The organism is Phascolarctobacterium succinatutens, assembly GCF_958453765.1.
Classification (GTDB): domain Bacteria; phylum Bacillota; class Negativicutes; order Acidaminococcales; family Acidaminococcaceae; genus Phascolarctobacterium_A; species Phascolarctobacterium_A succinatutens_B.
The window spans coordinates 1-57,295 of sequence record NZ_CAUDZA010000012.1 but is presented as its reverse complement, the minus strand read 5'-3'; the positions used below and the strand labels follow the sequence as shown (position 1 = coordinate 57,295).

The window sequence follows — 57,295 nt, the reverse complement described above, 5'->3', positions numbered from 1 at the left end:
TTTGGGAGATGTTAAAAGTGAATGGTATTAAGCTTGAAGGTGAAACTTGTAATAAACCAGAAACTGTTAATGATAAAATTATCGAACAAAAAATGTTTTGTGCCGATTTGATTCTAACAGATGCTATTATGGATATGGCTGATGAAGAAGGGATCACATTGCAAGAAGCTAGAAACAAAATTATAAATTCTAATGCTTATACAGCCCTATATGATTTTGAAACTGGATTATGGGAAACCGGGCCAGATTACTTTAGGGATTTCTATAAAACGTGTAGTATAAATGAATAAAAGCTTTAATATTGAGCCCTAGCAACTATAAAGCTAGGGCTATTTTTATACAACGATATTTCAAAAATCCCTTGATATGAGCAAACTATTGTGTTAAAATGAATCAGATGAGTAACGAATTTTGCGTGCTCTTCCTAGCGCGTAGCGTTAGGCGCACTTACGCGTTTCCAATACCAAGGCTACGCCTTGGTGGAAACGCAGTGCGAGGATGCTAAAAATAATAAAATATAACACAATCCTTAAGCAAGGAGGATGAGGACCATTGGTCCCTCATCAATTGCAGATTATATCTGCAGGAATTGCTTAAGGATTTTTTGTTTTTGAAAGAAGAAAGCAGACATGGCAACCTATCATTTAAGCCTTAAAAATGGAAAAGTGGGTACTGCAGAGCAGCACGCAGATTACATATTGCGTGAAGGACGCTACAGCGGGGGAAAACGTGCGGAAGAATTGGTCTATAAAGATGCCAATCTCCCGCGTTGGGCTATGTCTGCATCTGCCTTCTTTGCGTGTGCTGATAGATATGAACGTGCTAATGGCAGAGCTTATACAGAGTTCGAAATAGCTTTACCAAATGAACTAACGCATAAAGAAAACGAAAAGTTAGTAAATGATTTTATTACTACCCATATCGGGAATAATAAAGTGTGGGCATATGCTATCCATAGCAAGCCTGCTACATTCGACGAGTCACAAGAGCAAATACATGCACATATAATGATTTGCGAACGTATTGTAGACGATGAAATGGTAAAAGCCAAATCGCCCTCTAAATTTTTTAAAAGATACAATGCTAAAAATCCTAAAAATGGTGGCTATCAAAAAGATAGAAGATTTTCTGGATATACAGAAAGCAAAGATAATTTAAAATTGATTCGTCAATCCTGGAAAGACATGATTAATGCCGAATATAAAACTCATGGAATAGATAAAGTTGTATCCTGCAAAACTTTAAAAGCGCAACGTGATATAGCAGCTGAAGCAGAAGATGAAGATATGGTTGAATTTTTAAACCGTACTCCCCAGGAACATCTTGGCCCGGCTCTCGCATATAAAACCAAAAAAATCATTGAAGAAAATGGTTATGATCAAGATAATATCGACAATACCTTGGACAAAATTTATCAAATTAGTGCCAAGGCTTTTGGCGTTATTATAGATAAAATTCAAAAAGCACGTAAAGCTGCTGAATTAAAATACAAAAAACAAATTGAGTTAGAACGTAAAGAAAAGGAATATAGTGAAAAACGATTAGCCGAACTTACTATGTCCGGCGAAATCATCAGAAAAGATTTTGTAAAATTACTTGGTTCAGTTAACAACCAAATAAAATATAATGAATCTGCAATTATAAGAATTGAAAAAACAATAACTCCGATTGATCAAATGCCAAGCAAGGTACTTAATATTATGACCAGCGGCAGATTTGAAAAATTGCAAAAAGAAGGTGAAGCAATAATCAGCCTTAAAACTAGACTTAAAGAAATCTTAAGACTATACGGTCCCAAAGAATCTATGCCCAATAATATACGAGCAGAATATAACGAAAAAGGACGAGCTTACAAAATCCTAAAAACTGATTATGAAAAACAAGATGCGGAAATACGCAGCTTCATCAGCTCCGAAGCGGGTGATAAATGGTATAAAAAATTAATGAAAGAAATGCTTGAACAAAATAAAGACATGGAAAATCAAAAATTAAATAGCGAATACAAAGAATTACGAAAAGAAATCATCGAAGTTGGCAGAAAAATAAACCCACACCTGCATTACAGAATGAAATCTAAATATCGGGCTCCAGAACTTGGCAATGGAGCATCAGCTATATTTGACGCAAGGAATGATATAAATAATCTGTTACGCAATATCATTAATGCCGGCAGGGAAAATATAAAACAAAATAAGATGACTGTGGATTTAAGTAATAAAACCAAGAAAAATAATGGATGGGAATTTTAGCTTTAGCAAGCGTATTATTATAGTTATCTATGTTAGTATTCTAACTATAGTTATATCAATAATTGAAGTTATAAAGTTAACTACAGATATATTAATAATTAACGTTATAACACTAATTATTGGTATATTCATAATTAAAGTTATGATGTTTATGTTGCTATATAATATGTATACAATGGACTGATGTATCATGCTCTGCTATAATAAAGGCAAGGAGGGGATGAGATGGTCGAACAGGTATTAATGATGCTTTTATTTGCTGAAGGATTGATAGGATGTTTATTGGCAATTCGCTATTTTGAGCTAAAAATGACATTCTCATCGTACATTTGTATTAACAAATCTGGCTATGGCATTTTTTGGAGAAAAAGTAAGCTAGAAAAAATATACGATATCGTTTTATTTTTGATAAGCTTAGCTTTATTCATACTCCCAGTAAAAATGCAGATTTATACTGATATTAATTTGTTGTATAAGCTGTTGTTTTTAGATTTTGCTGTAATATTTATACTTGCTCGTATGAATGTTGTATTCAATACAACTTTAGTCCATAATGTCCTCTTGCATTTGTTGATAAGAATTGAAAAAGAGGATATTGTGAGACGATTCACCAAATCAGAGGCTGAAGAGATTTTAGCTGATTATAGAAAAACCTTGCCATGGTACAATGAAGGACTTACGATACTTGCATGCACTCCGCTGTTAAACAAGCTGTTATTGGAAGAGCTACACTACGTAAAGTATAGATATTGTGGGCATTGGTGAGTTTGGTAAATATAGCGCGTTGGTATACATGAACAAATTCACTGATTTTGTCTTACATTCTTGAAGCAAAGGGGGGCCTATAACTATGTTAGCTATAAACTACTCTACTCTAAAAAACAATTTAAAAGATTATTGTGATGAAGCAAGTGATAATAATCAAACTATTATTGTTACTCGTAAAAAATCAAAGAGCATTGTTATTATGAGCCTTGATAATTATAATCAGCTTATGAAAAATGCCCGCAATGCAGAATACCTTGCTAAGCTTGATAGAAGTAAGGAGCAAATCAAGAGCGGCTTTGGTGAAGTACATGAAGAAAAGAACCTTTAGATTATAGTAATAAGCCAAAACAATAAAAAACTAGGCGATATTGTCGAAATCAAATTAGTAGAGTTGGTATGAAAATGCCGACTCTTTTTTTGCCCAGCGGTGTACCCTTATTAAATATTTTTCGAATGAGTGCTCGAAGCTGTTGACTTAAATCGTAATTATAAATATAATATTATTGAGTTGACGTAATTGAGGTGAGTGTATGGATTACATGACTGAACTTACCGCTATTGCAAAATCGCATGGCGGAATTATCAAAACAAAAATAGCAGCACAACATGGCATATCCAAAGCAATGCTTTATAAGTTGTGCAAAGAAGATAAAATACAACGCATTGTAAAAGGTCAGTACATTCTTCCTGATGATATGCAGGATGAGTTGTTGACAATCAGTAATCGTTCTGAAAGAGTAATATTTTCTCATGAAACAGCCCTTTACCTTCATGGGATTTCAGACAGAACCCCATTCGAGCATACGGTTACAGCACCGTCCGGTTGTATTCCATCTGCAGCAATCAAATCTGAATGCAAGGTATATTACATCAAACCCGAATTATTTGAGCTTGGCAAAACAACGATGAAGACATCTGCAGGAAATGATGTTACCGCATACGATCTTGAACGCACGGTCTGCGATATAATCCGCAGTCGCAACAAGTTGGGAACAGAAACTTTCCTTGCGGCATTAAAACTGTATGCAGCTAACCCAAAGAAAGATTTGAACAAACTAAACTCTTACGCAAAAAAGATGCGAGTGTCTAATATCCTGCGTCAGTATTTGGAGGTGCTTCTGTGAGTAAAGCAATGAGTCTGAAAGCGAAAATTCGCAATATTGCCAAGCAGAAAAATATTCCTGCACAGGTCATTTTGCAGAACTATATGTTTGAGCGTTTGCTTGTCCGTTTGTCTGCTTCTGAATACAAAGAAAAATTTGTATTAAAGGGTGGAATGTTGGTAGCAGCGATTGTTGGTCTCGACAACCGCGCAACGATGGATATGGATACTACGCTCAAAAACCTTCCTTTAACACCGGAAGCAATTCGCAGTGCGTTGGAAGACATCTGCAGCATCGCATTCGATGACGGCGTTGTGTATGAAATTGGCACAATCTCTCCCATCCGTAAAGATGACATTTACGGCGGATATCGTGTCATGCTAAATGCCAGGTTCGATATTATGCTAACACCGCTTAGCATTGATGTATCCACCGGAGACGTAATTACGCCTCATGCGGTGCAGTACAATTTCTCCGAGATTTTTGATGACGAGAAATCATACGAGCTTTGGGCATACAACATTGAAACAGTTATGGCGGAAAAGGTGGAAACCATTTTGCGACGCGGCATATTCAACACCCGTCCAAGAGATTTTTACGATGCCTACATACTGACTACAACGCAGAAATTTGATATTACGGTCTTTGAGGATGCATTGAAAGCAACGGCAAATCACCGCGGTACTACAAATCAGATTGCAGATGTTCCAAGTATTCTTCATAACATTGAAGAAAGTCCGGAACTCAAAACGATGTGGGATAAATACCGCAAGCAGTTTTCCTATGCAAAGAATATTACTTACGAGCAAATTATGGATTCCATAAAGGCTTTGCTCAAATATTAAGCATGTAGATAATATTCGGAGGGGAATAGCATGAATAACGACATTCTTAAAAGATATATTGATGATCAACCTACAAAGATTATAACAAAGCTCGATTTTGCAACAGGAAAACTTTCCTATGATAAGATTGTTCGTAAGCGTCAAACAGGCACCCGTTAAAACGTCCCCATATGAAAAAAGACCGCCGCCGGCGGTCTTTTTTCATATTCAAATTATTTCACTCTCGTAAATTGCAAGAACAAGTTGCAGCAACATTAGCAGGAGCAGTTTTTACAGGTAGGGCTTGAGAAATCTCAGCAAATACAGGAGCAGCAACAGATGTACTTGCTTGTACTTCTGTAGAATATGATAAAAAAGTAGAAATCTAACATAGTGTTCAAAGGCTGGGGCTTGCCCCAGCCTTTTCTATCTTCGCTCAGCATTGGCTATAACTAAGTATTGCAAATCCACCACGCGCTCAGATGCATGAAACACGGCACTCTAAATAGGTCAGCCAAAAGAAAAGCTCGTAAAAGCAGGCTATTATGAGTTAGCGAGCAATTACGAGCTTAAACATATATAAATTTAAAGCTCCTTGTACTAAGGATATACAAGGCGATGTGAGAGATTTATAGCCTAAATAATGAGCATGTTAATCTGCTTTTTGCTGTTGCTGCAGCTTAGCGTTTTTCGCTTGCTCTTGTTTGTAAGCTTGTTCAAAGAAAGCAGCACGCTCTTCAGCCAGCTTCAATCTAGCTTCAAAGTTTTCCACTTCTTCAGGAGTGTAGGAATATAGTATCTGCATAGGAATCACCTCTTTCGTAATAAATAAAAAAGCACCTGTCAAGCTCGACAGATGCCACTGGCTCACACAGCCAGGCACGACCTCAACGCGTATGCGAAGCTACCCGTGCAACTAAATCAATTATATCATTAGAAGATATTAAGAGCAAGAGTATTTTGGCTACCCATTGACATATCAGAATGTAGATTTCCATAATACCTTCCCGTCTTTTTTGATGTTTTGGAAAAACGGTGCAATATTACCCCATTCATTAAATTGCTTATTGTATATCAGGAGCACGGATATAACTTTATTGTATTTTAGTTCTAAATCTACAACAAAGTCAATCATCTCATCGTGCATTTTATCCGTATAATCGTCGAGAATTACCGCTATATCTATATCTGATTCTGATGTTGCGGTTCCTCGTGCGAGAGAGCCGTATAATATTATTTCTTTGACATTGGGAGCAGTGAAGATTCGAAGTAATTGTGGTATAAGATCAGAAATAATCATGTCTATGTTATTCATCGCACATTTCCCTTACTGTTATTATAACTTTTCAAGATAATTATAGCATTATAATGAGTATTATGGCAATTAAGTAGCGCAGCTGGCACAGTAAGTCAAGAGCTTTTCAGCTGCGCTTCGCTTCGCTGAACTCTGCTCTATGACTTAATGTGTCAGCCACGCTGATGATTTAGGCATCTTAAAATAAAAGGAAATGTCTAAAAATGTTAAATTTAATCCAACCAACCGTACCGACATTAGAGTACCCAAAAGCACGTCAAGCGCATAAAGCACTTGGTAGAGAAGATCGCTTTCTGGCCCACATGCATTGCACACATAACCCGTTTATACGTCATGTATTGAAGCTTAGGCAGTATGGTCGCTGTCCTGCATGTGGCAAGCTAATTAGTCCAGAATCACAAGCTAATGTACATCATCTCAGTTATTTGCGCTATTGCGGATCTAGAACAAGTGAAATCAAATGCTTTTTTCCTAGAGACAATGGCATGATTTACGCGATGACACCTAATTGTGAGCTATGCTATTATGATTGTCCGGAAAAAGCCGAAGCATACTTGAATAATCTAGTACTATTGCATAGTGATTGCCATGACAAGCTGCATAAAACCCATTGTGATTATTAGCAATAAAGTTATATTTTGATTTCACTAGAATGAAAACTCCTGTTCCTCCAGAATACATTTCAGCGCTTCCAGTTCGTCCTTGCTAAGCGTCAAGCCTTTGCTCATCTTGTCATGTTCTTGGGACCATTCCATAATGTTGTACTTAGGCTTACGCCAGTTCTAGGACATAAGGTTATCATCATTTTTTGGCTTCAGTTATAACTAACCTCAACCCTTTTTATTGGTGCAAGAAACTTCTGAGGTTCAATATACAGATTATCCAAAATCGGTAATAAATCTATATAATCCTCGTCTAGTTTATCTTCATTTTTATTCTTACATAGTACAACTATATAGCCATTATCCCATTCTAAAACTTTTATATATCTTTCTAATCGTTTTCCAGTCAAAAAAGTTATCACTCTATCACGAAACTTAAAAAAAGTGTATTCGCCTTTATTGCTTAAAAAAGCAGTATTTAACGTATTAGTCATAAGCAAACACCTCGATTAACTAACAATGCTTTAAGCCTTCCTTCTTGTTCAAAGTTTAGCACATACAAAAATTGATGTCAAAAATCTTTAACAGGCAATCCTTTCTCGCCACGTATTCATAAATCAGTGACTTTTTGTACTCTGCAAGGATGTTTTTACCTTTTAAAATATGCAGTTTTAAAGTAACTAAGCTGGTTTTTGATGTGAGAAATTTAAGTGCAAAATAAAAAGAAAAATGTAAAGAATTTTTCTCGGGTAGCAAGCTACCCTGCAAAAAATTACGCTAGCGCGAACAGCAAGGAAAAGATAATACCGGTACTAAAATCAAAAATATTAATGTTAGCTTGCCCCCAAACCCCCAGAGGGGGCTTATCTAACAAGGGATAGGCTGAAATAAATACTCTTACTGTTGTGCAAATTGTGGCCCCACCCACGCCGGTGGGCACCCCAATTGTCTGGGAATTGCGCGTTGTCTACCTATTGTCGCTCTAATATAGGTGTTAATGCTGTCATTAAATTTAAAGTTTGCTTATAATTGTGCTATATATGGAGAAATGATAGCTTATATACACCATATATTGTGGGTAATAATGCTAGAGGAGAGAGGCTTGAATTCGTAATCAGTAGGTCGCAGGTTCAAATCCCGTCAGTAGCTCCATTAAAAAATCAAGCACCCATGCGGGTTTCGCGTGGGTGCTGTTTTTATGCGCGGGTAAAAATAATGCTTGTTGGTTGCAATTTGGTTTCAATTTCGCTTTGCGGTAACAGAGAATTTGGCTAGAAAATAGATGCTCTGCAATAAAAAAGCCGTTGGTCAAACCAACGGCTTAGTAAATTCTGGTGGAGATAAGCGGGATCGATCCGCTGACCTCTTGAATGCCATTCAAGCGCTCTCCCAGCTGAGCTATACCCCCATATTATATATCTATCTTACAAAAGAGAGCGGTGTTTGTCAAGTAAGCAAAACATTATAAATACGCAAAGTAACGTATGAGCAGAAAAATTTCATACAGTATAAAACAGATGTACTTTTAAAATTACTATATAATTTAATTTCCTGCCTGATGCTATAATGTAAAATAAAAGCCTAGAATCTGCGGGGAGGCAGCAGCTGCTAAGGAAAATATATTGTGCATAATTTATTTCGCAAGCTTAATGATAGTCCGGGCGGAATTTTAGTCAAAAATTTGACTAAATGCGTGAAAAGTATTAAAATATAAACGTTGTATTAGCTTCGTAAAAAATAAAAGCATAGCAGTTTAATAGATATTAAAAATAAAAGGAGTATCAGGATGAGTCAAAATTTCTTGGAGCGATGTAATGAGAAAATGCAATCAATATATGATTGTTGCGGAAAAAAAGTAAACGAATTGTATGCTAAGCTGGCAGAAGAAGTGCAATCATTATATAATCACTGTAAAGCACAGGCAAGCGAACTGGTTGCCAAGCTGTTAGAAAAAGTGCAGTTATTATACAATGGCTGTTTAGAAAAAATAGTTGCGATTGTTGCTCAGGTGAAGGCCGTAATAGCTGTTGCCGCAGCTGTTGCAAAAATTCAACTGACTATGCTTGAGCGTCGCGTGCGTCTGCATGTTATGAGCATTGTGAATAAGCTGCAGGCTAAGCAGCAGGAGATTGTCGGACGTATGAAAGCACGCTATCATGCGCTGCTCAGTACTTGGCGCCGCAATCAGCATTTTACCTTCTGGTTTATTCCGGCAGACGGTCAGAATATCGCTAAAACCCATGTAAAAAAGACTCATTTGAAATATGCTTTGACAGCAGTTGCTTCATTCCTTGTTTTTGTGTCTTGTACTATCGGTGTACTGGCTCATTTTGCTGTGCAAAACGAGCAGCAGAAGCAGGAGCTGGCTGCTTATAAGCAGACTAAATCCGAGCAGGAGCAGACTATCAGACAATTACGCCTGATGGCAGAAACCAACCAGAAAAAGCTGGCAGCTTTGTCTAAGCTGGAAGATCAGGTTCGTAGCCAGATGGAAAAAAGCGGTGCACAGCTTCCTCCTAAGAGCAATGCTTCCGATTATGCAGGTCAGGGCGGTCCTGTATTGGGTTCCGCTAATCCGGCAAATATTGTGCTGGAGCAGGAAAAGAACATTGGTCTTGAGGCCGATGCTAAAAAGGCAGATTTGGAAAATTTGCTGAGCGCTATTGAAGCTGAGAATTATCGTCGTGAGGTTACTCCTAGCCAATGGCCTACTAGCGGAGGTTATATTTCCTCTTCTTTCGGCGGTCGCGCTAATCCCTTTGGCGGTTATGGCCGTGACTGGCATCCTGGTATTGATATTGCTATTGATTATGGCGAGCCGGTTTATGCCAGTGCAGCAGGCTATGTACAGCAGGCAGGCTGGTATGGCGGTTATGGAATTTATGCACGTATCAACCATGATTATGGCTACCAGACAGCCTACGGACATATGAGCAGAGTTGTCTGCAGTGCAGGCCAATATGTGAAAAAAGGTGAGATTATCGGTTATGTCGGTAGCACCGGTTATAGCACCGGTCCACATCTGCATTTTGAAGTTATTCATTATGGCGAGCAGGTTGATCCTTCCAGCCTGATGTAATTGTGACTGATAATCAGATATTGAAAATTTTAAGTTCGTCGTGCTTTGTGCGACGAACTTTTTTTAAGCAAAAAAGAAATAAATTTCAGAAATATTATTTACATATGTTCTGACAAATGCTACAATGAGGGTGACGAAAGGAGCGGATAAACTATGCTTACGTTAGAAATGTTGGAAAAAATGCTTTTGGCAGCAGCAGTTGAGCTTGAAGAAAAAAGTAAAATGCTGTGTGAGCTGGACAGCGTAGCCGGTGACGGTGACCATGGCGTTACTATCGCGCGTATGGCAGAGTCCATGAAAAACAAGGTAGAAGCGCATGACAGTGCTAATATTAAAGATTTACTTGATGATTTGAGCATGGCTTTTATGAACAGCAACGGCGGCAGTGCAGGACCTTTATGGGGCACTGTTTTTGGCGGACTTGCCGATGCTGCACCTGAGGATGCTAAGGAAGTTTCTTTGGAAGAGCTTCATGCTATGCTGGCTCAGGCTAAAGAGGATTTTGAGGATATTTCCAAGGCTAAAATCGGTGATAAGACGATGGTTGATGCTCTGTATCCCGCACTTGAAGCAGGTATGGCTGCCGAAGGTGATGCGAAGGCTGTCTTTGCTGCTATGGGCAAGGCTGCAGCCGAGGGCGCAGAAAAAACTGCTGACATGGTAGCACGCTTCGGTCGTGCCAAAAACGTCGGTGAACGCAGCCTGGGTACTAAGGACCCCGGTGCAACGTCTATTTCTATTCTGCTGACAGCGATGGCTGCGGCAATTTGATTTGCTGATAAAGCGCAAGCTTAAAAAACAATAAAATAAATAAAAACGGAGGCGTCATTATGCAAAAATTCATTAACAATCCGGAAAATCTGACAAGTGAATTATTGGAAGGTCTTGTGTTATCTAATCCTGATATCATCACTCTGGAGCATGGAAACCTCATTGTAAACAAGAAATTGGCAGAGGCAGACCGCGTAACCATCGTAACCTTGGGCGGCACCGGCCATGAGCCCGCTATCAGCGGCTTTGTCGGCGAAGGTATGATTGATATTTCTGTTGCAGGTAATATTTTTGCTGCACCCGGCCCTCAGGCTTGCGTAGAAGCAATTAAGATGGCTGATAAAGGTCATGGCGTACTTTTCGTTGTACTTAACCATGCAGGTGATATGCTGACCGGCAACCTGACCATGAAACAGGTGAAAAAACTGGGCATCAATGTTGTTAAGGTTGTAACTCAGGAAGATGTTGCCAATGCTCCGCGTGAAAACGCTGACGACCGCCGTGGTCTGGTTGGCTGCGTTCCTCTGTACAAGATTGCCGGTGCTGCAGCTGCTGCAGGCAAATCCTTGGAAGAGGTTGCTGCTATTGCACAAAAATTTGCTGATAACATGGCAACTATCGCTGTTGCTACTAAAGGTGCTACTCATCCCGCAACCGGTATGGAAATCGCTCATATTGCCGAAGGCACTATGGAAGTCGGCATGGGCCAGCATGGTGAAGGCGGTGGCGGTACTCAGCCGATGAAATCTGCTGACGAAACAGCTGCAATTATGATGGACGCTCTGCTGAAGGATCTGGACGTAAAAGCAGGCGAAAAGCTGATGGTTGTTATCAACGGCAGCGGTGCTACTACTCTGATGGAACAGCTGATTGTTTTCCGTGCCTGCCATAAGCTGTTGGCAGAAAAAGGTATTGAGGTTGTGGCAAGTGCTGTAGGCGAAATACTTACCGTACAGGAAACCGCAGGCTTCCAGATGTTCATTGCGCGTATGGATGACGAGCTGCTTGGCTACTGGAATGCTCCGTGCCGCACTCCGTACTACAGAAATTAAGCAGGTGACTGAATATGGCAGATAAAGAAGGTAATGTACTGGCAAAAGATTATGGCATCGGCATTGCTCCGCCGGAGCGTCCGTTCCCGGTAAAGGGACACGCATCCGCAGGCTGGGGCATGCAATCTCGTCTGGGACAGATTTTTGCTGATGACGGCCGCACTATTATGCTGGCTTTTGACCATGGTTATATTATGGGCTCTACCGCAGGTCTGGAACGTCTTGATCTGACAATTCCGCCGCTGATGCAATATGCGGATTGCCTGATGGCAACAAGAGGTGCTTTGCGTACCTGCATTCCCGCTAACCATCACAAGGCTGTTGCTCTGCGCTGTACTGCTGACACCAGCGTACTCAAGGACGACATGAGCTTTGGCAATGTGGGCGTAGAAATTGAAGATGCTATCCGCATGAATGCTTCCTGCATGGCAGTTCAATGCTTTGTAGGCTCGGCTGGCGAGCTTGACTCCCTGCGCAATTTGTCTTATTATGTAAATATGGGCGAACGTTTTGCAATTCCTGTTCTCGGTGTTGTAGCAGTTGGCAAGGAGATGGAGCGTACCACGCGTTATTTCTCCCTGGCTACACGTCTGCTGGCCGAAACTGGCGCACATATCATCAAAACCTACTATTGTGATAACTTCGAACAGGTTACTGCGGCTTGTCCTGTACCTATCGTAATTGCCGGCGGCAAGAAAATTCCTGAGCGTGATGCACTGGAAATGGCTTACCGTGCCGTAAATGAAGGCGCTGCCGGTGTTGATATGGGACGTAACGTTTTGCAGGCTGCCGCACCGAAGGCAATGCTGCGTGCAATCCGTATGGTTGTACACGAAAATGCAACGCCGGAGGTTGCTTACCATGCTTATGAGTTATGGCAGAAGGATGTGGATTAAATGAAAGAATTTATGCATGTCGGCGTACCGACAACTGTTGCAAGAGAAGGCGAAATTTATGCTGAAGGCATAAAGACACATCTCATTACTCCTGATACCAATGAATTTCATATTGAATACCTGCGTTTCGACAAAGATACTCCGTTGCCGGAAGAGCTGCAGACCTTAGTGCATGTAGCTTATAAGGTTGATGACCTTGATAAGCAGCTGGCAGAAAATAAGGTTATCGTTGAGCCCTGGATGGCTGATGAGCATACCCGCATTGCTTTCATCATGAAGGACGGTATTCTGTTCGAATTAATGGAAGAAGTTAAATAAATGCTATCGGTTCATGAACGGGCACAGCTTGTAGCTGCTGCCCGTTTATATTATGAAAGCAATCTGACGCAGGCGCAAATTGCACAACGCTTGAACGTGTCACGTCCATCTGTCAGCAAGATGCTGGCAAGAGCGCGTGAGCTGGGAATTGTGCATATTGAAATCCGGGCCGGAGATGAGGGAAAGGCGGATTTGCTGCAGCGTCTGCAAGCTAAATATGCCTTGGCCGGTGGCTGTGTGCTTACGGAGGAACAGGACGTATTAACGCAGGTTATGCATTATCTTATGGCTGAAACAACGGCTGACAAGAGCCTGGCTCTGGGCTGGGGTTATGCCTTGGGTGAAGTTGTACTGAAGGCTGCGGACTGCAGCAGCTATACGCAGGATGGTATGGTATATCCGCTGATTGGTACGGCGAATTTTCCTAATAAGGGCTATCATCCGGATGAGCTGGTGAAAATATGGGCAAGCGCCTGTGGCAGAAGTTGCTATATGCTTGGCTGCAGTGCCTTTCCTGATTCCGAGGAGGAACGTGCGGAGCTGGAAAGCAGGTCCGTCTATCAGCAGCTTTTGCAGCAATGGCAGAGCTTGGATGCAGCTGTTGTGGCTATCTGCGGTTATCCTGGAGTGCCTGATGAAGCAACGGCAACCCGTTTCGGTGATGCATTGGAGCAGCAAAAGGCTGTGGGAAGCTTTTTATCATATTATTATAATCAGCGCGGCGAATTCATCAGCGGTAACAATGATTACTGTCTGCATATTCCGCTGGCGCAGCTGCGCCGCTGCAAGAAGCTGATAGGCATTGGCTTGAATGTCGGTAATAAGGCGTTATTGGGTGCTTTGGCAACAGGTCTTTTTACGCATCTTGTTATCAGCGAAGAGCAGGCTAAGGCTTTGTTGAAATAATTTCATTGAGGATTGACTGCCTCACACTATAGGTGTGGGGCAGTTTTGCTTTTTACAGCAGAACATGTAACTTTTTATACAGTAAATATACATTGAAAACAGAAATGAGGAAATTTTTTCAAAAAACTTTACAAATAAAGTATAAAAGCATAAAATAACCCTAACTACATTTATACGAAATTTGTAGCATGGAAGGATGGTAGAAAATGATTTCTCTCAAAAGCAACAAAATTAAAGCATTGGCAGCCGGCCTGATGCTGACCCTCGCCTTGGGGGCATTAGGCTGCGGCGGTGACAAAAAGGAAGCAGGCGCAAAGGCTGAAAAAGTCAATGTCGGCATTGTTCAATTGGTAGAGCATGAGGCGCTTGATGCAGCTAACAAGGGCTTTGTTGACGGCTTGGCATCGAAGGGCTATAAGGAAGGTCAGAACATTACTTTTGACAAGCAAAATGCGCAGGCTGATCAGTCTAATCTGCAGAACATTGCTCATCGCTTTGTAAATAATAAGGTTGATTTGATTTGTGCTATTGCAACTCCTGCGGCACAGACTGTAGCAAATGTTACCAGCGATATTCCTATCGTTGCAACCGCGGTAACCGATTACAAAACCGCTAAGCTGGTTAAGGACGACGCTAAACCGGGCACTAATGTAACCGGTACAACTGATATGAACCCTGTTGCCGAGCAGCTGGATTTACTGCTGAAGCTGGTTCCTAATGCTAAAACCATCGGCACAATTTACTGCTCCAGCGAGGTTAACTCCCAACTGCAGGTTGAGCTGCTGAAGAAGGCTGCAGCTGCTAAGGGCATTACCGTAAAGGAAGCAACTGTTTCTACTGTTAATGATATCCAACAGGCTGCCCGCAGCCTGGCAGGTGATGTACAGGCAGTATATGTACCTACCGATAATGTATTGGCTTCGGCTATTCCTACTCTGATCAGTGTAACCGAGGAAGCAAAGCTCCCTGTTATCTGTGCTGAAGGCGGTATGGTAAGAGCCGGCGGCTTTGCAACTCTGGGCGTTGATTATTACAAGCTCGGCTTCCAAACCGGTGTGATGGCTGCTGATATTCTGAGCGGTAAAGCAAAACCGGCTGATATGGCTATTCAGGCACAAAAAGAATTTAAGCCTACCATCAATCTTAAGGAAGCAGCTAAGATTGGCTTGAAGGTTCCTGAAGATTTGCTGAAGGGTGCAGAGGTTATTAAATAATTAAAATTCGGAGCCTGCCGTTAAAAAAGCAGGCTCTTTTTTCGCTAAGAAGATTGGGAGGAATTGGGAAATGATTAGTTTGCTGATACCTACAGTGGCACAGGGCTTGCTGTGGGCTTTGATGGCTCTTGGTGTGTATGTGACATTCCGAGTGCTGGATATTGCTGATTTGACGGTAGAAGGCAGCTTTCCGCTGGGCGCGGCAACAGCTGCTTCCATGATGGTTGCAGGCTTTGGGCCTTTGGCCGCACTTTTGGGTGCTTGCGTTGCGGGTATGCTGGCAGGTATTATAACCGGCATTTTGCATACTAAAATGAAAATACCTGCTCTGTTGTCCGGTATTTTGACCATGATTGCTTTGTATTCCGTTAACCTGCGCATTATGGGCAAGGCTAACTTATCCCTGCTTGGTGTGGATACTACCTTTAAAATCGCCAAGTCTATGATGGACTTATCAATGGCGCAGACAACGCTGGTGGTTGGTTTGGCTGTAACCGTTCTGGTGGGCTGCTTCATGTACTGGTTCTTTGGTACGCAGATTGGCGCTGCTATCCGTGCTACCGGCTTCAACCAGCAGATGATACGTGCTCAGGGCGTAGATACTGACGTAACGATTATTCTTGGCTTGCTTATCAGTAATGCTCTGGTTGCTGTTTCCGGTGCTCTGGTTGCGCAGTCCAACGGCTTTTCCGATGTCGGTATGGGTACCGGCACAATCGTTATCGGTCTGGCATCCGTTATTATCGGCGAGGTGCTTTTCGGTACACGCAGCTTTAAAAACTGCCTGATTTCTGTAGTTTTAGGCTCTATTGTTTATCGTATTGTAATTGCAGTTGTACTGGCTATGGGTATGCCGCCAAATGATCTGAAGCTCTTTACCTCAGTGCTGGTAGCAATTGCTTTGTCCATGCCGCTGATTAAAAGTAAATTCGGTGCCAGAAAGGCGGTGCGTTAAATGCTGCATGTAGAACACGTTTCCAAAACATTTTTCCCGGGAACTATCAATGAAAAGAAGGCTCTGCAGGATTTATCTCTGCATCTGGAGCCAGGTGATTTTGCTACAGTTATCGGCGGTAACGGTGCCGGCAAATCTACTACGCTGAATGCGATTGCCGGTGTTTTCCCGATAGATAAGGGCAAGATTATTATTGACGGTGAGGATATTACCAAAAAGCCGGAGCATAAGCGTGCTAAATATATCGGCCGTGTATTCCAGGATCCTATGCTTGGTACTGCTGCCGGTATGATGATAGAAGAAAATCTTTCTCTGGCGGCCCGCCGCGGAGAAACTCCCGGCTTGGGCTGGAGTCTTTCCAGCGATCAGCATGACCGCTTTTATGAGCTGCTGAAGGAGCTTGATTTAGGTCTGGAGGACAGAATGACTGCTAAGGTCGGTCTTTTGAGCGGTGGTCAGCGTCAGGCACTTACCTTGCTGATGGCAACGCTGAAAAAACCGAAGCTGCTGCTGTTGGACGAGCATACGGCAGCACTTGACCCGAAGACAGCGGCGAAGGTGCTGGCACTTACGGAAAAAATCGTAACCCGTGATCAGCTGACAACGCTGATGATTACCCATAATATGCGCGATGCTTTGCGTTACGGCAACAGACTGATTATGCTGCATAACGGCAGGGTAATTATCGACGTTAAGGGAGAAGAAAAGCAGCATTTGCAGATAGCCGATTTGCTGGATATGTTTGAAAAGGCAAGCGGCTCCGAGATGGCAAGTGACCGGTTGCTGCTTGGCTGATAGCCTAAAATTCTTGGGGGTAGACATAAGTTTACGATAGGTAAACAAGAGTACCATAAAAAAAGAATTTTAGCATTTCACTAGAAATTTAATAGCTTCATAACTAAAATATAGAGGAAAGTAAATAAAATATACGAAAAAACTCTTGCGAAATCTGAAAAACGTGGTAAACTTTAAATAAGTGCTTTATTAGTTTAAAAAAATTTGTTGCAAGTAAACCGAAAGGCGGTGCTAGGAAATTGCAAGAGGAAATTAAACTTATTGGTCGCAGAATCCGTTTGCTGCGTACCGCAAAAAATCTGACACAAACAGGGTTGGCAAAGGAGATGAGGATTTCCCAGACACACCTGTGTAATATAGAGTGTGGCCGTGTTCCTGTAACTCTGCCCAATCTGCTTAAGCTGCATAGCTTATTAGAGTGCAACATGAGCAGTTTCTTTGTTGATTTAGATGAACAGGCTGATGCCAAAGATAAAGATATCAGCTTGGAAGAAGTTCTGCAAATTGTAAAGTTGTTAAAACAAAAAGGTTAAGCACTTCTGCTTTACGAGGAGAGAGAGAATTTTAAATAGCCGGTGCAAGGTGAGTGAGAGTTCCTTGCACCGGCTATTTTTTATTTACTTTAAAGTTGGGCATAGCATTGCTTACTCTGTAATCTGCTTTGTGCTATAATTAAAAATAGCAGTTAAGGAATTCTATATCATACTATATATAAAGCGTTTGTTGATAGGAGAATAATTATGGCTACAGTAAAAACACAGGCGCACTGCCTGCTGGCCGGTGCAGCAGCTGCCGCTGTCTGCGCCTGGCCTTGGGCGCAGGGCAGTTTGGCGGCTGATTTTATACATCATACGGCATTGGCTGCGACGATTGGCGGCTTGGCTGACTGGTGGGGTGTGACGGCGCTGTTTAAACGTCCGCTTGGCATCAATGCGCCGGGTACGGATGTATTGCGCAATAATTATGAGCGCCTGACGACAGGGTTGGCGGATTTTGTGAGCAATGACCTGCTGACAGCGGAAAATGTTATGCAGGCTGTCGGCAGAGAAAATTTTGCCAAGCTGCTGTTGGCACATTTTGCGCAGCAGCAGAATGTGGAGCGCCTGTGGCAGATGGTACGTCCGTTGGCGCAGCATGCGCTGCGCTCGCTCAATACCGAGCGTGCAGAACAACTTTTGCTTTCGGAGCTGCCTAAGTATATTGCCAGCCTGCGTATTCCGGAGATTCTGGCGGACGCACTGCAGAAGGCTGTGGCCAACGGCAGCTTTAACGGTATTTGGCAGCTGCTGGCGCAGGAGGCCAAGCAGATTCTGCATAAGCCGGAATTTACCGCTTTGCTGGAAGGGCTGACGCAGATGGCGGAGGAAGAATACAATAAGGACAGTCTGCTGCGTAATTTGTTTGTGAGCGGGCAGGCAGCAAAGCTGGTGCCGCTTTTTGTGCAGGAGCTGGAAAAAGCTTTGGACGCATTGGCAGATCCTGACAGTGAGCTGCGGCGGCAGATTGATAACTGGCTGCTGGCACGCATGGAGGATTATCGTCATGATATTGCTTTTGCGGACTGGCTCAACAGCAAGCTGTCACAGCTGGTAACAGCGAAGGCACTGGCTTTTAAGGAGCTGCTGCAAACGCAGGACGTAGATATTTTATTGACTCTGCTGCAAAAGAGGCTGCAGCTGCTGGCTGACAGCGAGACGGAGCAGAGCAGGCTGGACGGTGCGTTGAAGGAGCTGCTGCTGCAGGCCTTGGCAATGCAGCATGATACAGTATATGATTTGGTTTTGGCTAAGCTGCATAGCTATGACAGGGATGTATTGATTGCGAAAATGGAGCAGCGCGTGGGCGATGATTTGCAAAATATCCGCAAGAGCGGCACCTGTATTGGTGGTTTGATGGGAGCGGTGCTGTTTATTATTGCGACGATGGCAGAAAGGCTGGTGGGGTAGGATGAATAGCCTGAAAAAACATTGGACATATGCAGACAGTGCTTTTCTTGCTTCCGGTGCAATCTATCTGCTTTTCTTATATCTCAGGCTGCATTATGCCGGGTTGTACATGGGGCACTTCGGCGAGCTTAAGTGGGATTGGCTGATTTTGGGTTACTATATGGCGGAAGCGGCGCTGATTGGCAGCTTTGCGGATTGGTTTGCCGTGACTGCTGTGTTTAAGGTGCCCTGGATATGCCGTCTGCTGCCGTTTATGGCCAAGCATACGGCGATTTTGCCGCGTAGCAGAGAGGGTTTTGTGCGTGGCTGCAGTCAAATGGTACAGCAGGAGTTTTTGACGAAAAAGGCCTTGCTGCTGCAAAAAAAGCAGCTGGTAATTCTGGATAAATTTATAGTTTATCTGGAAAAGCCGGAGAACAAGGCGCGTTTGCAGGGGTTGCTGACCAATTTTGCCGAAGGCGTTCTGCATAAGCTCGATACGCAGGCTTTAAGCAGGCAGCTTGAGGGTAAAATAAAAACAGCCTTGGCTGACGTAGAAGCCAACGAACAGCTTGATAAGCTGTTTAAAGCCTTGGCTGCACAGCGTAGGGATGAGCAATGCTACGAATGGCTGCTGCAGCAGCTGGTAGCACTGGCGGAAGCTCCCGCTATCAGAGAGCGTGTTCGCCGAGAGCTGCAAAAGCAGGTTGAAAAGCGTGGCAGCGAAGGCTTGTGGAGCAGTATTAAACTGTGGGCTGCCAAAAAGCTGGATGTTGTTAATGTTGAAGATGCAACAGATGCCATTTGCCGTGCCTTGGTGGGAACTGCTCACCGTCTGCAGGATGATGAGCAGTGGCGCTCTTGGCTGTATGCACAGCTGCAGCGTGTTGCAGGCAGTGTTTACGGTACGCAAGCGTGGCGTGAACTGGTGCAGTCACTGCAGAATCGTGCTTTGCATGATATTTCTCTGCAGTCTGCCTTGAAGCAGCTTTTGGATAATATGATTAAGGCTCTGTGCCGTCCGCTTGCACAGAAAGGCGGCGCAGCAGCGCAGCCGACAATTCTGCTGCAGGCTGTGCAAGAGGCGTTGGAAACTATTGAAACGGATTTACGTTCCGACGCACAGTTTAAGGCTAAGGCAGAGGCGTATCTGCAACATATACTTGGCTTAGGCCTGCTGCAGGCTCAGACAATGCTGGGCGATATCGTGGAGCGAATTTTGCAGGCAATGGCCGATGAACGTTTGACAGAGATGGTACGCAGTAAGGTTGATACCGATATGCAGCGCATACGGTTGAATGGTACGGTTATGGGTGCTTTTTTGGGGGCTGTATTTTATTTGCTCAAATGCGCTTGGTGAGTAAGGCCGGCGATAAAGCACCATATACTTTGTCACGAATACCTTGTCGTAGCAGTAGTACGCCGACGGCATTCGTTCCTCAAAACTTAAAAGTCTGATGATAAGCACTAAATGCATTATCATCAGACTTTTTTTATGTGAGCACAAACAAAAAAAGCTCCAAGCCAAAGGCTTGAAGCTGATAAGCATAAATGGAGCGGGTAACGAGAATCGAACTCGCGACACTCAGCTTGGGAAGCTGATGTTCTACCGCTGAACTATACCCGCAGATAAAAATACCATAACGCTATTATATACTATAACAGGTAAAGTTGCAAGTATGAGGCAGTGCCGAGTGATTTGCAACGAGCAATTGTAGTTGTCAGAAAAACTTTAAAATTTTTTCGAGAATACTGTATACAAAATGCAAAAAAGTGCTATAATAGATAGCAGATGAGGGAAAAACCCCACAGGCTGTAAAAATACAGCGTCAAATAAAAAGTAAAAAGTGCGAATGCATGGAGGTGAGTTACTATGTTTAGTGCCGCTGGTGTTAGCTTAGTTTTCTTAGGCGTCCTGACTGTTATGTGCATTTTTGAATAATTGTAATGAGGGAACGCCTCTGACCACGCTTTGAGCTGTGGGCAGAGGCGTTTTTATTATGCCTGTAATTCTGTTGTTGTTAAGCTAATCCCTTGCGGTGGCTGTCATCCCAGCCTACCAGGTCCTTAATAACCTCGGAGGCAATAATCAATCCTGCTACCGAAGGTGTGAAGGCATTACTGCCGGGCAGCGCACGGCGTTTGGGTGCTTCGGCGTGACATTCGCTTTCTATTTCCTCATTTATAGGTAAAAGCGGCAGCTCCTGTGAATAAACAACCTTTAGTTTTTTAATGTTATTTTTCTTCATGGCCTGGCGCATAACACGTGCCAAGGGGTCAACCTTGGTTTTATAGATATCTGCTACCTCAAACATGGCAGGATTAACCTTGTTGCCTGCTCCCATGCTGCTGATAACCGGTACGTCTGCTGCCTTGGCTGCAAGTACGATAGCAATTTTGGCTGCCACGGTATCTACGGCATCGACAACGTAATCATATTGCGAGAAATCAAATTCGTGCTGATTTTCAGGTAAAAAGAAGCATTGGCGGCAATTTACTTTGGCATCGGGGTTGATACTCGCAATACGTTTGGCCATGACTTCAACCTTAGGCTGGCCGACAGTATCAAGGGTAGCGATAATCTGACGATTGAGATTGGTGAGAGCAACGGTATCGTTATCAATGAGGTCAAAGCTGCCAACACCGCTGCGGGCGAGTGCTTCAACTGTATAACCGCCTACGCCGCCAATACCGAAAACAGCGACATGGGCGTTCTGCAGACGCGTAATTGCTTCGCTGCCGAAGAGCAGCTCTGTACGTGAAAATTGGTTAAGCATATGAATCTCCTTGCGTGGTATTTATTGGGTTGGATATCGGAAGCTTAAGCTGCTAAGCTGATTTCTACATTTACACCGTCCTTAAGATCTTCTGGCTTCTGGTCTGAAGTAACAGTGATTTTAGTGCCGTCAATGCTGCTTATCTTACCGCTGAAGGGAGCAGGTGTTTCGGCGGCCTTAATGCTTACTGGCATGCCTGCCTTAAGCTCCTTGGCCTGAGCTGCGCTGACATTCAACGTTATACTGCAGCTGTCGACAGCCTTGATGTGCAGGATTACCTGATCTTTTTGTATGGTAGAATTGTTGGCGGTCTGTAAATCGGTAATGATACCGGTGCAGGGGCTGTTGCCTTCATTTTTTTCCTGCTGTGCTATTGCAGCGGCCTGCTGTGCCTTGAGCTGGACGATGAGCTTTTGCTGTGCGTCGATTTCTGCCGGAGAAGCCGGCTTGAAGCTGACGCTGACGCTACTTGCTGCCTGCAGCTGTGCGATAGCGCGCTGCAGCTCGTCTTGGGCAGCCTGTGCCTGATTGCGTGAAACTGCGCCCTGTGCCAGCAGATTGTTCATCTTAGCGGCTTTTTGCTGTGCCGCCGCTACGTTGGCCTGCGCCAGAGAAGTGTCAGCAATCGGTGCTGCCGTCGGCGTGCCCTGCTGCATACGTTTTAAATCAGCTTCGGCCTTGGCAACCTGGGTTGCCAGGTCCTTAACCTGCTTATCCAGCTTTGCGTCACCGATAGCAAAAAGCGGCTGGCCCTTGCTGATGCGCTCGCCCTTTTCACTGATAAGACCTATGAGCTTGCCTGCTGTCGGAGCCTTAACCGCATAGGTGGGGATGCTGATTGTGCCGCTGCCAAGACTGTTATCAGACTTTTGCAGACTGCAGCCGCTCAGGCTGAAGGCTGTGAGGCAGACGGCTGCCATACAACATAATATTTTTAATATCTTCATAGTAGATTCCTCGTTTCCTTGAAGTTAAAAGCCTATTGTACTTGTATATTATAGCGTAAGTTTGTGGCATTTGCATGACATTTTGCATAATTAGCCAGCTAAAAATTAAAAAGCTGCTGCCTCCGGCGTGAATGCCGAAACAAAAAATAACGCAAGAGTTTCCAGTGTACTAGAAACTTTTAACCAAAGAAGCAAGAGTTTCTGGTATACAAGAAACTTTTCGCGAAAACAGCAAGAATTTCCAGTATACAAGAAACTTTTGCACACAAAAGAAGCTGCTGCCTCCGGCGTGAATGCCGAAAGCAACAGCTTTAATTGTATAGGTCAGATTTTATTTCTCAATCAGTGCCATACCAGCTTCGAGAGCCTTGGTATTAGCTTCTTCGGTTCCTTTCGGAACGCGGTTCAGTACAGCTTTGAGAATTGCTTCTTTGGAAACGCATTTTGTCAGGGCAACTACTGCGCCCAGAGCAACGATGTTCGCAAACAGTGTCTTGCCGCAAACAGTGTTGGCAGTGTGGGTGATAGGCAGGTCAACGCGTTTACCGTACTTGCCGGGAACCTCGTTTACGAAAAGAGTATCGGTGATAACGGTGGTATGCTCATCGCAGTCGGCAATGAATTTGTTGGCAGCCTCCTGGCTCATTACCAGCAGAGTATCCGGGCAGATAACACGGCTGAAATAAATGGGCTCGTCGCTGATGATAGCCTCGGCCTTGGAGGAGCCGCCGCGGGCTTCCGGGCCGTAGGATTGGGATTGTACAGCCAGCTTGTCGTCTAAGAGGGCAGCTTCGGCTAAAATAATACCTGCAGTGATCAGGCCCTGACCACCGGTACCGGAGAAACGAAAGCTATGTCTCATAATTATTTACCCTCCTGTGCACGTTGAATAATTTGGTCATATGCCTTGGTGTATTCCATAACGTCGTTGTTTTCGTAGAGAACGCCGATGGGGAATTTGCCGGCAGCGATTGCTTCTGCCTTTTTCTCTTCATCCATGCGGTCCCAAACAGCCTTCATAACGCCATGGTCACGCTGCCAAGCCATCATCTGAGCAGGTCCGCCCATCTTGTTCTGACGGCCGAAGGAAATCGGACAAGCGCTGACAGCTTCGATGATAGAGAAGCCTTTGTGAGCAATGCCTTTAGCGATAACATCGACCAGTACGGGAACATGGTAGGTGGTTGCGCGTGCTACATAGGTTGCACCGGCAGCTTTTGCCAGATCAAGCAGATTGAAGCTCGGTTCAACAGTGTAGTACGGAGCGGTAGTTGCTTTGGAATGAATCGGGGTCATCGGAGAATACTGACCGCCGGTCATGCCGTAAATGCTGTTGTTGAAAACAACCAGAGTCAAATCAATATTGCGGCGTGCTGCATGAATCAAGTGGTTGCCGCCGATAGCGGTGCAGTCACCGTCACCGCTGCAAACGATAACGTTCAGTGTAGGGTTAGCCATTTTTACACCGGTAGCAATCGGCAGAGCACGGCCGTGCAGAGTGTTGGCGGTGTTGAAGTCCAGATAACCGGAGGAACGGCTGGAGCAGCCGATGCCGCTGATTACTGCAACGTCGTCTTTTGCCAGACCTTGCTTATCAATTGCTTTTACAATGGCGCCGGTGATAACGCCGTTGCCGCAGCCGGGGCACCAGATGTGAGGCAGACGGCCCGGGCGGAAATATTTATTGATTAAATTTTCCATTTCACTCATCGTTTTTTCTCCTCTCATCCGTTAGGCCATAGCCTTTTTGATTTCGGCTAACAGTTCGGCCGGAGTAGCAGATTCGTTATCGTATTTAGCGTACAGGCTTACAGGAACTTTGCCTGCCACAGCGCGTTCAACCTCCAGAACGTACTGGCCGCAGTTCAGCTCGTGTACGAGGATGCCTTTAACCTTGCCTGCCAGCTCCTGCATTTGCTTTTCGGCAAACGGCCAGATAGTAATAGGGCGGACGAAGCCAACCTTCAGGCCTTCCTTGCGTGCCATATCAACTGCTTCATAAGCAGTGCGGGCAGCACCGCCGAAGGCTACAACAGCAAATTCGGCATCTTCCATACGATAGTTTTCTACTTGTACGATGTCATCTAAGTTGTCTTCTAATTTAGTGCGCAGACGGTCCTGAGAGGTGCGGGTTGCTTCACCGGTGCCCTTCGGGAAACCGGTTTCGTCGTGTACCAGACCGGATACGTGCCAGCGGTAACCGCTGCCGAAGTCTGCCATAGCAGGAACCTTGGAGCCTTCCTCGCAGCCGTAAGCCAGATAATCTTCGGGTGCGCAGGTCGGGCGCTTGCGTTCTGCCTGTGGAATTTCATCATAGTTGTCGGGAAGCTCGATTTTCTCGCGCATATGGCCGATAACCTCGTCCATCAGGAGAATAACCGGGCAACGATATTTTTCGCTCAATGCTACAGCACGCAGAGTTAAATCGAAGCATTCGGGAACACTGGACGGTGAAACGGTAATCAGCCAGTGGTCGCCGTGGGTGCCCCAACGGGTTTGCATAACCTCGCCCTGTGCGGGGGAGGTCGGTTGGCCGGTTGCAGGGCCTACACGTTGTACGTTAACGATAACGCAGGGGATTTCGGCGCTGCAGGCGAGGCCGAGCATTTCCTGTTTCAGGGAGAAGCCCGGGCCGCTGGTTGCGGTCATAGCTTTTTTACCGGCCATAGATGCACCGATAACAGTGCCGAGACCGGCGATTTCGTCTTCAGTCTGCATAAATTTACCGCCAACCTGCGGCAGACGCAGAGCTAATTGTTCAGCAATTTCGGTAGAAGGGGTGATCGGATAACCGCCGTAAAATTTTACACCGGCAGCAATCGCACCCTCAACAACCGCTTGGTTACCTTGTAACAGCAGGATTCTTGACATGGGTTACCTCACTCCTTTTTATTTATCTACAAAGATAGCATAGTCGGGGCAACGCATTTCGCATTGTCCGCATTTGATGCAATTTTCTTCAGCGACGGCTTCTACTTTGCCGACTTCGCTGACTGCCAGAACTTTTTTCGGGCAGAAGGCCGCACAAATACCACAGCCTTTGCAACGCTTAGTAATTATTTTTAAGCTCATATGGTCTCCTCCTTATGATACCTTGTTTAAAATAACAGCATGCGATAGCTTCACTCTATATTATAGCAAAAACAGCATTGAAAAACAGTACCTCTGTAAGCTTTTTACAATTTTATTTTTTAAGCAATAAGCCATATTATAGTTTATGATAAAAATACTGTAATTGCAGATAGAAATCTTTTGGTCAATTAGAATTTCTTGCATGAAAAAGTATAATAAACTATATTTCTGTGAAGAAGAATATTTATGCTAGGAGGTTTTACGACGATGGTAGATTCGGCGCAAAGTAAAAATAAACGTATTTTGCAGGTAGTAGCTTAAGGCCTTATGAATAAAAACGTGGTGCCGGAAAGCTGCAGCAAGTTCGTCTTTATTGAAATGAGGTTACAAAATAATTTTATCTTTGTTGTGTATGGGAAGCCATGCCAATAAAAAATTTTGCAAATCACGGCACACCTTGCGCGGCAGAGTGTTTTTCAGACTTGCAATATACATGTTCTGACCGCTTACTTCAGCATCGAGCATCTTCCATCTGATATCAGGATGTCTTTGCATTGCAGCAATGTAGTCATAGCCTAGATAGATTGCGTTGCTTTTCTTTACTAAATCCAGAGCAACGTCAATATCGGTGATTTCCGCAAAAATATCTACATTCAGACCATTACCAAGAACATATTTTTCCATATTGTCGCGAAAACAACGGAAGGATCTTCCTTTACTGATTATTTTTTGATTTTGAAGATCCTGATAGCTGATTCTTTCTTTAGCAGCTAAAGGGTGGTCAGCAGAAAGCGCTATGCAATAATGCGTATAAAATATGGGTGTAAGTGTAAAATTTGTGTTGTCCAACGGATCTGTAGTAATAGCGAAATCTGCATTGCGGGCAAGCAAGGCGTTGAGAGCGGCCTCGTCGGTGCTTTCGATAATGCTGAGAATAATATTCGGATATAATTTGCGAAAGTCAAAGAAAAATTCTGCTGTTAAATATTTTACGATGTTATCAAGCGCGTAGATGGTGATAACATTTTCCTTTTGCTTTGCCAAGGTGTTCAGGCCTGTTATGTAGTTATATTCATCGAGCAACTTTTTGGCATGGGGGAATAATGCTTCGGCAAAATCCGTTGGCTCTAAGCCTTTGGATGAGCGTAAGAATAAGTCTGCGCCTAATTCCTGTTCCAGCTCACGAATTGTTTTACTTATTCCTTGGCGAGACACGAAAAGCTTTTCTGCTGCTCGTTGAATATTTTTTGTTGCATAGGCTGTGATAAAATATTGTAATTGCTTTGGCTGCATTGCTTTTTCACCTCAATCTTATTTTACCGCAACTTATTGGTTGCGGTAAAGAACTAAGTTTTTTCTTTTGCTGCAGTGAATTTGCATCTATAATAGAATAAAAAATTAAAGGAGGAACAAAATGAAAATCAAGCAAATTCGCAGTGCGACGAATAAAATTTTTTATGGTGGCAAAACTTTTCTTTTAGATCCTTGGCTTGTGGAGCAATATGGTTTAGGTTGTTTCGATAGTATGCCGGGAAATCCTTACATGGCTGTTGACCCGGTAAAAGCGAAAATACTAATGCCGCTTTTTGCTTTGCCGGAAACGGTAGAAAGCATTTTAAGTGGAGTTGACGCTTATATTATAACGCATATACACCCTGATCATATAGATATCAATATGCAGAAGGGCACTTTTGGTGATGTTTTGGAGCATGATAAGCCAATTTTTGTGCAAAATGAAGATGATGCGCAGGCTTTAAAAGCTTCAGGTTTTCAGGATGTACGTATCCTGAAAAATGATGGGGTTAAGTTTGCAGATATAACCTTATATAAAACACCAGCTTTGCATGGCACGATAAAGCCATCGTCTGATGCTTGTGGTGTAGTATTTAAAGCAGAGCAGGAAAAGGTTCTATACGTTGCTGGAGATACGATTTGGTTTGATGGCGTGCGTAAAACTTTGGCAAATTATCAACCGGAAGTAATTATGCTTAATGCCTGCGCTGCGGAGCTGCGTGCTTATGGCAGGCTGATAATGAATGACGAAGATGTGGATTGCGTACATCAGACATTGCCGGAAGCAAAGCTGTATCTGACACATTTCGATAATGTTGCTCATGCTTCGATTACACGTAGCCAAATGCGGGGTGCGCTTGTACGCCGTGGTGTTGGTAATTATGTGATTCCGGAAGATGGGGAAACAGTGATATATTAAAGTAAGATAACAACAAGCAGCTGCCTTTAGGTGAAGTGTTTCGCCTAAAGGTAGCTGCTTATTGTTATATATGGGGAAAAACTGTATAATATAAATAACGCAATAAATAGCTTGTTGCTATAAATTTTTTGATGAGCATTGGTATCGTTTTGGAGGAAGTATGGATTTACGTTATATTAATACCTTTCACACTATTGTAGAAGCCGGGGGCTTTAATAAAGCAGCGGAAAAATTATGCTATACGCAGTCAACGATTACGTTTCATGTTAGTCAGCTGGAGAAGGAGCTTGGTGTGCAGCTTTTTGAAAAAGCAGGCAGACATATGGTTTTGACTAAGGCAGGACAGGAACTGGTGCCTTACGTAGAAAATGTGCTACAGTCTGTAAATAATATGAAAAGCTTTCGCAGTGTTATTGAAGAGTGCCAGGGAGATATACGTATTGCTGCGCCGGAATCGCTTTTGTGCTTCCATCTGCCGAAGATTTTGCGCGAATTTCGTAAGCAGGCGCCGCGTGTGCACATTTACCTTGACTCTATGACCAGTACCTCGGTGTATAGGGCCATAAGAGAAAATAAAACTGATATTGGGATTTTCTATGATTTGCTTGTAGATGATGCTACGATAAAGGTTGTACCATATAAGGATTTTGATTTCGTGATGTTTGCTTCGCCCAAAATCAAAAAGCTGTACAGTGATTTTATTACGTCTAATCAGGATTTCAGCTCGTTAGCACGTATTTGCCAGCCTGCAGTAGGCAGGGTGCGTAAAAGATTCGATGAATATATCAAAAGCAAAAATTTTACTATGGGTCCGACAATTGAAATTCGCGGTACACAGACGATAAAAAATTTAGTGAAGAATGATATGGGTATATGTTTTTTGCCCAAGTTTACGATTCAAGAGGAATTGGATAAAGATGTATTGGTAGAAATTCCTATAGATAAAAAGTTTGAGCCGATTCATGCGGTATACGCCTATCGCAAAGATAAATGGCTTAGTCCGCCCTTGAAATTATTTTTTCAGCTGTTGGAGCAATACAAAAGCTTGGAAGATTGACAGTTTAATTCTTTTGAAGAAACAGAGCCTTGGTTCAATATAATTGAATCAAGGCTTTAGTAACATCGATTATTATTAACAACGCAAATGTGATAGAATGTTAATAGAAAATAGCACGAAAGAAGTGAAAGTAATGAAGCCAATCAAGATTATGGAGCTTAATATGCCAAAACCTCCCTCTGATGTTTTGTGGCAGCGAAAGGATGTAATGTTAGTTGCTGCCGGTTCCGGTCCATGCTTGCGGGAGCTTTATTATCGTGCCGTAGAGCAGGGCAAACTGCAGCAGCTTATGCTTTGCCGGATGACAGATGATGATTATACTATGGGAACCGCCGAAGAAAAAATTATGCGGGTTATAAAACAGGCTGCAGCGGTGCATGGTGTGCAGGTTGTGGTACTATATTTGAACTGTCTGGATATCTTGACAAGACTTGATTTTGATTATCTGGAGAGCAGTCTTTCTGAAGCAACCGGTGTTATGGTACGTTACTTCTTTCGTGGACCGTTGGGCAAGATGGACATAAGGCATTTTAAGCCTGTTTACGAGTTTATGGCTGAGTTGCCGGAAGAAAATGGTTGCATAAGTCATAACATGTATCAGCTGCCGCTTTTAGCTACGGATGTTGCCGGTGTTATAGATACTTTGCCTGCAAATGAGGCAAAGGTCTTGGTAGCGCCCAGCGGCTGCCGGGCTTGTCTGCGCGATGGCGATTTACTGGAGCAAACGCAGGGAGTATATGTTCTGGAAACAAAAAAGCAGGATTTTATTTATGGTATAGAAGATAATTGTGTTAAGCAGTGCAGTGAACTGATGTCAGACGGAAAATATAAATCGTTGAATCTTATCAGCTCTGCAGTAGCAGCTTTTATTGGCTTTGACGGCAATTGGGTGGCAAATTCAATGGAAAATAATTTGAAAACACGAAGCTTTGATATGGATGGTTTTAATGATGCTGTATATGGCGTAAGCTGTGCGCAGGAGCTTTTAGTGGAGGAAGAGCAGGAGCTATATGTAAAGCCTGCTCGTGAGATACTTATTCTAGGATATAGTCATCTCCTCTGTGGTGAAAGAGAGCAGTATGCAGAATGCTTTGCCTATATTAGAAGTTTAGGCTATGAGCCGCGCTTTGTTGGTGAAACAGCGGGTGGCAGACCTGCTTTATGTTGGGTTGTATCAACTGCCGGTATAGCGGCTGCGCATGTGCTGAACGAAAAACATGCTGTACCGCTGCTGCTATCATGTCCTGTAGGAGAACATGCTATGAAGATGTGGCGAAAAAATGTGCAGGAGCTGTGCAATTCAGAAAATAATGAGATACGCCGGTTATGCATTCATAACTACAGCATACAGGAAACTGATAAACGCAAGCTGTTATTTATAGGTGATCCTATGCAGACGATGGGATTGGCACACGCATTATGGCATGAAGGCTTTCATCATATACAGTTGGCTACGCTGTGTACCGGTATCGCCAGCCGCAAATTATACCGTAAAGCTCCCGGTGCCGATAAATGGCTGATTATTGTAGACAGCTTAACCGCCTTACAGGATTTGTGGGAGGATGCAGATATTGTATTTGCCGATACGTTGTTAGCGGATATCATGAGCTCTGTCGGAGCAGAGACGAAAAAGCATATACCGTTGCCATGGGGTGTTATTTCCGGACGCAGTGCCTGCACTGCCGGCAGCGGTGCTTTAGGCAAGAATATAGCTGAGCAGCTTAAGCTGCTGGTAAAATAATTTTAGAGTATGAGGTTGCGTGAAGTGAAAGGAGCTTTTCTATGAAAAACTGGAAAAAATTGACTGCTGCTGCGCTGGCAGCATTAGCTTTGGTGGGAACATTAGCAGGCTGCGGTAATAATGCCGATAAAAAACCAGATACCAAGCAGGCAACGAAAATAGTTACGGATTTGAAGGGCAGAGAAGTAAGCGTACCGCAGGATGTGAAGCGTATTGCTGTTGTGCCTATTCCTTGGGCTAGTGTTATTTATGCTATCGATGGCAGCTCTGAGCGCTTGGCGGCAATTCATGGCGGCGCAATGTCAGCTTATAAAGGTAAGTTTTTGGAAACAAAGGATAAGCATTTCGCGCAATTAGATACTAAAATTATTGCGCAGAATTTTTCTGTTAATGTTGAAAGTGCAGCCCAGGCCGGTATTGATACTGCTATTTTGTGGCAATATCAGGATAAGGATGCAGAAAAGCTGACCAAGGTCGGGATTCCGACATTGCTGATTTACAATGACACCGTAGAAAATCTGAAGAAAAGCTTTTTAATTATTGGCAAGCTTTTAGGAAAAGAAGAACGAGCTGCAAAAATTAACGAATATTACGATACAACTAATAAAAAAATTATTGCGAAAAAAGCTTGGGAAAAGGCCGATAAGCCAACTGTTTTGTTCCTGCGTAATGCTAAACTGCGCTTGCAGGGTAATGATAACTTCATGCATGAGGCTATTCGTATTGGCGGTGGAGAAAACCCCTATGACCAGATTGCCTTAAACGGCGGCAGTGAGCAGACCATCGCTATGGAAGAGGTATATAAGCTTAATCCGGATATTATTTTGCTGAGTAACTTTGATAAATTTGTGCCTGACGATTTGTATGATAATAAAATTCCCGGTCAGGACTGGAGTACGGTTAAAGCGGTACAGCAGAAGCGAGTATATAAAGTGCCTATGGGCATTTACCGCTGGGATGCTCCAGGTGTAGAAACAACGCTCATGATGGAATGGCTGGCGCATGTGCTGCAGCCGGAATTATTCAAGGAGCTGGATGTGCGTGCAGATGCAAAAAAATTCTATGAGGAATTTATGCACTACAATATTTCAGAAGCAGATATGGCGCAAATTTTTGCTGATGAAGCTAATAAAAACAGTAAGCCGTTATTCTGATGCAGATAGAAGCAAGTAAATCAAATTATGCGGTAATTATGCTTGTATTTTGCATATTACTGTTTTTGATGGTAGTAGTGAGCCTGGGAATGGGACGTCTTCATATTGCGCCGATGGATGTCTTTAAAATCCTGTGTTCTTATGTTGTGCCGGTAGAGCAAAGCTGGAGCGACCAGGCAGCGAGCGTTATCTATACGCTGCGTCTGCCGCGTGTACTGGCAGCAATTTTGATTGGTGCGGCGTTGTCGCTTTCCGGCGCTGCCTATCAAAGTGTTTTTAAAAACCCGCTTGTAGCACCGGATATGCTGGGTGTATCCTCCGGTGCCTGTGTTGGTGCGTCCCTTTGCATATTGTTTGGCTTAGGCAGCACCTTTGTCCAGATGGGAGCCTTCGCCGGTGGTATGCTTGCTGTGGGCTGCGCTGTTATTATTCCGCGTATTATCGGTAAAAATTCGATAGTTATGCTTGTTTTGTCCGGCCTTATTGTTTCCGGTCTGATGAATGCATTATTAGGTATTATAAAATACCTCGCAGACAGCGAAACACAGCTGCCGGAAATCACTTATTGGCAGCTTGGCTCTCTGGTTAGCGTAACCTGGGATAATATTTTTTCCAGTGGAATACCTATTGTGATTTGTCTTGTGTTTATGCTGGTCATTCGTTGGCGTATGAATATCCTGACGCTTTCCGATGAAGAGGTACATATGTTGGGCCGTGACGCAGGCTGGCTGCGTTACGCTATTATTCTGTGTGCTACTGTTCTGACGGCCTGCTCGGTTTGCATTAGCGGCACCATCGGTTGGGTTGGTCTTGTTATTCCGCATTTTTCCAGAATGCTTGTCGGCCCAAATAACCAGCGTCTGCTGCCGTTAGCGATTGTTCTGGGAGCATTTTTCCTGTTGGCTGTTGATACTATTTCACGTGCGTCAATGAGTGCGGAAATTCCCTTAAGTATTCTTACCGGTCTGATTGGTGCTCCGTTTTATTTCTATCTCTTGTTAAGACAAAGGTTGGCGTTATCATGAAGTTAATTGTAAATAATTTAGCATTTGCCTATAATGAGCAGTCACCTTTATGGCAGAACGTAAGCTTTACGCTTAACAAGGGTGAAGTTATGACGATTCTAGGCAGTAACGGTATTGGTAAAACAACTCTTTTACGTACCTTGATAGGATTTTTTAAACCCTTAGCCGGTGGCAGTGTACGTCTGGTTACGGATGAGGGTGATGAATATACGCCATACGAAAATCAGAAAGAGTTTACTGCACAGATCGGTTATGTGCCCCAGGTACAAAATACAGCTTACTCGTTTCTGGTGCGGGATTATGTTGTTATGGGAAGAGCGCCGCATCTTGGCATTTTTACCAAGCCTAAACAAAAGGATTACGAGTTGACTGATGAGGTATTGACTGATTTAGGTATTTATCATTTGCGCAACCGTTCCTTCAATACTTTGAGCGGCGGACAGCAACGACAGGCTGTTATTGCCCGTGCTATTGTGCAGCAGCCGCAGCTGGTTATTATGGATGAACCGACAAATCATCTTGATTACGGCAATCAGTTTCGCGTACTGCAAATGGTACAGAAGCTGTCACAAAGAGGCATAGCTGTTATTTTAACAACGCATATGCCTGACCAGGCCTTTTATCTTGGAAGCAAAACGGCGATTTTAAAACCCGACGGACTTGAGGTTGGCGATGTGCGTGATGTATTAACAGAGTCAGCGTTAGAGGAGATTTATAAGCTGAAAATAAAGCTACTGTATTTGCCGGAGCAGCAAAGAACTATTTGTGTTCCCTACTAGCTTGTTATTTCACTCTCACATATAAAATTTATAAAGTTGATGATTAAGAGGTGTATCAGAATGTCGAAGAGAAAAAAATTGATTTTAAGCAGCATCATGTGCTCACTTATTCTTGGCGTGAGTGCATGTCCTGTAAGTGCAGAAACTATTGAAACCTTCAATCTGGATGAGATGGTTGTTGAAAGCTCCCGTAACCACAAAACTCCTTTGCCCGGTGGCTTTAACAACGATTCCTCCAGAGTAGGTCTTTTAGGTGAAACAGAGGTTATTAAGGCACCATTTACTGTTCAAAGTATCACTGAAGATACTGTCAGCAAAATGGCGATGCCGAATCAGGATTTAGATACTGTTCTTTCCAACGTGCCGGCAATTCGCACAGGCACTTCCCCGATTAAAACAGACTTTTCTATCCGTGGTGTTTGTACGAATGCCGCTTCTTATTATGTAAATAATATCCCTGGTTTCTTTATTATGGCTACTGGTCCTATAACACATACTGTAGGTAGTATTGATGCTTTAATTGGTCCTGCTTCTACTATCAATGGTTCCACTCCGTCTTATCAAGCTGGTACATTAACTGGTGCAACTCCGGGTGCTATTTATTTGAACACCAAACGTGCCGGTGAGAATGATTTTATTAAATATACGCAGACATTTGCTGGTCATGGAGACTACGGCGAATATCTTGATATCAGTCAACGCTTCGGTAAAGACCGCAACATCGGCGTTAGAATTTATGGCCAATACGATGATGGTGGCTTGGCAATTTCCGGTGCAGGCCAGAGAAAGAAAAACTTATTTGCTAATATCAGCTATGAAGGCGAGACAACTAAGACCAACGTGTTTGGCGGTTATTATGACCAGAAGCTTATGGGTACAGAACGTCGATTTTTATTGACAGGAGATCCAACAAAAATTCCTAATGCTCCGGATGCTAGCAAGAGCTTTGATGATCCTAGTTTGATGCATCAGGATACCAATGGTTATATGCTGACACTCAACCATCAGAAAAAGCTAGGCGAACATTTAAACTGGTTTATTAATGCTGGTGCTAACCAATCGGTTGTACGTCGCTATATTTATGATGGTGAAATTAATATTTTAGACGATGGCAGTATTGCTTCGGATACTGCAATATGGTCTGACTATATTCATATTCGTAACCAATATTTACAGACTGGCTTAAAGGGCGATTTTATGACTGGCATGGCTAAGCATAACTATGCCATATCTGTTGATCGCTCGCATCGCAAAATGTATAAAAGAGGCGTTGATGCGATAAATCCGGCTACTGGTGATGCTTCTGGTACTTTTAAGCCTGGCAGCAGTATTTATGATGGTATTATTTTAAATCCGTGGGTTTACCAAGGGGATATTTCTTCAACATTAACGAAGAATTTACAGCATGAAGAAACAGATGTAAGCCTAAACTTTATGGATAAGGTTGAAATTGGTAAGCTGACATTGCTTGCTTCTGCTTCTCGTCGTCATGGTGATTATGTACGTGGTACAACCAAGAATCAGCAGAAAAATAATGTTAAGGATAATAATTGGGCAACAACCTTTGGCTTATCCTATGCACCGACTGATGATTTATCAATTTATGCAGCTAAAGCAAATTCAAGAAACCGTGGTACAGCAGTTGTTGCATCTGGTAAGAAAAATTATGAGAATGATGGCGAAATCTTACCGTCTGTTCGTAATAGCAATGCTGAAGTTGGTGTAAAATATAAAGCAAATGATAATCTTATGATGACATTGGCATATTTTGACATGAAGCAGCCTCAGACTATGGATGTAAAGGATGCTGCTGGCAAGTTGTGGCTGACTAATAATGGTTTAAACCGTTATAAGGGCGTTGACTTCAGCTTGAATGCTTCGTTTGCAGATAAATGGAATGCTTTTGGTGGCTTTGAATGGCTTGATGCACGCCAAGAAAAAACAGCTAACGGAAAATATGATGGCTGTCATGTAATGGGTTCGGCTGAGTGGAGCAGCGTTTGGGGCTTAGAATACAAGCCTGATGAAGACACTAGCTTTACTGGAAGACTTAGCTATGTTGGTGTTGGCAAATATATAAAGGGAAATAAAGAAGAGCTGGATATTCCTTCTCATGTTACTTTGGATTTGTTTGCCAGCCATAAAACAAAAATCAGTAACGTACCTGTTAAATTTATTGCAGCCTGCTATAATGTTGCTAATGATAGCCATTGGATTGCGCAAGCAGGTCAGAACAATAAATTCATGCTCAACAATCCGCGTTCTTTCATGCTTTCTGCAGAGTTTGAATTTTAATTAAGCTCATCATACTTAACTCCATCTCATATACGAAAACAGCAGCTAAAACACTTTGGTGTGTTAGAGCTGCTGTTTTTAATTTTTTAAGGCAGATAATAAAATTTTTTCAATCCTCTGCCTTGAACGGTAAGCAGGTTTTTATCCAGCATTTCTTTGGCAATAAGATAGGCGCGGGTGCGCTTTACGTCGAGCAGTGTTTGCAATTCTTCATCAGTTATTTTTCCGTGTTCCCGTACATAGCTTAAAACCTTTTGCTGCTGTGCATTGGGGTAATAGGCGGATGCAGATTGTGTTTCTGCCGCAAGCGTAATTTTCGGATGGTTATTGCTATAGTTAAGGTTAGGCAGCGTAATCTTAAAGGCGTGCTGCGTAACAGTAATTTTAGGCTTTACATAGGAGTCTTTGTAAAGAGCAAAGATTCGTCTGATGCCGGTGCCGTAGGATTCAATGAACTTTAAACGATGGAAAATTTCTGCCAGCTTGCCGTTACGTGGCTGCGAAATCCCAAGCTGTATATCTTCTAAGGAGAGTCCCGGAAGAAGTCCGCCGAGAGAAATAAATTCCATTGCTTGCTTGTTGACGTTAATAATAATGCTGCCGCTGTAGCTGTAATCGCGATGAATAATTGCATTGAGCAAGGCTTCGCGGATAGCCTCTTCGGGATAGTCCCAGTTATCATTGCGTGTTAAGCCGGAAAAGTTAGAGGGATTTTGGTTGCAGAGCATGAGAAAGGAGAAGGCGTTTTCCAGCTGCTGAAAGATAGAACCTGTGAATTCGCGGTGCGCCTGAAATTTTGTGTTTTCGTTGTCTTCAAATACAGCAGCTTTGATGCTATGTTGGCACTGCTCGGAAATAAGCAATGCCAGATTGGTGAATTGCTTATCCTTTAAATTACGTAACCCGAGATTGGTGTATTTGCTTTCATCAAATTCTAATTTATTGGCCTGAAATATATTTTGTGCCGTGGTGAAGCTAAGCTCCTGGTTCAGCGAGCGCATAGCTTCATAAGAGTCACCGTCACTCAGCTTGATGAACTGGCGTATCTGGTCCTGTGATGCCGGTACGGATGAAGCTCATTGTCGTATAAAAACTCCGGAGGATTTTAAGCCTTTAGCTTTCAGGTAGTAAGGCTTTGCGCTACCCTCTGCTATGTCGATAATAACAAATCCCTGCTCATCCAATGTATAACGGATAAACATGGTTATGTCAGGAAGAATTGCATCACGAATAGTATTGGTGATGCGTGTATAGATATCGTCGATATCGGTCAGCTTATTAATTTTTCCGTCGTCATTGATACCGATATATAATTTTCCGCCGTTTGAGTTGGCAAAGGCTATGACACTTTTGCAGATGTTAGGGATAGCTTCGCTTTTAAACTCTATTTGTTCACTTTCGTGCAGCATTATTTTCACTCCTTACATAAATTTATTCACTATATTCATTATAGTCACTCTTGGAAGTGAATGCAAGTGAAAAATATCTTCTTGGCAGCAGCTTTTTCTTGACTTCGACCGTACTCCAAGTGTTATGCTAGAAGCGAAAACAGCATGAAGGGAAGATACGTATGAGCAAGAAATATAAATTTTTGCTGCTTACACTGTGCGTTGCGGCTTTGGCCTTAAACGGCTGTGCTAAAAACGCCGACAGCGAAGTGCAGGGCAGTGATACCGCCGTTTCCATCATCAATCCGCGTCAGATTGTAGCGGCAGACAATAAAACAGCACGCACGATTATGTGGGAAGCAAAGGTTAAGCAGCCCTATACGCTTGAATATCGCTTGCAGGGAAGCAAGGATATACAGGCAGTGCAGGCAACGGACAGCAGCTTTACGGATAAAAACAGCATTATTCAATATACTGCGCGTCTTAGCGGCTTGGTGCTGGGCAGTGCTTATGAATATCGCATCAGCACAGCGCGGAATAAAGGACGTTGGCACAAGCTGCAGACAGAAAAGGGCGCAGGTTTTACTGCTTTAATTTTCCCGGATTCGCAAAGTGCGAATTACAGCGGCTGGCAGCAGCTGGCGCGTGAAGCGTACAAGCGCCATCCGCAGAGTGCGTTTTATGTGAATATGGGTGATTTGGTGGATAATGGTCAGGATGCAAGCCAATGGCGTGCCTGGTTCAACAGCGTGAGCGTGTTCGGTGATGCTGTGCCGCTGGCACCGGTTATCGGCAACCATGAAGCGTACAGTCTGGAGTGGAAGGAATGCCTGCCTGCAAGCTATACGCATTTGTTCAATGTACCGCAAAACGGCTTGGCGAAGTATCCGAATCAGTTTTACAGCTTTGATTACGGTCCTGTGCATTTTGTAGTGCTTGATACCAACTTTCCGGAGATGAATAATTTTCAGCCTGATTTGCTGGCAGACGAGCTGTCTTGGCTGGAAAAGGATTTGGCGGCGAGCAAGGCGCCGTGGAAGGTTGCTTTGATGCACCGCGATATCTTTCTCTACGGCTTTGGGCCGGAGTCCGGCAGAGCGCAGAGCAAGACGCATTTTCTTGATTTCAGCTATCGGCTGATGCCGGTGTTTGAAAAATACAAGGTTGACGCAGTGCTGACGGCGCATTTGCATACATATCGCCGCCGTGTGCCGCTGCAGAACTTTGCGCCTGCACCGCAGGGAAGCGGTATTACCTATATTCTGACAGGTGTGGCCGGCGATGTGCGCTATCCTAAGCTGTGGGGTGATTTTGAGTGGGATGCGGCAACAGCTCCGAAGCCGGAAACTGCCAACTATATGACGCTGACGGCAGATGAGAACAGTTTGGAGTTTAAAGCTTTTTTGCCGGATGGCAAGCAGTTTGACGAAGTGAAATTAACTAAATAAGCAAAAAGGCTGTCGCATGAATCAAATGCGACAGCCTTTTTTATGGCGCTTAATCAAGCTCAATCAGTTCATATTTGTCATTGCCCATTTTCAGCTCGCGCATAGCGGTAAGCTGGTGCAGGCCGTGACGGCTTTCCATGCGCTCAACAAGGTCATGGTTACTTTCCTTGGCATATACCAGATCGACGGAAGCCTGGTCGATAGCCAGAATGTCGTTAGAAGCGAGGATGCCGATATCTGGGATAGTCGGTTCTGCTGCGCTTAAGCCGGCGCAGTCGCAGTCGACGGACATGCGGCGTAGAACATTGATATAAACGATGTGCTTGCCGAAGAAATCAATGGTAGCCTTAGCGGATTCTGCCATGTTTTCCATGAGCAGCTCCTTGCCCGGCCATACGTTCCAATCTGTAGGCAGGTTGTCCTTATCCACGCCGTGAACCTGTGCTTTGCCAATGCGTCCGTCAGCGCAGCCGATAGCCAGATTTTTCATGGAGCCGCCGAAGCCGCCCATGGCGTGACCTTTGAAGTGTGTTAAAACGAGCATGGAATCGTAGTTGATGATGTTTTTTCCCATGGAAACCTCTTTAAAGTGCTTACCGTGGCGTACAGGCAAATTAACTGTGCCCTCTGCGTCCATGATGTCAACGGGGCAGAAGGTCCAGCCGTTGACCTTCAGTGTTTCCAGATGGCTCTCAGTTGTATAGCGGTCGCCCTGATAGAGCGTGTTTGTTTCTACGATGGTGCTGTCAGGGATTTGCTGCTGCAGCGCTTTGACCAGCTTGCGCGGCAGAATGTTGGGACCGTGCTTTTCGCCGGTGTGCAGCTTTATAGCAACCTTGCCGTAAATGCTTTCGTTGATTAAATTATACAATTTGATGAGATGCTCTGCATCAATGTGTTTGGTAAAGTAAACTTTGGCATGAGAGCCTGCGTTATCGGTTTTGGCAACTCTTTTGCAGCCTACTACAGGGGCTTGTGCAAATTCTTGTGTCAATTTCATCTACCTCCTATAATTTGGTTACTTATATTTTAATACCTGAAGTATACTCTAAGTCAAGAGGAAAATGGAAGTTTAGTGGTGAATGTTAACTTCCAACTCATACTAAAAAAACGGGGCAGCACTTGTTTTATATATTCTTGCCTTGAAACAATAAGAACTGGGATTTTCACGCTGGCGTACGTTGGAGCTTCTAAAGAAGTCACAAAGACTTCACAATGTAAATCCTAGAAATTTAGTATACTTTAAATATGGTTTAACTTTTCACATTGAAGGAGGTTTATCTCATGAAAAAATTAACAGCTATTATTACTGGCGCACTGACTGTTTTGGCAATTTCTGCTACAGCATTTGCTGCTAATCTGATTAGTGCGGACGAAGCTCGTGCAATTGCGCAAAAGCAAGTTCCAACAGGTAGTACTTACCTGCATACTGAAGCAGAAATGCAAAAAATGCAACCATATTATGAAGTGGAGTTTTTTGATACTGCTACTCAGACAAAATATGAAATTGATGTATATCAGGTAAATGGTAAAATCAAAGAATACAATATGGAAAGAAAAGCGTTGGGCGGTAGCGCTAATGTAATCTTGTCCAAAGATGATGTAAAAGCAATTGTTGCTAAAGAAGTTGGTGATGTGTCGATTTATGAACTGAAATTGGACAGAGAACATGGATTATATGAATATGAAGTGAAATTCAGTGCATCTGGTTTGCGTGGTGAGATGAATATTAATCCGGAAACTGGTGTAGTGCTGGATAAAGAGGTAAAATACAGCTTTTAAGAATAAAATTTTATAAATTTTTTAGAGCGGTGCGAAAGCATCGCTCTGTTTTTGTAATTTATATTCTTGGTTTTGAGTTAAATTCAGATGCCGTTAAAAAGCTACAAGGCAATAATAAGGAGCTGTTGATTATTTCTGGTGGTGTGCATCGGATTTGTACTACAAGATGGATGTAAGTTCCTTTAATAAAATAGAAGCTTTCTATATGAAATATCTGAAATAAAAAGTGGAGGCTATCACTAAGAGTGTATGATAGCCTCACTTTTTTTCACAAATCTGCTGGGAGAACCGATATTGAGAGGGGAATCATGGTTTTACAGTTGTGCGGTAAGCCTGCTTGCCATCTTTGAATTCGATGATGGTTACGCTCTTTACTGCGTCATGCTGCTATACAAAAGGAGCGGGCAGTGTATCTTTTTTCAACAATTATCTAAATATATAAATACGTCACCATCGGTATCTTCTAGCGGAAAGCTTTGAAAACTTCGCTTAAAGATGATATAATAAGCTATTATACTATGACTGGAGTACGCTATGCGCAGGAAAATATTATTTGGTGTTGATTATACGGACAGCGAGCTGATTAAGCTCTTGCTGTATCTGTGTGTCGGCGGCACGGCGGCCTTGGTGGAGTGGGCCTTGTTCTACATTTTCTTCCACTATATTTTAGCCGGCTTGAGCCTGACCTTGCTGACTATGCTGGCAACAGCCTTATCCTTTTGCCTGGCAACACTGTATCATTATTTCTTGGGCAATGTTCTGGTTTTTGACAGCGGCAGCCGTTACAAACGCGGCAAGGAGCTTAGCCTGGTGTTTTTGGTAAGCTGCATAGGCTTGGCGTTTAATCTGCTGCTGATGTATATTTTTGTCAGTCTGCTTGACTGGCAGCCGATGCTGTCTAAGGTGCTGACAAGCTGTATTGTTGTTGTATGGAACTATCTCTCACGTAAAAAATGGATTTTTAGGAGTTAGATATGCCTGGAGAATATGTAGACGTAAAAAAATTTAAAAAGGTTGTGCTTTTGTATAACCGTAATTCCGGTAAGCAGCTTTTTGCCAGTATGATGGCTAAGGTGAATGAAACCTATAAGCTGGTGAAGGAATTAGTAGGACCTAAAAATGCAGAAATGCGAGATATTCGCTTCTTTGACCAGATACCGCAGATTGCTGCGGAAATAGTTGAGGAAAAGGTTGACTGGGTGATAATTGCCGGCGGTGACGGCACAATCAGAGCGATGATTGAACAGCTGGCTAATCGCAAGTATGTGCCTTATATCAGCGTTTTTCCTGCCGGTACGGTAAATCTGGTGGCTAAGGAGCTGCTGCTGAAGGCGGACCCGCATAAGTGGTTTAAACGAGTATCCAAAGGTATAGAGGTGCCTGTTTATCTGGGACGCGCCAACGGCAACGTCTTTTTGACGGTTGCCGGTATAGGCTTTGATTCCCTTGTAGTAGACAAGGTGACCGAAAAGGAGAAAAAGCTGCTCAACAAGCTTGCTTATGTTTGGCAGGGAACAGAGATTATGCGTAAGGAATTTCTGTTTAACAACTGGCGTTACCGCTTTCAGGTGCGCTTTGATGATGAAGAACAGTGGTATGATGCAACTTCTGTTATTGTAGGCAAGAGCCGTTATTATGCCGGACGTTACAACCTCTTTAACGGTGCGTCGCTTTCGTCACCTCTTTTACATGCGGCGCTGTTTACCGGTGATAAGCGCGGGGATTTTATACGTTATGCGGCCTGCATTGCTATGGAGGCGCTGACGCTGGATAATGATATTATTATCCGTGCAGCGAAAAAAATGGAAATACGCTGCAATGAAGAGAATTTTGCAGCAGAGCTTGACGGAGATGCTGTAACAACTGCTCCGCTTTTAATTGAGATGGAGTCCGAGCCGATTAAGTTTTTGGCGTAAGCAAGGAAATGGTGTAAGGTGAATAGGATAAGCAGAAAAATGGGCTGGCTGATTTTTATTATCGCGGCCTGCATAGTAGAAGGATTTTTTGCCTGGCAAAGCTTCGGCGGAACGCACCCCTTTCCGCTGAATGAGTTTGGCTTTCAGATTTTTGATCATGTATTGCGTGACAGCGTTTTGGCAGAGATAGCATATGTACTGTATTACCGGCGTAAGCGTGTGCCGGACAGATTGCAACGCTATTTTCCCGTTATTGTTATCGGTATTCTTTATCTGGGCGAAGCCTTTTTCATGGTTAACCAGCTTAGCTTGGATAAGGGTTTGCAGACAAGCCTTTCCGTGCTTGCCGGTATTAACAATAACATTTTTGTTGTGCTGCTGATGGCAATGTGCTACCATAAATGGCCCAATATCGGGATGAAAATCCTCTATTTTGCTGTTTATGTATTTTCTGCTTTGGCAGTGGTTTTTGACGGCTTCTATTTTTGGCAGACCTCCATGCACGTGGAGAGCGTTCTCTTCCAAAATCTGAATATCTATGCTGTTAAAGGTATTTTTGCGACGATGAGCAATACGATGATTGCCGGTATTGTTATCAGCATAGTTGTGATTTTACTGCTTTTTTATGTACCAAAGCCGCAAAAGCGTAAGCCGAACTTTGCCTGGTCACTGCTGTGCGTGGCCATGTTTACCTTGGGCTTGAATCTTACCGACAGATTGCTTGGCTATGCCGGCATGTACGGCGTGGAAAATGTTATCGGTATGTACGCTGAGGTAGAGAACGAAAAGACGCGTATGAACTATCGCAATATGCTTTCCGTTCCTGTTAATGTGAACTTTGTCAGCAAGGCAATTTTTGATACGGATAAAATTGCCGGCGGCAAGCATGTGGAGCAGCGCGAGCTGACTGCCAAGGATAAAACACGTCTGACGGAAATGGGTATAGATGAGCCTAAAGCAAAGATTGCCAAAATCAAACCGCAGTATGACCGAGTTGTTCTGCTGATTCTGGAATCCATGCACCGTGATTACATCAACTACTATAACAACGATATTCCCGAAGAGGCTACACCGTTCTTAAACAGTCTGGTTATCCGCTATCCGCACATGAACAGGTATTATTCCTCTGCCGTGCCGACAACGCAAGGACTGAATGCTACCTTCCGTTCACATCTGATTATGGATAAGGATTTTCCCGGTAAAAATACCCCTTCGCTGTTTCGCAGTGTGCAGGCAGCGGGAATGCGCGGCATTTTCATGAATGCCTCTAGCCAGTATTATGCCAACGAGCTGCGCGAGTATCCGACACAGTTCGGCATGAACGAATACTATGCAAAAGAATATTTGGAAAAGCAGGGCTATACAGGTGCCAGCGGCTGGGGCTTCCATAATGACGTAATGTATGAGGAAACACTGAAGCTGTTGGAAAAGGCAAAGGCGAAGAATGACCGTTTGGTGATGGTTACCAAAACGCTGGATATGCATCAGCCTTATCCTTACACCGGCTTCAGCTGGAACGAAATGCCGGACAATGTGCGCAGTAATAAGTTTATTACAGTGCGCGGCGTCTACTGGGTTGATAAAACACTGGAGCATTTCTTTAAGGAAGCAAAGAAGCGTGGCCTAATGGATGACAGAACGCTGTTCATCATTACGAGTGACCATAATCCGCACAGCGGCGGCGAGTATACGAAGCTCGTCACCAAGGCTGAGGATAAGCAGAGCATTGCGCCGATTCCGCTGATTTTTGTGGCGAAGAACTTAGCGCCGCTCAATAATCTGCGCACGAATGAATATGCTTCGCAGATTGATTTGGCGCCGACGCTTTTGTATCTGTTGGGCATTGATGTGCCGGATAAATTTATGGGCCGCAATCTTCTGCAGCCTACGGATATTCCCTATGCCTTAGGCTACTTTGGCGGTAAGGCGTTCTACTGGTCGGATGAGCGTCATTTGGTCGACCAGATGGATAAGCCTGTACCGGATACAGAATATGAGGATGCTTTAACAAACTATATTATTCATTATTATGGATTGTGGCATCAATAAAGTTATTAAAAAATACCGTTCCGCAGAAATGTGGGACGGTATTTATACTTTTGCTATATAAACTTAGCTGAAGAAAGCAAGTATTATGTATACAATTGATAATACACTTTTCAAAAGCATTTCTATCACATATAATATTAATGCAAAAAAATAATTTTATGGAGGGAATGAAGATGTTTCTGATAATAGGTGCACTCGTTGTTATCGGTGTAATTTATCTTTTGTTGAAACGACATGAATCCAGAATGGTATTGATTGCCGCTGGTATTCTGATGTGCTGTATTGCCGGCAAGCCAATGGCTTCTCTTGATGCTTTTGCCAAGAGTATGACTAATGCCGGTCTGATTACTTCTGTTTGTTCCTGCATGGGCTTTGCCTGGTGCATGAAGTATACGGGCTGCGACAAGCATTTGGTTGTTGCAATCGGTAAGGTATTGAAAAAAATGGGCTTTTTGCTCATTCCCGGCGCTACGCTGGCAACCTTTGTTGTTAATATTGCTATCCCCAGTGCTGCAGGCTGCAGTGCTGCGGTAGGCGTAATTTTTATTCCGATTATGATGTCTGCAGGCATTCATCCGGCAATGGCCGCAGCTGCCGTTAAATCCGGTACCTACGGCAGTATGCTGAACCCCGGCCTGGTACATAACGCCGTTATCGCTAAGCTGGCAGGCGTGCAGGTTACTGATGTAATTGCCAACCATATGTTGGCAACTGTAGTCGGCGTAATCATTGCTGCAGCTGTACTGACTGTTCTCGCAGTTGTGCTGAAGGAAAACAGAGGCTTTGTTCCGGAAGGCGAAGCCGGTGTTGACGAAAACTTCGGCATCAATCCGCTTTTCGCCGTTATGCCGCTGGTTCCGGTTATTATTCTGCTCTTGGGCAGCACCAAGCTGGTGCCCGCACTGAAGATGGGCGTACCCCACGCTATGGTTATCGGCGCAATCCTGTCTTTGGCAGTAACCCGTAAAAATCCTGTTGAGCTGACTAAGAGCTTCTTTGACGGCATGGGCGATGCTTATGCTAATATCATCGGTATTATTATTTCCGTAGGCGTTTTCGTAGCAGGCCTGAATGCTTTGGGACTGATTAAGGCGCTGATTAACTGGATGCTGAATTCTACCGGTATTGTTAAAATTGCTGCTACCTTCGGTCCGTTTGTACTGGCACTTATTTCCGGTTCCGGCGACGCTGCAACCGTTGCGTTCAACGAAGCTGTTACTCCGCATGCTGCTCAGTTTGGTCTGGAAACCATGAACATGGGCTCCATTGCGGCTTTGGGCGGCACTCTCGGCCGTACCATCTCTCCGATTGCCGGTGCTACTATTATCTGCGCAGGCATTGCCGGTGTAGATCCGATGGAGGTTTGCAAGCGTAATGCGTTGGGTATTACCTTGGCGCTGGTTGTGGGCATGATACTGCTGCTGTTCTAAAATCAGATATTTTTTAAAGTATAAAATGGATGCGGAACTATTGCTTCGCATCCATTTTTATTGCGACGACTTGCCTCTATGCGGTATAATAATGCATGGAGGGAATTATGGAGATTAATACTTTTCTTGATAAATTACAAAGCTATCACAGCGAGCAGGTTTTTAATCCCTGGCGTGATTTTGATACAAGCTGTGATATAGGTCCGCAGGCTCCCGTTATCCGCAGTGCCAATCTGCGCCGTTATCTGGAGCTGCGTCCGGATGCACATTATTTGTTTATTGCCGAGGCCTTGGGCTATCAGGGCGGTCATTTCAGCGGCATTGCTATTACTTCGGAGCGTATTCTGTTGGGCCATCATCCCGATGTAGAGCCGAAAAGCGTGCTGGGCGAATGGGATTACCGCCGCACGAGTGATGAAAGCAGCGCAATGCTGAACAATACGCAGCGCCTGAAGGGTTTTAATGAGCCCACGGATACTGTTGTCTGGAACGCGCTGAACAGCCATGGCCTTGCGTCCTTTGATGTTATTCTTTGGAATATTTTTCCGTTTCATCCGTATAAAGCAGGCAATCTGCTGACTAATCGTACGCCATCACCGAGCGAGCTTGATGTAGGCATTGAGTACGCGCGGATGCTGCTAGAGCTGCGTCCGGGGATGAAAATTGTTGCCATCGGTCAGAAGGCGGCGACAACGCTGTCACGTTACGGTGTTGAATGTATGTCTGTGCCGCATCCGTCTATGGGCGGTGCCAACCGCTTCCGTGCGGCAGTAGCGCAGCTGTTAGGCGGTGAGGCATAATGGGACTGGAAGCTGCTCCTTTAAGCCGTGAGCAGACCTTGCATATTGCTCTTGGCATGGGCAAGGCGCTTTTGAAAAACGGTGCGGAAACCTCCCGAGTAGAGGATACTATTTCCCGCTTTTGTCATACGCATGGCTATCACGATATTCATGTTTTTGTTACGCCGACGGTTATTATTTTAGGCGATGAGGAAAGCGAGGGGGCGACGATTATCAGCCGTATCCGTTATCGCAGCACTAATTTGAGCGTTATCAGTGCGGTGAACGATTTTTCCTATAATCTGAAACGCTGGCCGCTGAATTATGAAAAAACGCTGGCATATCTGGAAGAGCTGCGTCACAAGGCTCCGCCCTATGGCAAATGGCGTGTCTGCATGGCTTCGGCAATCAGCTCGGCAGCCTTTTCGGCGATGCTGGGAGGCAACAGCCATGACTTTATTGCGGCCTTTATTACCGGCGGATTATCCATGGTGCTGTTGAAGCAGCTGGGCGGTTATCGTCCCAGTGCCTTTTGGGAAAATGCGCTTTCCGGTGCGGCAATCGGCGCTTTGGCTATTTTTTGCTGTGAGATGGACGGCGAATGTACACGTACCAACATCATCGTAGGCGCGCTGATGCCGTTCCTGCCGGGTGTAGCCTTTACCAACGGTCTGCGCGATTATATGGCCGGCGATTTGATTTCCGGTAATTCGCGTATTGCCGAGGCGATGCTTTTTGCTACATCCATTGCGATTGGTCTGGCATTTAGTTTGCTTGTATGGTATCACTGGGGGTGGAAGCTGTGGGCATAAATTATTTTACAGCCTTTGGCTTTGCATTTATTGCTACTGCTGCCTTCGGTATTCTGTTTCAGGCACCGCGCAAAAGTCTGCCTATCAGCGGCTTTATCGGTGCTGTAGGCTGGGTAGTTTATTGCTACATCCGTAAGGATTTGGCGTATGATTCTTTTTATGCCATGTTTTTTGCCACGGTTGCTCTTTCGCTTTTGAGCGAGCTGGCGGCGCGCATCTTTAAGCAGCCGGTAACGATTTTTGTTATTCCCGGTATTATCCCGATTGTGCCGGGACTTGGCATGTATCGCGGTATGGCGGCGATTATAGAAAATAATTACGACACGGGCATGAACATTCTCATAACCACCGGCATGGATGCCAGTGCTATTGCCTTGGGAATGATGCTTATGACGAGCGTGTTCCGTGTAATTAAGATAAGCAAGGATCATGAACGCTTGCTGCAGCTGCTGCATAAGGAAAATAAAGAATAGATTTGTTTACAGTGAGTGGGGGAAGGAAAATATGGGTTTAGCAGAACTACTGCTGCTGGCAGTTGGCTTGGCGATGGATGCCTTTGCTGTTTCCGTTTGCGGCAGCATGGTGCTTGCACCGGACAACAGACTGCGCGGAGCCTTGCGCTTCGGCAGCTGGTTTGGAGCGTTTCAGTTTTTGATGCCGGTGATAGGCTATTTCGGCGCTGTATCGTTTCGTGATTATATTACGGAATATGACCATTGGCTTGCCTTTTTCTTATTGCTTTATCTGGGAATCAACATGATTCGTGAAGCAAACGAGGCCTGTCATGTCAAAAAAGATTATAGCGTGAAGGAGATGGCGGTGCTGGCGATTGCCACCAGTATTGATGCTCTGGCAGTTGGTATCAGCCTGGCCTTTTTGAATACCGATATCTGGTCCGCTTCCATACTGATTGGCGTGGTGACCTTTGCTATCGCAGCCTTTGGCGGTCTGGCTGGCTTTAAGCTGGGAGCTATGGCCGGCAAGAGAGCTGACGTGGCCGGCGGCTTGGTGCTGATTTTTATCGGTATCAAAATTTTGCTGGAACATACAGGAATAATTTAAGGAATAAAAGTTTAGCGGATTTGCTGCCCCTTTAGGCACGCTGAGCTTGAATTTATATTATTGAAAGGAAGATAAATATGACGCAAGTAAATAAGGAGCGTATGCTCGCAGAATTTAAGGAAATTGTTGCTCTGCCTTGTCACAGCCTGCAGGAGCGTCCTGTATTCGAACTGCTCAAAGGCAAATTGGAGGCACTCGGATTTACGGTGGAAGAGGATGACGCCGGTGAAAAGCTGGGCGGCAACTGCGGTAATCTGTGGGCATTTTTGCCTGCCAGCGCAGGAGTTGAAGGTGCTGTACGCGTGCTGCTTTCTGCACATATGGACGGTGTTGAGCCCTGCGGCGGCACTACCGTTATCCAAAAGGACGGCGTTTTATACAGCGACGGCACCACTATTCTCGGCGGTGACGATAAATCCGGCGTTGAGGGTATTTTAGAGGGTATTCGCCTGCTGCTGGAGGAAGGCGCTCCGCATGGTGATATCCAGATTCTCTTCACTGTTTGCGAGGAGGGCGGCGTTAACGGCTCCCGTTGCCTCGACCGCTCCAAGCTGCGTGCCGACGTTGGCTATGCACTGGACGGCGAAGGCGCACCGGGCGAGATTGTTGTCGGCGCTCCCGGCCAGAAGAAATATAAAATTGACATTATCGGCAGAACCGCGCATGGCGGACTGGAGCCGGAAAAGGGCATCAACTCCATTATGATTGCTGCCAAGGCTCTTGCCGATGTTAAACGCTATGGCCGTATTGATGAGGAAACTACCTGCAATATCGGCATTATCGGCGGCGGTAAGGCAACCAATATTGTGCCTGATCTGGTAACGATTGAGGGTGATGCGCGCAGCCGTAACAAGGAAAAGCTGGAGGCTATCTGCAAGGAAATCGTAGAAACTATTGCAACAAGTGCCGAAAAATATGGCGCTAAGGCAGAAGTATTTGTGGATAACAAGTATGATTCCTTTGCTGTTGCGGATGACAGCGATGTTGTGGCACTGGCGAAGGCTGCCTGCGCAATGCACGGCTTTACTCCGGATATTACGGTTACCGGCGGCGGCAGTGATGCCAACTTCCTGAATGCTTACGGACTGCCCAGCGTAATTTTGGGCACCGGTATGGCTAATGTGCATACTGTTGACGAATACATCAAGGAAGAGGATTTGTACAATTCCGCGCTCATGGTACACGGTATTTTGAAGGCTGCGGTAAAATAAAAAAATAAAACGCTGTATATAGCAAAAGGCCTGCATGTGCAAAACGAATGCAGGCCTATTTTTATAAAATTTGACCAGATAGCCGAATTAAGGTATAATTTAGCTATACAAAGGAGGTGCGATAATGCCGAAAATTACTTCCAGTGCAGATTTGCGCAACAACTATAACGAGATTTCTAATTTCTGCCATCAGTACAAGGAGCCGGTTTTTATTACCAAAAACGGTAAGGGCGATTTGGCTGTCATGAGCATTGAAGCCTACGAAGAGCTGACTGCACGCTTTGAGCTGTACAGCTCGCTGAAAGCAGGCTTGGACGATGTGGCGGCAGGCAGAACTGTGCCTGCTAAAAAATTCTTAGCTGAATTGGAAGCACGCTATCCGGAGTTAGCTGAGGTAGAGAAATGATTTATTACAATGTGGAAGTAACGCAAATTGCTGAGCAGGATTATTATAAGGCTGAAGCTTATATCAAATACGAATTATATAATCAGAAGGCTGCTGCCGGTCTTGCTAAAAAATTGCATGAAGCTATTAAGGATTTGTCATTTTTCCCGACTAAGTACCCTATATGCAATGATAATTTCCTGAGAGTATGGGAAATCAGATTTGTGCCGGTAAACAATTATCTGCTGTTTTACATCGTGCGGGAGGATGAAAAGACAGTGTACGTTTTACGCTTTCTGTACAGCAGACGCAATTGGCAAAAAATATTACGCAAGCATCTTGAGGATGAAATCTTTGACTTAACAACATATTACATTCAGGAAGAAACAGAAAAATACGGAGCAAAATAAAAACAGCAGCCTTGGCATACGCATGCGTATACTGAGGCTGCTTTGTTTTATTCTTCTGCTGCTGTCGCCAGCTGCACCTTCAGCTCTACGCCGAAGGTCTTTTTGAACCATGACAGATGCTCCTGAATCTGATGCATTTCAATACTGGGAATACCTTGAGCATAGAGCTTTAAAGTAGCATTCTTTTTGCTGATGCTCGGTTCAATAACGTGAATCTGGGAGGTTTCCGTGTAATCAAGGCTTTCAGCTAAGGCCAGCAGCAGTGCCAGCTTGTTGATTGTTTTCCAGTTGGCGTCGCTAAGCAGTTCCTTGTAGAAACGGTCCTTGAAATAGTTTTTGGAAACGCCGTTGTGCCAGCCGGCGATAGCTGCCGTGATGACCTGCTCTTTGTGCGTCAGACCAAAGAGCTTGGCATTTAAAATCATATAGGCACTGTGACGTGCGTGACTGTAGAAGTTGATGGTGATGCCGATGTCATGCAGCAGCGCAGCGGTTTCCAGCAGGCGGCGGTAATTTTTGCGTAAGCCGTGCAGCTCGCTCCAGCCGTCAAACATTGATAACACCAAATGGGTGATGTGTCTGGAATGCTGCTGGTCGGGTTCATATAGGTTTAACACATTTTCCCTGCTCATTCTAAGGATATCCTTCGCTATAATGGGCACGTGGTTTTCCTTGGAATAATAATCGAAGAACAGACCTTCGCGCAGGCCGCAGCCGGAGCTGATGAGCTTTTTGGCACCGGTGGCCTCCAAAAGGCAGCTGATAATGCTGCTGCCGGCCAGAATGATATCACTGCGCTCGCTGCTGAGACCGGAAATCTTTTTGCGCTGATCCAGATTTGTGTTGCGCAGTCTGTTGAAAAAGCTGCGATAGGTTTGCACTGTATAGGAATAATTATGGATTTTAGTTGCCGGGTACTTCTTTTCGCGCTGGATGATTTTGGCTACGGTACGCGCTGTACCGCCAACGCCGATAAGCGGCAGTCCGTTTTGCTTAAGCCAGGGGTACTTTTCCAGACGGCTCATGATAAAAAAGCTGACATCGCTGAAGACATTGGCGGGCATGACGTTACGGGTATTGAACATGGAGGTGGTATTGACCGCGCCGATGGGCAGGGACACGCTTTCTAAAATTTTACGGTTCTTGAACAGAATCAGCTCGGTACTGCCGCCGCCCAAGTCGAAGATGATGCCGTCCTTGACGTTGAGGGTGTTAATAACGCCAAGGTAGCTGATATAGGCTTCGGTATTGCCGGAGATGATGTGCAACTGGATGCCTGTTTCTTCGGCAACGCGCGCAACAAGCTCGGCGCCGTTGGCAGCGTTGCGGATGGCTGCGGTAGCAACGGCAATGGTTTTGTCAGCCTGATAAATTTTGCACATATAGGCAAAGCTTTTCATGGTTTCGATGGTGCTGCTGAAGGCTACTTCTGTAAGCATGTTTTTTTCGTCGACCTTCTGACTGAGGCGCAGGGCTTCTTTTTGGTTATAGACCATATTATAAGCACCATTCTTATAAATATGGCTGATAACAAGCCGGGCCGAGTTAGAGCCGATGTCAATAATTGCGATTCGTTGCATTTTCCTTTTCTCCTTGTGGGGTGTTTCTATAAACTCCGATTATTCTATTTTAACGATATATTTATTATATTACCCATAACCTGAAAAAATCCTGCGTGAAAAAGTAAAATTCGTGTTAACTTGTTAAATTACTGTATAATTTTGATTTTTTCGCAGGATTTTTGTTAAGAAACCCGAATTATAACAATAACATACTGTTTTGGAGGCTTAGTTAATGAAGCGTAAAAATTACACAACCTTTGCTGCTATTCATCTAGGCTCGGAGATGCTCAGTATGCAGATTACCGAATATCACAATACCGAAAGGTATAAGGTTATTGAGTGCTGCAACCGACGCATTCGCTTGGGTGAGGCAACTTTTAAAAATAAAATAATTCCTTTCCCGCTGGTTTCGGAAATCTGCGAAATTCTTATCGGCTTCAAGCGTCTGATGAAGGAATACGGTGTAGAGGAATATGTTATGCAGGCAACCACTGCTGTGCGTGAGGCCAGCAATCAGGTTTTTCTGCTGGATCAGATTTATAACAAAACCGGTCTTGTGGTCGATGTTGTTGATATGCCGAAGGAGATTTATACAAAATTTGTAGCCATCCGTAATACGCTGAAGGCAGAAAAAATTTCTACCGAACGTGAAGGCATGCTGATGATGGATATTTCCTCCGGCGGTTTGGGTGTAACGCTGGTGCGCGATGAAAAAATCTGCTATCAGGGCAACTTCCATATCGGTATCATCCGTATTAAGGAAAGCTTTGAGCGCAACCGTCGTGAAAGCATGCATTTTAACAAGGCGCTGACGGAATTTCTCAGCAGTACAATCGGCCCGGTAAGAAACGAGCTGGGTGACAGCAAGGTGCGTTATCTGGTGCTTTCCGGTACAGAAACCGAGCTTTTGCTGCGCATGCTGGGTCTGGATGAAAAGCAACTGGTGCATCGCATCAAGGCGGCGGATTTCCATGCCTTTTTCGACAGCATGCGTCAGATGAGCCTGGCACAGCTGATTCAGGTATATAAGCTGCCGGAAAATGTTGCGGAGCTTGTGCTGCCTACGGTGCTGCTTTATGAACAGCTGCTGCATCTGATTCCCGCCAAGGAAATTATTATTACGGCAGACCGCTTCATTGACGGCATCCAGCTGCTGCATATCGGCAATAAAACGAATCCTGTAATGCGTAAGGAGCTGGAGCAGGAGCTTATCAGCCTTTTCCATACCATCGGCGCCCGTTATCTGTATGACAAGAAGCATGCCCAGCAGGTAGAGCGCCTGTCGCTGATTATTTTCGACAAGATTGCCAAGGCTTACGGCATGGGCGAGCATGAGCGCCTGCTTTTGCGTGCAACCTGCATTTTGCATGATATAGGCAAATACATCTGCATGCGCAGTCACTCTATCTACACCTATCAGCTGATTATGTCTACGGATATTATCGGCCTGAGCGAGAAGGATAAGAAAATCGTAGCGCTGGCATCGTATTATCATGCCAACAGACTGTTTGACAAGACCAATACGCTTGCTCCGCATGTGGAAAAGGAGCTGGTGCCTGTTGTGGCCAAGCTGGCTGCCATTGTGCGTCTGGCTGATGCTCTGGACCGCAGTTATATGCAAAAAATTCACAGCTGCAGTGTAACGCTGAAGGATAATAAGCTGAAGGTTCTGGCAGCAAGCAAAGAGGATTTGACGTTGGAAATCTGGACGTTTGATGATAAATCTACTTTCTTTGAGGAAGTTTTTGGTATTGAACCGATTTTGGAACGGGTGAATAAGTAATGGGAAAATTAGATTTGACAAAGCCTGAGTATTTTTATAACCGCGAGCTGAGCTGGCTGAAATTTAATCTGCGCGTATTGAAGGAAGCGATGGTTAAGGACACACCGCTTCTGGAGCGCCTGAAGTTTATCGCTATTTCGGCCTCTAACCTTGATGAATTTTTTATGGTGCGCGTAGCCGGACTGTGGAGCAATTTTGACAGCGGCATAGAAAAGCGCGATGCCTCCGGTATGTCGGTGCATGAGCAGCTGGTGGCTATTTCGCAGGCAGCGCATGAGCAGGTGCGCACCCAGACGAAGTCGCTGATTGCGCTGATGGCAGAGATGGATGCGGTGAAGCTGCATTTCCGCCGCGTTAAGGATTTGAGCGAGCTGGGCAAGGACTGGCTGGAGGAATATTACCGCGAGGTTGTTTTCCCGGTATTGACGCCGATGGCGGTAGATGCTTCGCGTCCCTTCCCGTTTTTGGCCAATAAAACACTGAACCTTGCTGTTGAGCTTATTAAGGCTGACGGCGAGCACAGCATGGGCCTGATTCAGGTGCCGAGCGTATTGGACCGCATTGTGGAGGTTGAGCCTGAGGGCAAGCGTACCTTCGTATTTTTGGAGGATATTATCGCCAGCCATTGCCACGATCTGTTCAAGGGCTGCCATATTCTGGATATGGTGTCCTTCAGAGTAACGCGTGACAGTGACCTTGACTTGGAAGAGGATGACAGCGTTGACCTGATGAAGGAGGTTGAGGAATCGCTGCGTAAGCGTAAGCGCGGCGCTGCGGTTCGCTTGGAAATCTTCAAAACGAATAATAATCGTATCAAAAAATTCCTGGAGGAAAATCTGGATGTTACGGAGATGGAGGTCTATGAAATCAACGGACCTCTGGACCCGACCTGCTTCTTTAAATTTATCGGTATGAAGGGCATGTGGCCGTGGCTGTATGAGCCCTTTGTGCCGCAGCGTCCGCTGGAGCTGCCGGATGACAGCGATTTGTTTGCTGCTATCCGTGAAAATGATATTTTGCTGCATCACCCCTACGAAAGCTTTGACCCGGTAGTTAAGCTGGTTAGCGATGCTGCCGATGATCCGCAGGTGCTGGCGATTAAGCAGACGCTGTACCGTGTGAGCGGCAACAGTCCTATCGTTGCTGCGCTGGCGCGTGCTGCGGAAAATGGCAAGCAGGTAACGGTTCTGGTAGAGCTGAAGGCGCGTTTCGATGAGGAAAACAATATCCTCTGGGCGCGTCGTCTGGAAAAAGCAGGCTGCCACGTTATCTATGGCTTGGTCGGCTTAAAGACGCATGCCAAAATTATTCTTATCGTGCGCAAGGAGGATAACGGTATTAAGCGTTATCTGCATCTGGGCACAGGCAACTACAACGACAGCACCGCAAAATTATACACCGACCTTGGCCTGATGACGGCGAACGATGAGTTTGGCAGCGATGCTTCGGCGTTCTTCAATCTGCTCAGCGGCTACAGCGAGCCGCCGGTCTGGAATAAGCTGGTTATGGCGCCGCTGGGACTGCGCGAAAAGATTTACGCGCTGATTGATAATGAAATTGCTATGGTGCGTTCCGGTCGTGAGGGACATATCATTGCCAAGATGAACTCGCTGATTGACCAGCCTGTAATCCAGAAGCTGTACGAGGCTTCGGCTGCAGGCGTGCATATTGACCTGATTGTGCGCGGTATCTGCGGCCTGCGCACGGGTATTGAGGGCATCAGCGACAATATTACGGTCCGCAGCATTGTAGGCCGTCAGCTGGAGCACAGCCGTATCTTTTGGTTTGCCAACGGTGGCGAGGAGCAGCTGTATCTTTCCAGTGCCGACTGGATGCCGCGTAACCTTAATGACCGCGTAGAGCTGTTCTTCCCGGTAGAAACAGAGGAGCATATCCGTCGCATCAAGGCGCTGCTCGATTTGTATCTGCGCGATAACGTGGGCGCACATATGATGCAGTCCAACGGTACCTATCGCCGTGTACGCAACAAGTTGGAGCCTGTAAGCGCACAAAGCACTTTATACGAGATGGCGCAGTTGGCGGTAACTGCCGATAAGCTGCCGATGGAAAAGCGTCTGCAGCCTGTATTCAGCCGCAGATAATAGTGCCGCATTATATTTATCAAGGATTACAGGCTAAGAAAGACTTATATTTTAATTGCTTACTTAAATCCTTATATTGATATTATGTGCTTAAGTTGTTATAATTAGTAACAAGAGCAGAGGGGGATTAAAATGAGTAATTATGCTGTAACCTTGAATTATAATTGCCATTATGGCTATGTAGAATATAACGAAGCGGATAAGACTGCCGTAGTAACCTTGCCGGAGGCTGTTGCCGAAGCCAAGGCTGCTGTCGAGAAGTATCTGGCAACTCCGTTGAGCCTGGATGTACCGCAGGGTGATACTATCCGTGATTTTGCTACCATAACGCTGGAGCCGCTTTCCAGCAAGGAGGCGTTTCAAGTAGCGCTCACCCGTCTTTGGGGTAAAACCGGCGTGCGTGTTGAATGGAGCATGCCTCCGGGAATGGCGGACGATATCGCCGCTGAGGTGTTGGCAGAGGCACATTAATTGCTGATTATTTTAGGGCAGACTCTTTATGTAGCAGAGTCTGCCTTTTTGTTTATAAAATTTGTGTGAAGAATAGGAGAAATGCAGATGCTGGATATCAACAAATTACGCAATGCTTACAATGTTATTCACCGTATGAGCCAAAACAGACATCCTTTTGCCGAGGAGGAGCTTTCACTGGAGGTTGTACAGAGCGCGCAGGTACAGGAGGCGCTTACCGATGCCGCAGAAGTTATTGCTGTTTACGGCAAGATTATGAATCTGGTTTCGCAGAGCACGAGCTTTAAGGTTGCACCCAAAACTCCTAAGGCAGTTAAAAGCAGCTTTGTTGTGGAGCAGGATGACCTGAGCAGGCTGCAGCCTATGACTGAAGCTACCAATATCACAAAGCTTGTAAAATATATTAATGATACCTTTGCAGATAAGGAAATGCATAATCTTACCACGGTGGAGCTTGGCAGATGGTTGGAACATGCAGGTTATCTGCAGTTGCCGGAAGATGGGCGCAATAAAATTCCGACAGAAAAGGGTTCTGCGTTGGGTATTATTACTGAAAAGCGTGTAAGACAAGCTACCGGAGAGATTTATTATATTAACTTTTATCCGCAGGCAGCGCAGCAGTTTATTCTTGATAATCTGCCTGCTGTGGCAGAGTTTCTGGCAAAGGAAAAAGAGGAGAAGCGCGCTGACGCATAACTTGCTGTTTCCTCATTGCCAGTAGACTGTTTTTGCGGTATAATATTTAGTACAGCTTAGGCGGAAGGGCTTGAATTCTGCCTGAGCTGTTTACATGGTTCCGTAGCTCAGTAGGATAGAGCAACCGCCTCCTAAGGTTGCGTTACAACGGCCACCTCAAAAAAAACTAAATAAGGGA

The 57,295-nt window shown here is 44.5% G+C and carries 57 protein-coding genes and 2 tRNA genes (1 of these 59 cut by a window edge); 43 read left to right on the top strand and 16 right to left on the bottom strand.

The annotated features are described in order from the left end of the window. The 7 genes from Q7Q81_RS06480 to Q7Q81_RS06450 all read left to right on the top strand — a co-directional run. Positions 1-290 carry the 3' portion of a DUF3791 domain-containing protein gene (locus tag Q7Q81_RS06480; RefSeq protein WP_304274586.1) on the top strand. It extends 175 nt beyond the left edge of the window, so the window shows 290 of its 465 coding nt (coding positions 176-465); its start codon lies beyond the left edge, outside the window; its stop codon occupies positions 288-290. 339 nt (positions 291-629) lie between these two features. Beyond that, on the top strand, positions 630-2,249 hold the full coding sequence (locus Q7Q81_RS06475; RefSeq protein ID WP_304274584.1) for a MobA/MobL family protein: 1,620 nt from the start codon (positions 630-632) through the stop codon (positions 2,247-2,249). 225 nt (positions 2,250-2,474) lie between these two features. Continuing rightward, the gene (locus Q7Q81_RS06470) at positions 2,475-3,014 is read left to right on the top strand and encodes a hypothetical protein (protein ID WP_304274582.1); all 540 of its coding nucleotides are present in this window, start codon (positions 2,475-2,477) and stop codon (positions 3,012-3,014) included. A gap of 85 nt (positions 3,015-3,099) precedes the next feature. Then, entirely contained in the window at positions 3,100-3,345 is a 246-nt protein-coding gene (locus tag Q7Q81_RS06465) for a type II toxin-antitoxin system Phd/YefM family antitoxin (protein ID WP_304274580.1), read from the top strand. 202 nt (positions 3,346-3,547) lie between these two features. After that, entirely contained in the window at positions 3,548-4,141 is a 594-nt protein-coding gene (locus Q7Q81_RS06460) for a type IV toxin-antitoxin system AbiEi family antitoxin domain-containing protein (protein WP_304274578.1), read from the top strand. Beyond that, entirely contained in the window at positions 4,138-4,965 is an 828-nt protein-coding gene (locus Q7Q81_RS06455) for a nucleotidyl transferase AbiEii/AbiGii toxin family protein (protein ID WP_021720925.1), read from the top strand. The genes Q7Q81_RS06460 and Q7Q81_RS06455 overlap by 4 nt, the downstream gene beginning before the upstream one ends. Positions 4,966-4,995: 30 nt before the next feature. Beyond that, complete coding sequence (locus Q7Q81_RS06450; protein ID WP_293725049.1) at positions 4,996-5,124, top strand: hypothetical protein; 129 nt, start codon at positions 4,996-4,998, stop codon at positions 5,122-5,124. A gap of 472 nt (positions 5,125-5,596) precedes the next feature. Here the strand turns inward: Q7Q81_RS06450 and Q7Q81_RS06445 are convergent, their stop codons facing one another. The 4 genes from Q7Q81_RS06445 to Q7Q81_RS06430 form a co-directional block, all read right to left on the bottom strand. Next, positions 5,597-5,749, bottom strand: a complete 153-nt coding sequence (locus tag Q7Q81_RS06445) for a hypothetical protein (protein WP_304274576.1) — start codon at positions 5,747-5,749, stop codon at positions 5,597-5,599. 174 nt (positions 5,750-5,923) lie between these two features. Further along, a complete protein-coding gene (locus tag Q7Q81_RS06440; RefSeq protein WP_304274574.1) occupies positions 5,924-6,259 on the bottom strand; it encodes a nucleotidyltransferase domain-containing protein in 336 nt (111 codons plus the stop codon). 814 nt (positions 6,260-7,073) lie between these two features. After that, positions 7,074-7,355, bottom strand: coding sequence for a DUF7724 family protein (locus Q7Q81_RS06435; RefSeq protein ID WP_304274571.1), 282 nt, complete (start codon positions 7,353-7,355; stop codon positions 7,074-7,076). Positions 7,356-8,193: 838 nt separating this feature from the next. Beyond that, positions 8,194-8,269, bottom strand: a tRNA-Ala gene (locus Q7Q81_RS06430). A 480-nt stretch (positions 8,270-8,749) separates the two neighbouring features. Between Q7Q81_RS06430 and Q7Q81_RS06425 the strand changes: the two genes are divergently transcribed. From Q7Q81_RS06425 to Q7Q81_RS06370, 12 genes are all read left to right on the top strand, one after another. Next, positions 8,750-9,940 (top strand): M23 family metallopeptidase, encoded by a 1,191-nt coding sequence (locus Q7Q81_RS06425; RefSeq protein ID WP_304274570.1) that lies wholly within the window; start codon positions 8,750-8,752, stop codon positions 9,938-9,940. A gap of 153 nt (positions 9,941-10,093) precedes the next feature. Beyond that, a complete protein-coding gene (gene dhaL, locus Q7Q81_RS06420) occupies positions 10,094-10,711 on the top strand; it encodes a dihydroxyacetone kinase subunit DhaL (protein ID WP_304274568.1) in 618 nt (205 codons plus the stop codon). A 59-nt stretch (positions 10,712-10,770) separates the two neighbouring features. Then, complete coding sequence (locus Q7Q81_RS06415) at positions 10,771-11,763, top strand: dihydroxyacetone kinase subunit DhaK (RefSeq protein WP_304274566.1); 993 nt, start codon at positions 10,771-10,773, stop codon at positions 11,761-11,763. A gap of 14 nt (positions 11,764-11,777) precedes the next feature. Next, on the top strand, positions 11,778-12,659 hold the full coding sequence (gene lsrF / locus Q7Q81_RS06410; protein ID WP_304274565.1) for a 3-hydroxy-5-phosphonooxypentane-2,4-dione thiolase: 882 nt from the start codon (positions 11,778-11,780) through the stop codon (positions 12,657-12,659). After that, positions 12,660-12,977, top strand: coding sequence for a hypothetical protein (locus tag Q7Q81_RS06405; RefSeq protein WP_304274563.1), 318 nt, complete (start codon positions 12,660-12,662; stop codon positions 12,975-12,977). It abuts the gene before it with no gap. Next, complete coding sequence (locus Q7Q81_RS06400) at positions 12,978-13,883, top strand: sugar-binding domain-containing protein (protein ID WP_304274561.1); 906 nt, start codon at positions 12,978-12,980, stop codon at positions 13,881-13,883. 206 nt (positions 13,884-14,089) lie between these two features. Next, positions 14,090-15,097, top strand: coding sequence for an ABC transporter substrate-binding protein (locus tag Q7Q81_RS06395; RefSeq protein WP_304274559.1), 1,008 nt, complete (start codon positions 14,090-14,092; stop codon positions 15,095-15,097). Positions 15,098-15,170: 73 nt separating this feature from the next. Further along, a complete protein-coding gene (locus Q7Q81_RS06390; protein WP_368502116.1) occupies positions 15,171-16,052 on the top strand; it encodes an ABC transporter permease in 882 nt (293 codons plus the stop codon). Further along, positions 16,053-16,847, top strand: a complete 795-nt coding sequence (locus Q7Q81_RS06385; RefSeq protein WP_021720385.1) for an ABC transporter ATP-binding protein — start codon at positions 16,053-16,055, stop codon at positions 16,845-16,847. A 239-nt stretch (positions 16,848-17,086) separates the two neighbouring features. Further along, positions 17,087-17,380, top strand: coding sequence for a helix-turn-helix domain-containing protein (locus Q7Q81_RS06380; protein ID WP_304274556.1), 294 nt, complete (start codon positions 17,087-17,089; stop codon positions 17,378-17,380). 207 nt (positions 17,381-17,587) lie between these two features. Continuing rightward, positions 17,588-18,793 carry a DUF445 domain-containing protein gene (locus Q7Q81_RS06375; protein WP_304274554.1) on the top strand — a complete coding sequence of 402 codons (1,206 nt, stop codon included), beginning with the start codon at positions 17,588-17,590 and terminating at the stop codon, positions 18,791-18,793. Between the two features lies 1 nt (position 18,794). After that, positions 18,795-20,132 (top strand): DUF445 domain-containing protein, encoded by a 1,338-nt coding sequence (locus Q7Q81_RS06370; protein ID WP_304274552.1) that lies wholly within the window; start codon positions 18,795-18,797, stop codon positions 20,130-20,132. A gap of 192 nt (positions 20,133-20,324) precedes the next feature. On the opposite strand, the gene Q7Q81_RS06365 is transcribed toward Q7Q81_RS06370, so the two are convergent. From Q7Q81_RS06365 to Q7Q81_RS06330, 8 genes are all read right to left on the bottom strand, one after another. Next, a tRNA-Gly gene (locus Q7Q81_RS06365) sits at positions 20,325-20,399 on the bottom strand. Between the two features lie 394 nt (positions 20,400-20,793). Continuing rightward, on the bottom strand, positions 20,794-21,549 hold the full coding sequence (locus Q7Q81_RS06360) for a tRNA threonylcarbamoyladenosine dehydratase (protein WP_304274550.1): 756 nt from the start codon (positions 21,547-21,549) through the stop codon (positions 20,794-20,796). 44 nt (positions 21,550-21,593) lie between these two features. After that, a complete protein-coding gene (locus tag Q7Q81_RS06355; protein WP_304274547.1) occupies positions 21,594-22,496 on the bottom strand; it encodes an HlyD family secretion protein in 903 nt (300 codons plus the stop codon). Positions 22,497-22,827: 331 nt separating this feature from the next. Beyond that, entirely contained in the window at positions 22,828-23,358 is a 531-nt protein-coding gene (locus Q7Q81_RS06350) for a 2-oxoacid:acceptor oxidoreductase family protein (RefSeq protein WP_304081083.1), read from the bottom strand. A gap of 2 nt (positions 23,359-23,360) precedes the next feature. Then, entirely contained in the window at positions 23,361-24,197 is an 837-nt protein-coding gene (locus Q7Q81_RS06345; RefSeq protein WP_368502115.1) for a thiamine pyrophosphate-dependent enzyme, read from the bottom strand. A gap of 30 nt (positions 24,198-24,227) precedes the next feature. Beyond that, entirely contained in the window at positions 24,228-25,367 is a 1,140-nt protein-coding gene (locus Q7Q81_RS06340; protein ID WP_021720378.1) for a 2-oxoacid:acceptor oxidoreductase subunit alpha, read from the bottom strand. Between the two features lie 18 nt (positions 25,368-25,385). Next, a complete protein-coding gene (locus tag Q7Q81_RS06335; protein WP_009146451.1) occupies positions 25,386-25,568 on the bottom strand; it encodes a 4Fe-4S binding protein in 183 nt (60 codons plus the stop codon). A gap of 384 nt (positions 25,569-25,952) precedes the next feature. Further along, the gene (locus tag Q7Q81_RS06330; protein ID WP_304274543.1) at positions 25,953-26,861 is read right to left on the bottom strand and encodes a LysR family transcriptional regulator; all 909 of its coding nucleotides are present in this window, start codon (positions 26,859-26,861) and stop codon (positions 25,953-25,955) included. A 121-nt stretch (positions 26,862-26,982) separates the two neighbouring features. Here Q7Q81_RS06330 and Q7Q81_RS06325 point away from each other — a divergent pair, with 121 nt between their 5' ends. The 7 genes from Q7Q81_RS06325 to Q7Q81_RS06295 all read left to right on the top strand — a co-directional run bounded on the left by Q7Q81_RS06325 (position 26,983) and on the right by Q7Q81_RS06295 (position 35,831). Next, the gene (locus Q7Q81_RS06325; protein ID WP_304274542.1) at positions 26,983-27,780 is read left to right on the top strand and encodes an MBL fold metallo-hydrolase; all 798 of its coding nucleotides are present in this window, start codon (positions 26,983-26,985) and stop codon (positions 27,778-27,780) included. 160 nt (positions 27,781-27,940) lie between these two features. Then, on the top strand, positions 27,941-28,837 hold the full coding sequence (locus Q7Q81_RS06320; RefSeq protein ID WP_304274541.1) for a LysR family transcriptional regulator: 897 nt from the start codon (positions 27,941-27,943) through the stop codon (positions 28,835-28,837). Between the two features lie 133 nt (positions 28,838-28,970). Further along, positions 28,971-30,578, top strand: a complete 1,608-nt coding sequence (locus Q7Q81_RS06315; protein WP_304274538.1) for a nitrogenase component 1 — start codon at positions 28,971-28,973, stop codon at positions 30,576-30,578. Positions 30,579-30,619: 41 nt separating this feature from the next. After that, positions 30,620-31,732: an ABC transporter substrate-binding protein gene (locus Q7Q81_RS06310; protein WP_304274535.1), complete on the top strand. Its 1,113-nt coding sequence runs from the start codon at positions 30,620-30,622 to the stop codon at positions 31,730-31,732. Continuing rightward, positions 31,732-32,757 carry a FecCD family ABC transporter permease gene (locus tag Q7Q81_RS06305; protein ID WP_368502114.1) on the top strand — a complete coding sequence of 342 codons (1,026 nt, stop codon included), beginning with the start codon at positions 31,732-31,734 and terminating at the stop codon, positions 32,755-32,757. Before Q7Q81_RS06310 ends, Q7Q81_RS06305 begins: the two co-directional genes overlap by 1 nt. Next, positions 32,754-33,536 (top strand): ABC transporter ATP-binding protein, encoded by a 783-nt coding sequence (locus Q7Q81_RS06300; RefSeq protein ID WP_304274530.1) that lies wholly within the window; start codon positions 32,754-32,756, stop codon positions 33,534-33,536. The genes Q7Q81_RS06305 and Q7Q81_RS06300 overlap by 4 nt, the downstream gene beginning before the upstream one ends. Positions 33,537-33,596: 60 nt before the next feature. Continuing rightward, on the top strand, positions 33,597-35,831 hold the full coding sequence (locus Q7Q81_RS06295) for a TonB-dependent receptor (protein ID WP_304274526.1): 2,235 nt from the start codon (positions 33,597-33,599) through the stop codon (positions 35,829-35,831). 86 nt (positions 35,832-35,917) lie between these two features. Here Q7Q81_RS06295 and Q7Q81_RS06290 read toward each other — a convergent pair whose 3' ends face one another. Both Q7Q81_RS06290 and Q7Q81_RS06285 read right to left on the bottom strand, forming a co-directional pair. Next, positions 35,918-36,832, bottom strand: coding sequence for an ATP-binding protein (locus Q7Q81_RS06290; RefSeq protein ID WP_304274524.1), 915 nt, complete (start codon positions 36,830-36,832; stop codon positions 35,918-35,920). A gap of 75 nt (positions 36,833-36,907) precedes the next feature. Then, on the bottom strand, positions 36,908-37,240 hold the full coding sequence (locus Q7Q81_RS06285) for an AlbA family DNA-binding domain-containing protein (protein WP_304274519.1): 333 nt from the start codon (positions 37,238-37,240) through the stop codon (positions 36,908-36,910). 161 nt (positions 37,241-37,401) lie between these two features. Here Q7Q81_RS06285 and Q7Q81_RS06280 point away from each other — a divergent pair, with 161 nt between their 5' ends. Next, on the top strand, positions 37,402-38,667 hold the full coding sequence (locus Q7Q81_RS06280) for a purple acid phosphatase family protein (protein ID WP_304274516.1): 1,266 nt from the start codon (positions 37,402-37,404) through the stop codon (positions 38,665-38,667). Between the two features lie 49 nt (positions 38,668-38,716). Here the strand turns inward: Q7Q81_RS06280 and Q7Q81_RS06275 are convergent, their stop codons facing one another. Then, positions 38,717-39,667: a DUF362 domain-containing protein gene (locus Q7Q81_RS06275; protein ID WP_304274513.1), complete on the bottom strand. Its 951-nt coding sequence runs from the start codon at positions 39,665-39,667 to the stop codon at positions 38,717-38,719. A 284-nt stretch (positions 39,668-39,951) separates the two neighbouring features. Between Q7Q81_RS06275 and Q7Q81_RS06270 the strand changes: the two genes are divergently transcribed. The 12 genes from Q7Q81_RS06270 to Q7Q81_RS06215 all read left to right on the top strand — a co-directional run bounded on the left by Q7Q81_RS06270 (position 39,952) and on the right by Q7Q81_RS06215 (position 50,503). Further along, positions 39,952-40,449, top strand: coding sequence for a PepSY domain-containing protein (locus tag Q7Q81_RS06270; protein WP_304274510.1), 498 nt, complete (start codon positions 39,952-39,954; stop codon positions 40,447-40,449). 534 nt (positions 40,450-40,983) lie between these two features. Beyond that, complete coding sequence (locus tag Q7Q81_RS06265; RefSeq protein WP_304274507.1) at positions 40,984-41,421, top strand: GtrA family protein; 438 nt, start codon at positions 40,984-40,986, stop codon at positions 41,419-41,421. Between the two features lie 2 nt (positions 41,422-41,423). Continuing rightward, complete coding sequence (locus Q7Q81_RS06260) at positions 41,424-42,365, top strand: diacylglycerol/lipid kinase family protein (protein WP_293829268.1); 942 nt, start codon at positions 41,424-41,426, stop codon at positions 42,363-42,365. A 39-nt stretch (positions 42,366-42,404) separates the two neighbouring features. Further along, positions 42,405-44,414, top strand: a complete 2,010-nt coding sequence (locus tag Q7Q81_RS06255; RefSeq protein WP_304274504.1) for an LTA synthase family protein — start codon at positions 42,405-42,407, stop codon at positions 44,412-44,414. Between the two features lie 173 nt (positions 44,415-44,587). Then, complete coding sequence (gene dcuC / locus Q7Q81_RS06250; RefSeq protein WP_304274501.1) at positions 44,588-45,844, top strand: C4-dicarboxylate transporter DcuC; 1,257 nt, start codon at positions 44,588-44,590, stop codon at positions 45,842-45,844. 107 nt (positions 45,845-45,951) lie between these two features. Then, positions 45,952-46,644, top strand: a complete 693-nt coding sequence (locus Q7Q81_RS06245; RefSeq protein WP_304269238.1) for a uracil-DNA glycosylase — start codon at positions 45,952-45,954, stop codon at positions 46,642-46,644. Further along, positions 46,644-47,435 carry a threonine/serine exporter family protein gene (locus Q7Q81_RS06240; protein WP_304274497.1) on the top strand — a complete coding sequence of 264 codons (792 nt, stop codon included), beginning with the start codon at positions 46,644-46,646 and terminating at the stop codon, positions 47,433-47,435. The genes Q7Q81_RS06245 and Q7Q81_RS06240 overlap by 1 nt, the downstream gene beginning before the upstream one ends. After that, positions 47,426-47,908, top strand: a complete 483-nt coding sequence (locus Q7Q81_RS06235) for a threonine/serine exporter family protein (RefSeq protein ID WP_304274495.1) — start codon at positions 47,426-47,428, stop codon at positions 47,906-47,908. The genes Q7Q81_RS06240 and Q7Q81_RS06235 overlap by 10 nt, the downstream gene beginning before the upstream one ends. A gap of 31 nt (positions 47,909-47,939) precedes the next feature. Beyond that, the gene (locus Q7Q81_RS06230; RefSeq protein ID WP_304274492.1) at positions 47,940-48,497 is read left to right on the top strand and encodes a manganese efflux pump MntP; all 558 of its coding nucleotides are present in this window, start codon (positions 47,940-47,942) and stop codon (positions 48,495-48,497) included. 77 nt (positions 48,498-48,574) lie between these two features. Further along, entirely contained in the window at positions 48,575-49,708 is a 1,134-nt protein-coding gene (locus Q7Q81_RS06225; RefSeq protein WP_304274490.1) for a M20/M25/M40 family metallo-hydrolase, read from the top strand. A 124-nt stretch (positions 49,709-49,832) separates the two neighbouring features. After that, positions 49,833-50,114 carry a type II toxin-antitoxin system prevent-host-death family antitoxin gene (locus tag Q7Q81_RS06220; protein ID WP_304274488.1) on the top strand — a complete coding sequence of 94 codons (282 nt, stop codon included), beginning with the start codon at positions 49,833-49,835 and terminating at the stop codon, positions 50,112-50,114. Further along, positions 50,111-50,503, top strand: coding sequence for a type II toxin-antitoxin system RelE/ParE family toxin (locus tag Q7Q81_RS06215; RefSeq protein ID WP_304274486.1), 393 nt, complete (start codon positions 50,111-50,113; stop codon positions 50,501-50,503). The genes Q7Q81_RS06220 and Q7Q81_RS06215 overlap by 4 nt, the downstream gene beginning before the upstream one ends. A 47-nt stretch (positions 50,504-50,550) precedes the next feature. On the opposite strand, the gene Q7Q81_RS06210 is transcribed toward Q7Q81_RS06215, so the two are convergent. Then, the gene (locus Q7Q81_RS06210) at positions 50,551-52,083 is read right to left on the bottom strand and encodes a Ppx/GppA phosphatase family protein (protein ID WP_304274483.1); all 1,533 of its coding nucleotides are present in this window, start codon (positions 52,081-52,083) and stop codon (positions 50,551-50,553) included. 214 nt (positions 52,084-52,297) lie between these two features. Here Q7Q81_RS06210 and Q7Q81_RS06205 point away from each other — a divergent pair, with 214 nt between their 5' ends. The 4 genes from Q7Q81_RS06205 to Q7Q81_RS06190 all read left to right on the top strand — a co-directional run bounded on the left by Q7Q81_RS06205 (position 52,298) and on the right by Q7Q81_RS06190 (position 57,117). Further along, positions 52,298-53,848, top strand: coding sequence for a Ppx/GppA phosphatase family protein (locus Q7Q81_RS06205; RefSeq protein WP_304274481.1), 1,551 nt, complete (start codon positions 52,298-52,300; stop codon positions 53,846-53,848). Next, positions 53,848-55,950 carry an RNA degradosome polyphosphate kinase gene (locus Q7Q81_RS06200; RefSeq protein ID WP_304274478.1) on the top strand — a complete coding sequence of 701 codons (2,103 nt, stop codon included), beginning with the start codon at positions 53,848-53,850 and terminating at the stop codon, positions 55,948-55,950. The genes Q7Q81_RS06205 and Q7Q81_RS06200 overlap by 1 nt, the downstream gene beginning before the upstream one ends. A gap of 132 nt (positions 55,951-56,082) precedes the next feature. Further along, positions 56,083-56,421, top strand: coding sequence for a hypothetical protein (locus Q7Q81_RS06195; RefSeq protein ID WP_009146478.1), 339 nt, complete (start codon positions 56,083-56,085; stop codon positions 56,419-56,421). A gap of 87 nt (positions 56,422-56,508) precedes the next feature. Beyond that, the gene (locus tag Q7Q81_RS06190; protein WP_304274476.1) at positions 56,509-57,117 is read left to right on the top strand and encodes a hypothetical protein; all 609 of its coding nucleotides are present in this window, start codon (positions 56,509-56,511) and stop codon (positions 57,115-57,117) included. Positions 57,118-57,295: the final 178 nt, after the last annotated feature.

Coding starts and splice junctions, on each gene's coding strand:
- Q7Q81_RS06445 (WP_304274576.1), bottom strand. CDS start 5,749: ATGCAGATACTATATTCCTACACTCCTGAAGAAGTGGAAAACTTTGAA.
- Q7Q81_RS06405 (WP_304274563.1), top strand. CDS start 12,660: ATGAAAGAATTTATGCATGTCGGCGTACCGACAACTGTTGCAAGAGAA.
- Q7Q81_RS06345 (WP_368502115.1), bottom strand. CDS start 24,197: ATGGAAAATTTAATCAATAAATATTTCCGCCCGGGCCGTCTGCCTCAC.
- Q7Q81_RS06395 (WP_304274559.1), top strand. CDS start 14,090: ATGATTTCTCTCAAAAGCAACAAAATTAAAGCATTGGCAGCCGGCCTG.
- Q7Q81_RS06310 (WP_304274535.1), top strand. CDS start 30,620: ATGAAAAACTGGAAAAAATTGACTGCTGCTGCGCTGGCAGCATTAGCT.
- Q7Q81_RS06475 (WP_304274584.1), top strand. CDS start 630: ATGGCAACCTATCATTTAAGCCTTAAAAATGGAAAAGTGGGTACTGCA.
- dhaL (WP_304274568.1), top strand. CDS start 10,094: ATGCTTACGTTAGAAATGTTGGAAAAAATGCTTTTGGCAGCAGCAGTT.
- Q7Q81_RS06315 (WP_304274538.1), top strand. CDS start 28,971: ATGAAGCCAATCAAGATTATGGAGCTTAATATGCCAAAACCTCCCTCT.
- Q7Q81_RS06435 (WP_304274571.1), bottom strand. CDS start 7,355: ATGACTAATACGTTAAATACTGCTTTTTTAAGCAATAAAGGCGAATAC.
- Q7Q81_RS06305 (WP_368502114.1), top strand. CDS start 31,732: ATGCAGATAGAAGCAAGTAAATCAAATTATGCGGTAATTATGCTTGTA.
- Q7Q81_RS06225 (WP_304274490.1), top strand. CDS start 48,575: ATGACGCAAGTAAATAAGGAGCGTATGCTCGCAGAATTTAAGGAAATT.
- Q7Q81_RS06205 (WP_304274481.1), top strand. CDS start 52,298: ATGAAGCGTAAAAATTACACAACCTTTGCTGCTATTCATCTAGGCTCG.
- Q7Q81_RS06415 (WP_304274566.1), top strand. CDS start 10,771: ATGCAAAAATTCATTAACAATCCGGAAAATCTGACAAGTGAATTATTG.
- Q7Q81_RS06270 (WP_304274510.1), top strand. CDS start 39,952: ATGAAAAAATTAACAGCTATTATTACTGGCGCACTGACTGTTTTGGCA.
- Q7Q81_RS06210 (WP_304274483.1), bottom strand. CDS start 52,083: ATGCAACGAATCGCAATTATTGACATCGGCTCTAACTCGGCCCGGCTT.
- dcuC (WP_304274501.1), top strand. CDS start 44,588: ATGTTTCTGATAATAGGTGCACTCGTTGTTATCGGTGTAATTTATCTT.
- Q7Q81_RS06295 (WP_304274526.1), top strand. CDS start 33,597: ATGTCGAAGAGAAAAAAATTGATTTTAAGCAGCATCATGTGCTCACTT.
- Q7Q81_RS06335 (WP_009146451.1), bottom strand. CDS start 25,568: ATGAGCTTAAAAATAATTACTAAGCGTTGCAAAGGCTGTGGTATTTGT.
- Q7Q81_RS06300 (WP_304274530.1), top strand. CDS start 32,754: ATGAAGTTAATTGTAAATAATTTAGCATTTGCCTATAATGAGCAGTCA.
- Q7Q81_RS06190 (WP_304274476.1), top strand. CDS start 56,509: ATGCTGGATATCAACAAATTACGCAATGCTTACAATGTTATTCACCGT.
- Q7Q81_RS06255 (WP_304274504.1), top strand. CDS start 42,405: ATGGGCTGGCTGATTTTTATTATCGCGGCCTGCATAGTAGAAGGATTT.
- Q7Q81_RS06320 (WP_304274541.1), top strand. CDS start 27,941: ATGGATTTACGTTATATTAATACCTTTCACACTATTGTAGAAGCCGGG.
- Q7Q81_RS06195 (WP_009146478.1), top strand. CDS start 56,083: ATGAGTAATTATGCTGTAACCTTGAATTATAATTGCCATTATGGCTAT.
- Q7Q81_RS06240 (WP_304274497.1), top strand. CDS start 46,644: ATGGGACTGGAAGCTGCTCCTTTAAGCCGTGAGCAGACCTTGCATATT.
- Q7Q81_RS06330 (WP_304274543.1), bottom strand. CDS start 26,861: ATGCAGCCAAAGCAATTACAATATTTTATCACAGCCTATGCAACAAAA.
- Q7Q81_RS06385 (WP_021720385.1), top strand. CDS start 16,053: ATGCTGCATGTAGAACACGTTTCCAAAACATTTTTCCCGGGAACTATC.
- Q7Q81_RS06340 (WP_021720378.1), bottom strand. CDS start 25,367: ATGTCAAGAATCCTGCTGTTACAAGGTAACCAAGCGGTTGTTGAGGGT.
- Q7Q81_RS06230 (WP_304274492.1), top strand. CDS start 47,940: ATGGGTTTAGCAGAACTACTGCTGCTGGCAGTTGGCTTGGCGATGGAT.
- Q7Q81_RS06245 (WP_304269238.1), top strand. CDS start 45,952: ATGGAGATTAATACTTTTCTTGATAAATTACAAAGCTATCACAGCGAG.
- Q7Q81_RS06325 (WP_304274542.1), top strand. CDS start 26,983: ATGAAAATCAAGCAAATTCGCAGTGCGACGAATAAAATTTTTTATGGT.
- Q7Q81_RS06460 (WP_304274578.1), top strand. CDS start 3,548: ATGGATTACATGACTGAACTTACCGCTATTGCAAAATCGCATGGCGGA.
- Q7Q81_RS06280 (WP_304274516.1), top strand. CDS start 37,402: ATGAGCAAGAAATATAAATTTTTGCTGCTTACACTGTGCGTTGCGGCT.
- Q7Q81_RS06355 (WP_304274547.1), bottom strand. CDS start 22,496: ATGAAGATATTAAAAATATTATGTTGTATGGCAGCCGTCTGCCTCACA.
- Q7Q81_RS06215 (WP_304274486.1), top strand. CDS start 50,111: ATGATTTATTACAATGTGGAAGTAACGCAAATTGCTGAGCAGGATTAT.
- Q7Q81_RS06440 (WP_304274574.1), bottom strand. CDS start 6,259: ATGAATAACATAGACATGATTATTTCTGATCTTATACCACAATTACTT.
- Q7Q81_RS06290 (WP_304274524.1), bottom strand. CDS start 36,832: ATGCGCTCGCTGAACCAGGAGCTTAGCTTCACCACGGCACAAAATATA.
- lsrF (WP_304274565.1), top strand. CDS start 11,778: ATGGCAGATAAAGAAGGTAATGTACTGGCAAAAGATTATGGCATCGGC.
- Q7Q81_RS06370 (WP_304274552.1), top strand. CDS start 18,795: ATGAATAGCCTGAAAAAACATTGGACATATGCAGACAGTGCTTTTCTT.
- Q7Q81_RS06400 (WP_304274561.1), top strand. CDS start 12,978: ATGCTATCGGTTCATGAACGGGCACAGCTTGTAGCTGCTGCCCGTTTA.
- Q7Q81_RS06220 (WP_304274488.1), top strand. CDS start 49,833: ATGCCGAAAATTACTTCCAGTGCAGATTTGCGCAACAACTATAACGAG.
- Q7Q81_RS06200 (WP_304274478.1), top strand. CDS start 53,848: ATGGGAAAATTAGATTTGACAAAGCCTGAGTATTTTTATAACCGCGAG.
- Q7Q81_RS06375 (WP_304274554.1), top strand. CDS start 17,588: ATGGCTACAGTAAAAACACAGGCGCACTGCCTGCTGGCCGGTGCAGCA.
- Q7Q81_RS06285 (WP_304274519.1), bottom strand. CDS start 37,240: ATGCTGCACGAAAGTGAACAAATAGAGTTTAAAAGCGAAGCTATCCCT.
- Q7Q81_RS06450 (WP_293725049.1), top strand. CDS start 4,996: ATGAATAACGACATTCTTAAAAGATATATTGATGATCAACCTACAAAG.
- Q7Q81_RS06465 (WP_304274580.1), top strand. CDS start 3,100: ATGTTAGCTATAAACTACTCTACTCTAAAAAACAATTTAAAAGATTAT.
- Q7Q81_RS06275 (WP_304274513.1), bottom strand. CDS start 39,667: ATGAAATTGACACAAGAATTTGCACAAGCCCCTGTAGTAGGCTGCAAA.
- Q7Q81_RS06350 (WP_304081083.1), bottom strand. CDS start 23,358: ATGAGACATAGCTTTCGTTTCTCCGGTACCGGTGGTCAGGGCCTGATC.
- Q7Q81_RS06360 (WP_304274550.1), bottom strand. CDS start 21,549: ATGCTTAACCAATTTTCACGTACAGAGCTGCTCTTCGGCAGCGAAGCA.
- Q7Q81_RS06265 (WP_304274507.1), top strand. CDS start 40,984: ATGCGCAGGAAAATATTATTTGGTGTTGATTATACGGACAGCGAGCTG.
- Q7Q81_RS06470 (WP_304274582.1), top strand. CDS start 2,475: ATGGTCGAACAGGTATTAATGATGCTTTTATTTGCTGAAGGATTGATA.
- Q7Q81_RS06260 (WP_293829268.1), top strand. CDS start 41,424: ATGCCTGGAGAATATGTAGACGTAAAAAAATTTAAAAAGGTTGTGCTT.